Source organism: Nostoc sp., from assembly GCF_036916735.1.
GTDB lineage: Bacteria > Cyanobacteriota > Cyanobacteriia > Cyanobacteriales > Nostocaceae > Nostoc.
The window spans coordinates 1-57,671 of record NZ_JBALFV010000019.1 but is presented as its reverse complement, the minus strand read 5'-3'; the positions used below and the strand labels follow the sequence as shown (position 1 = coordinate 57,671).

The window sequence follows — 57,671 nt, the reverse complement described above, 5'->3', positions numbered from 1 at the left end:
CAGATGGTCAAGAACTTACACTCTGCTGGCATTGAAGTAATTTTAGATGTAGTTTATAACCACACTGGTGAAGGCAATCATTTAGGGCCAACATTGTCACTGCGAGGCATTGATAATGCTGTATACTACCGCTTGGTCAAAGATAATTCCCGTTACTACATGGATTTCACAGGCTGTGGCAACTCTCTGAATGTGCGTCATGCCCAAGTTCTGAAGTTAATCATGGATAGTCTGCGCTACTGGGTAACAGAAATGCATGTTGATGGCTTTCGCTTTGACTTAGCTTCAGCATTAGCACGAGAACTATATGAAGTAGATAATCTCGCAGCTTTTTTTGATATTATTCATCAAGATCCAGTTCTGGCAGATGTGAAGCTGATTGCTGAACCTTGGGATTTGGGAGAAGGCGGTTATCAAGTTGGCAATTTTCCTTTACGCTGGTCTGAATGGAATGGCAGGTATCGTGATACTGTCCGAGATTTTTGGCGTGGTGAGGATGATAGCCTTGGGCAATTTGCTTATTGTTTTACTGGCAGCCCTGATCTTTACCAAGCAAATGGACGTAATCCCAGTGCCAGTATTAATTTTGTCACTGCTCATGATGGCTTTACGCTTAATGATTTGGTCAGCTACAACGAAAAGCATAATCAGGCTAACGGCGAAGATAGCCGGGATGGAGAAAGCTATAACCGCTCTTGGAATTGTGGTGTAGAAGGAGAAACCAATGATCCAGATGTGATCCGCTTACGGCAACGTCAACAGCGCAATTTTTTAGCAACTCTAATGCTGTCTCAAGGCGTACCCATGCTATTAGCAGGAGATGAAATTGGTTGCACTCAGATGGGTAACAATAATGTTTACTGCCAAGATAATGAAATTTCCTGGCGTGATTGGAGTTTACAAAAGTCTAATTCCGAACTCCTAGATTTTGCTCGTGAACTGATTTATTTTCGTCATCAGCATCCAGTATTTCGACGGCGTAAGTGGTTTCAAGGCCGTCCTATCCATGGTTTTGGCATCAGTGATATTGGTTGGTTTAATGCCGATGGTAGCGAAATGACTGAAAAGCAGTGGCTAGTTAGTTATGCTAAAGCTATGGAAATTTTCTTGAATGGCGAGGGTATTGTTACTCCTGGCCCTCGTGGTGAACGGATTATTGATGAGAGCTTTCTGTTATTTTTTAATGCTCACTACGAAACGATTGAGTTTGCCTTACCTAATGTTCTTAATGACAGGGAATGGGAAATAGTTATTAACACCAATGAATCTCGCTTCCTTAGCCCAGGAAAATTGATTATAGGTGAGCAAACTGTGCCAGTTATAGACCGTTCTATAATGGTGTTACGTCGTCTTGCTTAGTAGCACAAAAATACGCTTCTGATAAATAGCGATCGCTTGTTTTTTCTCCATTATTCCTATTCACTTCTTGTATTTATTGTCAATGCGTAAGTTCTACAATAATTTAAAAATATTCGGTTAAAGTAAAACAATTGGCATGATATGATGGCAAAAATGGGAAATTTGGGTGAGATAAATTTTCCCATTTTAGCCAATGTTTGATAACGCTAAACGATAAAATTGGCAACTTTAGAAAAAAGTAACTTTAGCAGAAGAATGAAAGGGAGTTGAGTTTATCAACTCGCTAAAGCTCAATTAACTTGAAGCCCCAAGGTTTGAGAGCTGCTAGAGCTATTTCTATATCTACACCTTCATAAGCCTCCCATTCCAACGGGTGCTCTTTTGGATGTCCGTCGCCGACATTACCTGCAACTTTGATTATCGGACAGTTGGCGATGCGATCGCGCTCCAGCCCTTTTGGAATTGCTAGTTGGATTTTGTGACCGATAAACTTTGCTGTACTTTCATTAGCTACAGATTCACGGATTAAACAAATATCACCAGCAGTTCCCCAAGTAGTTTGGTAAATGTAGAGGAACGATATATAGGTGGCTGGTTTGATGGATCTTTTGAGAATGTGCATTATCTGTAATCCTTATACTATGAGTCAAAAATCATAAATCATACAAGTATTTTCTATCACGTTCGTAGGGAAGAATGTTTTTAATTAACATTTTGCACCTAGCCCAGGTGATTATAAATCGTCTGGTAGAATATAGCAGTTTTCAATTAGTCCGATAGGTTTACGCTCTCTAAATCTAGCGTTAGCCTTTGAAAATGATGTCGTATAGTGACAGCAGAATCTCCACCACAATCAGAATCACCATATATCACTCTACTTGCTGGCTACTGCTATGCTGCATGAACTCCAGCATTGTTTATGCGGTTTGGGTAATTAGCTCTAGTTTGCGTTCTAGGACACCGATTCAGTAATCGCGTCACAAAAGAAAAATCAGCCTAAAGTTGAGTAAAGAAGAAAGGAGAGAATAAAGGAAACGCTTACAAGCTAACGGTTATAGCGATAAACAGACTGTGAGCCATATTTAAAAAAATCTCAAGGAGAGGTATAGCCGGAATTGAGGTAAATTCAGGTAATAAATGTGCTAGTGTAAACCAAAAATTTACGTATGCGACCACGAAATTGGAGTCCACCGATAAAATTATCAGCATTAGAGCAAAGTATCGTTAAGCGGATTAAACGAGCAAAACTGTTTACGTTCTTAAAGCAATATCGTCATCAATTATTTGATCAGCAGTTTCAAAAAGAACTAAGCAAACTTTATGCAGATTCGGCCCAAGGATATCCACCAGTACCACCAACACAGTTGGCGTTAGTAACTATTTTACAAGCGTATACAGGTGCTTCAGATGCAAAAGCAATCGAAGCATTGAGCATGGACAGGCGTTGGCATGGTAGATTGCATAGATTGCGAAATGGCTCCTTTTTCCCAGGCAACACTTGTGAGATTTCGCACGGGATTAATTACCCAAGGTCTTGACTACAGGCTAATTGAGAAAACAGTGGAATTAGCGCAGCAAAGTCATGGTTTTGGCTCAAACGTTTTTTCCCTGGTTTTCGACTGTTACCCTACGTACCGCTAGCAACCTATTAGACCAATACCTCATCAGTGTCTTCTGGATTTTGCGGCATTGCTTGACATCATCTAAAAAGGAGTTTTTGCATTGTTCCCCTATGCTATATTTTACCTGCTGAACTGCTCTGATAGCGATCGCTTCCTTAATTGCCCTAATATCTCCAATGTGATACTGTAGCTTGAGCTACTGACGTGGAGTAGCGCAAATTTGAGCAAATTACTTAGTCTGTATAAATTTATTTGATACTCTCTTAATCCTGGCTTTAAAGTTACTACTTTTAAAGGAGTTAAACTTCATATTTTATAAATAGACTTTACATCTTGACTATTTTTTGGAAAAACATATTAGTCTGCTTCATTATTTCTTGAATTAAAATTCCTTGAGAATACCCATGTAGTAACACATTAAGTGATTGATATTAGAGAAGTAGTTGAAAAATCGAACTTGTCTAATATTATGAATAAAAAATGGGCTGTTAAACGACTTACAATCAATCTCACATCAGGTGAGGCTCAGAAATTAGAAAAATATTGCTCAAACACTGGCAGACCAGCAACCGATGTAATTCGGGAATTAATTCGTTCTCTCGCGACTAAAGATGAAGAATAAAAAACTTAAAAGAAAAGGAAATCACACTGGATAAAACTTAACTAAGAGGGGGAATAAAAGTTTTAGTGAGCATGATGCTAGACAAGACTTGTCAGCAACAGGCAGTTCTTGCAGGAAGAAGGCAAAGAAGAATTGAGACAGGGTATGCTTTGTTGGGGAGAAAGTTTCCCCTTTTCTCCCTGCTTATTGCTCCCCTACCTATAAAGCAATACGCTCAGGTTAAGGCTAAAACTCTTTGCCAAAGTCAATTTTTTTAACGAACCGCCTTTGCAAAGCGTCTCGTAGAGAAGGACATATAGACACGAACGCGAGTGTGTTTCCACAGGTAGGGCTTCCCGCAGGGTAAAATGCAAAGAGAAGGAAGAAATGCTTAACTGAACTGTATTGACCTATAAAAGTCACAGATTTTGGCAAATTGACAACTGATGTTGTACTGTTGGAGCTTCAATAGAGATATGAACAGCATTAGACAGTGAAGAAGTTGTGGTTTAAAACACAGCTTTACTCTGCATCACTTCTCCCGCTCTATGCCAGTTGTTGTGTAAGTGCTGTTGAACGCCTCTAGATGATTGATACAGTATTTAAAAGAGTTCAGTTCCTGCTCTACAACTGGCTATAAATGACATAAAAACTAGATAAAATTTGAGTTTTCTTTAAGAATAAAGCATTATTTATATTTTGGAGTTAAAGAGCGATCGCATTGTAATCGTGCCCTGTCGCCCAATACCATATTCAATCTCCTAACCATCGAACCTCTCAAGAATATCGAAAGCAGTGTATTTATCAACTTGTAGATCATAAAGTACTGCGATCGCATAAATTATAGCGGTTTTCGTTTACGTGACGTACACAATACATCTTGGGATACAATACTGTACTGCATCTGAATGGGAACTACTGTATTCAAATCATTACTAATAGTTTGTTCAGCAACTATCAAGCGAATTTTTCTCTAGTTTTTTATTTAATAAGTAATTTATAGATAAAGCCTCCTTCACAAGCAAATGCTTTAATTTATGTATTTAATAAAGCTTTTACGTAGTTCAACCATATTGGGTAAAAGCATTATTTTTTCATAGGTTAAACCAGAGCTTAACTTTATTGATAACTCAATCTTTTTTATAAAAATTTATGATTTTAATTATAAATATCAGGATAAAAATAGCTTTTTTTATAGCTTGACTTCTAAAATAAAAACAAAAAATTATACCTCCCATTTGGAAGATTTTTTATTCTAAATTATATGTGCATTTAGATACAAATAAATTGTTAGAATTTATTATAAGTCCTTTTCGGTTTGTTTTACGTTGATTAGATAGTTCTGGCTTTTCACCGCATCTGAAAAAGGTCATTTTGAGGGTTTCTCAAGCCCTGATTTTATCATTAGCAGGTAAAAGTCACAGAAAGTTATAATAAAATGACATTTATGGAAGTTTCTGGAACTCTTGCTGGTTTAGATATTCTCGTAGTTGAGGATGATGATGATACTCGCCTATTCATAACTACTGTATTGGAAATGGATGGAGCAAAAGTTATAGCAGTAATATCAGCAGATGCGGCACGCCAAGTTTTATCTGAATTGCAACCCGATGTTTTAATTTCTGATATCGGGTTACCTGGGGAGGATGGTTACACTCTCATCCGCAAAATTCGTGCGCTCAAACCAATCAATGGTGGACGAGTCCCGGCTATTGCTTTAACAGCCTTTGCTGATAGTGAGGATCGTATCCGTGCATTAGAAGGTGGATTTAACACTCATGTATCTAAACCGATTGATCCTGAAGAACTAGTTGAGATAGTGGCTAGCTTGGTTGGTTCTTGTAATTGGTAATTATGAAGAATTATAAAGTATTACTGTTCAATAACTTCCTCTTCCCATTTTTCCCTATTCGTGCAACAAGTAAGTCGGCGTAAATAATTATCGTTGGAATAAGGCAAGGGGTATGCTTGCCGTGAACGTAGCCGAACGGGGGGAGGGAGCAGGGGAAAAAGAGTTTGAGTCTTGTTTACTCTTCTTCACACAGTTTGGTTTTATTGTACCGACTTACTTAACTTTATTTTAAGGCAGATATAGCGGTTCCCATTTAGATGTTATGTGTTATGGTCTACAACATTATATTGCCAGGTGTAAGGGAACGGCAGTGCCAATTGGTATCAACTTAAGCTAAAAATAGCTTAACTGTTGGCTTCCTCATCCGCTTGAAACTTTAGTTCTAAGCGGGACATGACTTTTACGTTAAGTTGACACTTACGCACAGTGCCGTCTCCTTACTGATGTATCTCATATAAACTGATACGGTTGAGTTAAATTAGAAAAATAAATTTGTGTAGATTGGGTTGAGAAACGTAGCAAGCTCCTACAGGTAACCCAACATTTTGGGGTATTTGTTGGGTTTCACTTCGTACCCCTACAGGGAAGCAAGCTACAATTATCTTTAACCCAAGTGTATTGTCATATAAACGAGAAACCCTATATAATAATTTGCTATTTTTAAAAGTTCTCTAATTCAATTTTTGCTGAATCCCTAATGTCTTGATGCCATCGTCCATCTTCACCCAGTCCAGGAATTTCATTGATTCCTAAAGTCTTTCTCAAAGCTAAATATGATTTCCCTTCTTCCGTAATGTGAAAATAGTTTTTTAAATCTCCTTCTCCATCTTGTTGAACTTTTTCAATTCCTTTACCCACAAAATTATTAATAAATCCCATAGCTCTAAGATGTTTCAGTTCAATTCCTAAATTATCGTCAAATTTAAAGTTAAATCCTTTTGGAGAATTAAGCTTAATCAAATGCTTAAGTTCATTGCCATCAATCAGATATCTAACTAAAAATTGCAATGTTGCTGATTGTTGCTCCTGAAGTAAGTCAATCCGCTTTTGTTGTCTATTCAGTTCGGCAATTTGCTCATCTTGCAACTTATTAATATCATCTCTAACTTCTTGCTTGAGTCTCCTTAAGGCAATTCCCGTACCTGAAATTGAGATATCATCTATGTTATCTAGCAAACCTGAGTTAAACAGCAAAATTAAACTAAATATAATAACTTCCGTATTTCCAATTCTACGGTTTTCCTGAGGAACTGGGGTAGGCGTAAGTACGATAAAGAGTAAATACAATAATCCTGTAAGAGACGCTATCTTTAGAAACCACCAGTTCATATTTCGCTTAGGCTTTTCTTTGGGTAAGCTAGCGTTGGAGTCTGGTGGTGACAACGGTTGTTCTGAACTGCGCTCAGATTGGTTAAAAGCTAGTTTTTTGAGCGTTTCTAGCTCTTTATTAGCCATTTGGGTTTCGCTATTTGTTTGTAAACAGATAGATTTTTATTTAATTACACTAGAGGATACGCTGTATTCTTGATGATGTGCTTCATTCTATAGACAGATGGTGTTCTTCCGAAATCAGTAATTTAATTTGGGTAAAAAGCTTTCAAAGGCTAATGCTTGAAGTAAAAATCAAACGGCTTGGCAAATTCATTAGTCATTAATTAAAAATAGTATTTCCAAAAATACTCAATTCTGTATAAGTTTAGGCAAAGGAGCAGGGAGAACAGGAATTGGGGAAAAACTTATTGCAAGTTCTCACTCAAATCACCTTACCTCCCCTGCTCCCCCTGCCTCTATTTCTATCCAATGGTTTAAAACTCTGTAAACAATTACTGGATTAGAAAGAAAACCAACAGTAGCTAAATTGCTCAAAATACTACTAAAGAGCTAAGACACATTCCTTTAATTTAGGTAACATGTCGTTATTTGTTTTAATACTGATGTTCACATAAGACTTAATAGTTGGGAGATTTTCAATGAAAACTAGAAAGTTAGGCAAACAAGGACTGGAAGTTTCACAACTAGGACTTGGTTGCATGGGAATGTCTGAGTTTTATAGTGGTCGTGATGAATCTGAAGCGATCGCCACTATCCATCGTGCTTTGGATCTTGGAGTGACTTTTCTTGACACTGCTGATATGTATGGGCCTTTCACTAATGAGCAATTAATAGGTAGAGCAATTAAGGATCGTCGAGAACAAGTAGTATTAGCAACCAAGTTTGGTAATGTTCGTACTGAAGAAGGTGGTTGGAAAGGAGTTAATGGCAGCCCTGAATATGTGCAGACAGCTTGTGATGCTTCACTTAAACGCTTGGGAGTAGAAGTTATTGACCTGTACTATCAACATCGAGTTGATCCAAACGTGCCAATCGAAGATACTGTAGGGGCAATGGCTCAGTTAGTACAGGCTGGTAAAGTGCGCTATTTAGGGCTGTCGGAAGCTGCTCCAGCAACAATTCGACGAGCTGTGGCAGTTCATCCCATTACGGCGCTACAAACAGAGTATTCTTTGTGGAGCCGCGATCCAGAAGATGAAATTTTACCTACTGTACGAGAACTAGGAATTGGTTTTGTTCCTTACAGTCCTCTTGGTCGTGGGTTTTTATCGGGAGCCATCACTCGTCCTGAAGACCTTGCAGCAGATGATTACCGGAGAAATCATCCCCGTTTTCAGGGCGATAATTTCTCTAAAAACCTGCAATTAGTTGAAAAAGTCAAGGAAATCGCTAATGAAAAGCAAGTCACACCTAGCCAACTTGCTTTGGCATGGCTACTGGCTCAAGGTGAAGATATTGTGCCGATTCCTGGTACAAAGCGGCGCACTTATTTAGAAGAAAACATTGCAGCAACTGAGATTGTTCTAACTACAGATGACCTGAGTCGGATTGAAGCAATAGCAGTAAAGGGGATTACCGCAGGCGATCGCTATCCTGATATGAGTACTGTTAATCGCTAAGAAAGATCCAAAAATAAAAGCTTTCTTCCGTTTCAAGGATATTACTGCGAAAACCCTGATATTTTGGCGCTTTCGCCCTTGACGCATACTCCTGACTTATAGTCATCAGTCTGCGGCTTGTAGAAATCAAATGCGAGATGCTAAAAATAGCACCTCGCAAACCGTACCACCGTTGAGAGTGTCATTGCCCTTATAACCAATGAGGGTATCATTGCCCACACCACCACACAACAAATCGTTACCAGCACCACCGTTGAGAGTGTCATTGCCCACACCACCAATGAGAGTATCATTTCCCGTACCACCCCGCAGGAAGTCGTTGCCACTTTTCCCGTCGATTTTATCATTACCCCCCTGACCATTGACTAGATCATCTGAGTCGTCAAAACCTGTAATGTTATTAGATAGGTCATTGAGGAAGGTTACCGTGTTTTTGATGCCCAGCTTAGTATCAGTAGAGTTGGCAGCAAAGACATTAAAGCTGTTGGTGTGGTGATACTAGCTTGCCCATTAAACAGAATATTGCTGAACGCTGGTGTTGGTCCAGAAGCTTTCAGGTTCTGCAAGTTTTCTAATTTGAAATTTTGCATTCAACAATTGATCGTTCTGGAAATTTAGGGTGTCTACTTCCGCAATGACTGCTGCTGACGGGTTTGTTCCTTTACCGACGCCACCGAAATCAGTAATAGTATCAGTGTTGCTCTCATAGAAGTCGCTGTAAACAAATTCATCCTTGCCACCACCACCAGTCAAAGTGTCGTAGCCCTGTTTACCTGTAATGGTATCGTTACCTGCAAGACCGTTAATCGTGTCCACTTCGTAACTACCCACTAAGGTATCATTACCCTTGGTTCCAATAATATTTGCCATAACTTTTACCTACCTAAATCAATTTTTTCAGTAACTTCAGTTCTCAATCTTGAATTTAGTGCTGTTTTTGGGCAGATAAATTTCCTCCAAGGGTGACGTTTTCGGCAAACTTTATACCTTAAGAGTGAAAAACAGTAATATTCATCAAAGACTCACCTTATAAAAAGCTTTTCTATAGCACTTATCTAACTATCAAAGGATAATAACAGTTTTAAGCGTTATACAAATTCATGAGGACGTGCGTTTAGTCAAACAAATAGTTTCAGGCTTTTTTCACTCATCTTTAATCAACCATAAAAGCTGAAAAAAGCTGGAAAAATCAAGATTGAATGTCTAAAATTTACAATTTATAGTTTGTTTTTTTGTGAATGGGTGATTCCTACTACTGTGAAAATAGAAAAGAGTTCACTCTTGACAGGCAAAAATAATTTTATACCCTCGTTGTGGGCTATTGCCCTTGACTATCTAGCCTGAAAATAGAGAACATCAAAATAACTCTGTACTAACTATATACTACGTACATACTACTGAATTTATTTAAATGTCTTTGCTTAAAGACACATCTTTGCATATTCTTCACATTATTCACTGTTCAATACACGTATAAGTACTTTGATTTATGTATTGCTGAAGGGTTTGGCTTTTTTAGGCGATCACTAACCCGAAATCAACAACAGTTTTCTTCTGTTTTAATACCAAAATCCTTGTAAGAGACGTAGCACTGCTACGTCTCTACATCCAGATTCATACTTGAATTGAGCAACACTTCTTCTTTGATACTTGGATTGTGGTAATCCTAGTTTCAGCTTAAAGTGCTGTAGGAGAAAGAGCTGTCTGCGAAGATAAATTTCTCAAAGCCGGTCGTAGACAAGCTAATGGTGTTTCCATTGCTGTTGAAACCAAAAGTTGCAGAATTAAGAGTGTTGTCAGAAATAACACCAGATACAATGATTTGGGAGCGATTGAAAGCGCTCAGATCCAGGGTATCAAAACCGTCCCCGCCATCAACAGTTGCTTGCCCGAATCCTTTTAAGTAATCATCTCCAGTGCCTAAAGCAATGGTCAAGCCGCCACCGATAGAAACTTTCTGTTTAACTCCATCTATGATACTAATGGCGGTAATTTCATCATTGCCATTGCCAGTTTTGATGGTTCCTTGTCCATAAATGCCGTATGCAGTACCACCAATTGTTGAAGATGCCTGTCCAGTAAGTTTGTCAGAACCATTGTCGGTATCAATGACACCATCATTGAAGATACCATAAGCTGTGGCGTTTGTTCCTGAGCTATTCCCATAACCGATAATAGTGTCTTCGCCTGACCCTGTAGTAATGGTAGCGTCTTTAGTGTTCTGGATGCCGATTCCAGCACCGCCATTGCCGCCGTTGCCTGTGCCGTTGATCGTGTCGTTTCCATCCCCTGCATTCAGGCTACCACCGTTGTTAGCGATGCCAGTGCCTGTACCGCCGACGCCATCGTCTGTGCCGTTGACGCCGTTACCTGTACCGTTGATTGTGTCGTTTCCGTCCCCTGCATTTAGACTGCCATTATTATCAATGCCAGTGCCAGTACCGCTTTTGCCGTCGAAAAAGCTTTCTTCGAAGTTGTCGAAGTAGCCTTTACCGCCGTTGCCTGTGCCGTTGATTATGTCGTTTCCGTCCCCTGCATTCAGACTACCATTATTACCAATGCCAGTGCCATTACCGCCGACGCCACTGTCATTACCGCCGACGCCTTTACCGTTGCTGCCACTACCAGTGCCGATGATCGTATCGTTTCCATCGCCTGCATTCAGACTGCCACTGTTAACAATCCCGATTCCAATAGCGCCGGAATCAAAGGTGTAGCCGTAACCGCTGTTGCCGGCAGTACCGATGCCAGCGATCGTGTCTTTTCCGTCCCCTGTATTAATACTGCCACTGTTGGCAATGCCGATTCCAGTACCGCCGCTCCCACTGTACTTGCCAGAGCTGCCAATGCCCCCAGTCCCAGTGCCAGTAATCGTATCTTCTCCATCTCCGGTATGAAGTTCACCGCTGTTGCTGATACCTGTCCCAGTACCGCCCTGCCTGGGGGCGGAGCCGTCAGTACCAGTGCCGCCATTACCAGTACCGATGATCGTGTCTTGTCCGTTCCCTGCATAAATACTGCCATTGTTAGCGATACCAGTGCCAGTACCGCCGCTGCCGCCGGTGCCATAAGGGTTGCTGGGATCAAGCGTGCCTACGATCCCACCTTCGCCGCCATTACCAGTGCCGACGATCGCATTGTTTCCGTCCCCTGTATTAATATAGCCACTGTTATTGGCGATGCCAGTGCCAGTACCGCCAGTGCCGGACTCGTTGAAGGTTGCACCGTCACCGTTGCCACCCTTGCCACCCTGACCTGTACCAGTGATCGTATCGTTTCCGTCCCCTGTATTAATACTGCCACTGTTGTTGGCGATGCCTGTTCCAGTACCACCTTCACCGCCGTTGTAGCGAAAGGTGTTGGTGTAGCCGCTGCCGCCGCTGCCGCCCTGACCTGTGCCAGCGATCGCATCGTTTCCGTCCCCTGTATTAATACTGCCACTATTATTGGCGATGCCTGTTCCAGTACCGCCTTCACCACCGTTATAGCCGTCCATGCCGTTGTCGCTGACCTTGTAGCCAGTGCCGCCGCTACCGCCCTGACCTGTGCCAGTGATCGCATCGTTTCCGTCCCCTGTATTTAGTTTGCCACTGTTAGCAATGCCAGTGCCAATACCACCGTTGCCGCCAATACCGCCGTTGCTCAAAATGCCGCCGTTGCTCAAACTGTCGTGGGCGTCACCGCCCTTGCCGCCAGTACCAATGCCAGAGATACTGTCTTTCCCCTCCCCTGTATTTAGTTTGCCACTGTTAGTAATGCCAGTGCCAGTATCACCGTTGCCGCCGTTGCCGTCGTTGCCCAAAGCCTCACCGCCGTTGCCACCCTGACCTGTGCCAGAGATACTGTCTTTTCCCTTCCCTGTATTTAGTTTGCCACTGTTAGTAATGCCAGTGCCAATACCACCGTTGCCGCCATTGCCGTCGTTGCCCAAACCGTCGCCGCCGTTGCCGCCCTGACCTGTGCCAGAGATAGTGTCTTCTTGGTTACCTGCATTCAGTTCGCCACTGTTGCTGATACCAGTGCCAGTACTGCCGTTATTACTGTCGGCGCTGCTACCGCCAATACCAGTACCAGTGCCAGAGATAGTGTCTTTTCCTGACAGTGTACGAATGTAACCTCCAGTTAAAATATCAATACCAATTGCCAGAGATACATTTAACTCTTGTCCGATTAAAGTATCGCTACAGTGGGTACCGATGAAATTGGGTGGAACAGTAAGTCTAGACATGATCAAAATCCTCTAAATTAGATTAGTACTGTGGCTTTACTGATTCAAATGATGAATCACTCTCTCAAAAAAATTCCCGAAATCCTTTCTCCAAGGGTCAAAATTCAAGCTTTCGTATTTATAGTTTCCTGTGTGGATTTTGGGGCAGTATCTTGCTCAACTTGGCGTGTCTACTGAGTTGACATTTGCTATTTTAAATAAGTTGCTTCATTACTTGCCATAATTGCTGAACGGTTACGCTTTTTTAGGCGATCGCTTACTCGAAATCAACAACAGCCAAGTTTTTCAATTACGAACAACAAACCCTGTGGAAATTAAACCTTTAAGGATTGTGCAGTTAACCAGACACACAGATTAGAGTAATATAGCAACGGTGGTATCATTGCATCAAAATGATACTGTAATTTCTCTAGATATAGAATTCTATCGCCCTGCCAACGGTAGATTATTTCTGAAAGGAGTTTGCTGCAATGTCCACAACATCTACTACTCGACTGATTTTAGAGACTTTACTCCCCCATCTGAAAGTAGCAGCAGCCTATGCCCATTTTCTTCAACCAAAAATTGCTGCACTTCCCGCCAAAGAACAAGGAAACAACTTTTTTAGTGCAGCACTTACTGATGCAGATGTGGCTATTCAAAATTTGGTAGAAGTAGTACTACTGGGCACTTTCCCAGAGATTGGCTTTTATGGTGAAGAATATGAAAGTTCTAACAATACTAAATATTTTTGCGCTACCGACCTCGGTTCAAAAGGTGATTATTTAGTCACACTCGACCCAATCGATGGCACGAAGTTTTACCTGGATGGACATTCTAATTACCAAATTATTCTCAGTATTCTAAATTCGGATGACTTTGAAGCAGTAATCGCTATTTCCCCTGCCCAAAATGTTTATTTTTACGCTCTCCGAGGTGAAGGTGCTTTTCAAGGGACGCTGGAGATGAGTTTAGAAGCCTGTGCCCCGTTACACATAACATCTGCCAAACCTTCTATTTTGTTGGGATGGGGAATGAATGCGATCGCACATTTATTAAAAGGTCAATATAAAGTAATCGATATAGCAACTGATTACTCTAGTGATATTCAAATTCCTAATCTCAATGGGATTCTCAGTGGCGACTTGAGTGGAGCAGTCATCAAATCGGGTAAATTTATTGATAGTGCTGCACTTGCTTTTATTGTGAGAGAAGCTGGCTGGATTGTAACTACTCTGGACGGTTCGACTTTACCACCACTGCATACTTGTGAAAACTATACTATGCCTGGATTGATAATAGCTGCCTCAGAATCTGTTCATCAAGACCTACTGAAAGCGATGCAAAGCTTTAGGAGTGTTGAGTAATATCATGTCCGCTTGATTACTTATTAAACCCGAATTACTCCATCCCGTTAAAGCTGCGCTTTGTCTCCCCTTGGCAAAGCTACGGTGTACACACAAGTCTTTTCGTTCACAACACAAGTCTTTTCGTTCACAACACAAGCACTTTCGTTCACAACACGAGCACTTTCGTTCACAACACGAGCACTTTCGTTCACAACACAAGCACTTTCGTTCACAACACGAGCACTTTCGTTCACAACACGAGCACTTTCGTTCACAACACAAGTCTTTTTTCAGCCAATGAGTGAATGAAACAACTTTGCTTTCCAAAAGGGGTTGGGGGGATCAAAAGGCTGTAGGGCAACTTTCCAATACTTGTGTATACACCGTAGCCCCTTGGCAAGGGGAGGGGATTAAGGGGAGTGTAGTCTTCTCACATTGGGAGAGGCTACAAGAGGTTTCCCCAAGTAGAGCATCTGGCGTGTGGGGTGCAATGACTAGGAATCATAACGAATTACTCAGACATGATATAAGAAGTAATGAGTAATTTGACAAAATGAAAATCTGTATTGTTGGCGCGGGTGCGATAGGTGGATATTTAGGAGCAAAACTGGCACTAGCGGGTGAAGAGGTGACGTTAATCGCTCGTGGTTCTCATTTGGAGGCAATTCAAAAAAATGGGCTAAAGTTGCTTATGGCAGATGGTTCGAGCCAAATTGCTACTCCATTTCTGGCAACTAGTGATATTCAGGTAGCGGGGCCGCAAGATGTAGTAATTTTAACTGTAAAGTCTCACAGTGTAGCCGCGATCGCACCTCTTCTACCTGCACTCTACAATTCTCACACAATAGTGGTAACAGCCCAAAATGGCGTTCCTTGGTGGTACTTTCGCAAGTATGGCGGTGAGTATGAAGGTACGCAGATTCAATCTGTTGACCCAGATGGGATTATTGAAGCTAATATCAGTGCTAAACGCGCCATTGGTTGTGTAGTTTACCCGGCAACTGAGATAATTGAGCCAGGTGTGATTAAGCATATTGAAGGCGATCGCTTTACTCTCGGTGAAATCGACGGCACTAAAACAGAACGCATTCAATTATTAGCACAGACTCTCAAACAGGCAGGATTCAAAGCACCAATCCGCAACCAAATTCGCACGGAAATTTGGATTAAGTTGTGGGGAAATGTGGCATTTAATCCGATCAGTGCTTTAACTGGTGCTACTTTAGAGGATATTTGTCGTTATCCCCTCACCCGTGAACTAGCGCGGCAAATGATGAGTGAAACTCAAGCGATCGCCGAAAATTTGGGTATAAAGTTTGGCATCACTTTGGAGGCGCGAATTAGTGGGGCAGAAAATGTTGGTGCCCACAAAACTTCAATGTTACAAGATATTGAAGCTGGACGCTCCATAGAGATAGATGCTATTGTTGGCGCGGTGGCAGAATTGGGAAAACTTACTCAAATTCCCACACCTTATATTGATGCTATATATGCCAGCGTTAAGTTGCTGGAGGCGACTAAACAAAAAAGTCTATTTAATAAAAGGTAAAAGGTCAAACTCTTGACGAATTTCTAACAGTGAACGGTCTAACATTGGTTCAAAGTTAAGAAACGGGACGAAAATTTTATGATTGCGAGTTTTTCGCCACATTGAAATAAACTCTGGCATTAATCGCACTAATTTAAAAAAGATGGAACTGTACAACCAAATCACACCATGACGTTTGATCAAGTCTTCGTACATCACATTCACAGATGGATTTTGGCGTTCACGCAACCAATCTCTAAATTTGAAGTCACTTGTCCAAAATGTCAGAGGCAAAATCTTAAGTTCATCATACATATCTGTATCACAGCCATAAATGACGTGACTAGCATCATGAGCAAGCAAGATTTTGGCAAAATCCTCTGGTTGAGTACTGGGATGAGTGAGATCCAAATTGACCGCGTAGTATTCCTCCAGCCCTTGACGTAAAGTTTGAGTGCTATTTTTGTTGGTATATTGGGGTCGAGTTCGCAAAGACATAGGTTTGCCAATAATATTATCGATACTAACAGTATCGATAATATTAAATACAAATGTCAATCACATTTGTAGCTTGTCAGAGAGAAAAATTAATATGAAGTTCTTGCTACATGAGTGAACCTGCTAAAAAGCGACCTGGAAGACCTCGCAGTATTGAGTCTCATCAGGCAATTCTCCAAGCGACAATTGATTTGCTGATAGAGGTTGGTTTTACTCAGATGAGTGTTGATGCGATCGCCGCTCGTGCTGGAGTAGGCAAAACCACGATTTATCGACGATATAGTTCCAAGGAAGAGTTGATTGCAGATGCCATTGAAAGTCTTAGACAAGAAGTTGTGATACCTAATACAGGTAGTTTCTGGGGTGACATTGATTCTCTGATTGAGAGTGCTGCACAACTTACACTCAACTCTTTAGGAAAACAGACCGTTGCCATGATTGTTAGCACTGCATTAACCAATCCTCAGTTCGCTCAGATGTATTGGACAAAATATCTACAGCCTCGACGGGAAGCTTTTGCGATCGTGCTAAAACGTGCGAAAGAGCGAGGCGAATTTCAAGCCGATGCCGACTCTAATTTATTCTTCGACACAATCAGCAGTATTATGCTTTATGCATCAGTTTTTCCACCTGGTGAAGAATCGTGGAGTGCTTATGTTCGCCGTCTTCTAGATTTTCTGCTAAAAGATAAAGTGGTTTAAAAAAATAAGTGCAGATTCAAAAGCTTCTGCACAAAACTTTTATATACACTAAAATATTTGGCTAGCTGCTAATATGACCCTTCTTTTTTAGAGGCTGTCTCTAAAGAAATATCAAGTTCATGAAAAAAAAATTATGGCTATTAACGACACTGGTTCTAACAGTAGTAGGAATCATTATCATCACAGGACATAGTAATTCTCTAAAAGCTGCTTCATCTTTAGGGAAAGACACGCTGACGATGATTACTTCCCCAGATTATCCTCCTTATGAGTTTTATGATACGAAAGGAGGCGATCGCCAAATCGTTGGCTTTGATATAGATATAGCCAAAACCCTTGCTGAAAAACTAGGGTTTAAACTTAAAATAATGGAATCCGATTTTAATGGCTTAATTCCTGCACTCCAAGCAAATCGCGCTGACTTTGTCATGGCTGGAATGACTCCGACTCCAGAACGTCAGAAAAATGTTGATTTTTCAATTATTTATTACGAAGCTAAAGATACGATTGTCGCTCCTAAAGGTAGTAACCTAAAGCAGTCCCAAAACTTATCAGGAAAAAAGGTTGGGGTGCAACTAGGAACGATACAAGAACAAAATGCTCAGAAAATTGCTAAAAAAGTTGCAGGTATTCAGCTAAAGCAACTCAATAAAGTGCCGGAAGTAGTTCAGGAAATCAAATCTGGGCGAATTGATGCAGCAATTGTTGAGGATACCGTCGCTAAAGGATTTGCCCAAGCTAACCCAGATTTAGAATTTAATATTATTCCTTCAGAGGAAGCAAGTGGATCGGCGATCGCTTTTCCCAAAGGTTCTTCTTTTGTAGAACCGTTTAACAAAGTCCTTCAAGAAATGAAAGACGATGGCACATTAAATAAACTAGTAACCAAGTGGTTTTCACAGAATACTACCGCTAATTCTGCATCTTCAACTCCTACCAAAGGCGGATTAAATCTCGATTTTACCAGAATTATTCCAGACATTCCCTTTATTCTTCGGGGAATCCCTTTAACTTTGTTGTTTACGCTATTATCTGTATCCTTAGGGTTAATCTGGGGAACAATCCTGTCTCTATTAAAAATTATCGGCATCAAGCCGCTTACCTGGCTTGCTAACGCCTACACCTCTGTTTTTCGAGGCACACCTTTGTTATTACAGTTGGCGTTAGTTTACTATGCAACACCGCAGCTTACAGGCTATGACATTTCAGCACTAGAGGCTGGGGTGCTAACTTTTACCCTAAATTCTGGCGCTTATATGTCGGAAACCATCAGGGGTGGGATTCAGGCGGTGGATAAAGGGCAAAGTGAAGCGGCGATGTCTATGGGTGTTCCTTATTGGTTGATGATGTGGGATGTGATTTTGCCCCAAGCATTGAAGAATATTCTCCCCGCATTGGTGAATGAAACTATCGGATTGCTCAAAGATTCCGCACTGGTTTCAACAATTGGGGTAGTGGAAATATTACGTAGCGCTCAAATCGTTGGTGCAAATAAGTATATTTATTTTGAACCACTGCTATTTGCAGGGTTAATCTACTATGTTTTGGTAATGGGTATGACCTTGGGTGCATCCGCTTTAGAAAGGAGATTACGGCAAAGTGAATAATGTAGTAATTCGCACGGAATTCTTATCTAAATCCTTTGGCAAACTCGACGTACTCAAAGATATTTCCACTGAGTTTTATCAGGGGGAAGTAGTTGCCATATTAGGCCCTTCTGGTTCAGGTAAGTCTACCTTTCTGCGATGCATAAACTTACTAGAACAACCCACCAGAGGCAGAATCTACTTTCACGAGCAAGAAATCACCAAGCCTAAAGCAAACATCGCTAAAGTGCGCCAGCATTTGGTGATGGTATTTCAACATTTTAATTTATTTCCCCACATGAGTGTGCTGCAAAATGTCACCTACGCACCCATAAAGGTGAAAGGAATAAATAAGCAAAAAGCAGAAGAACATGGCTTAGAATTGCTTGCTAAGGTAGGTTTAGAGCCAAAAGCTGATGTGTACCCATCCAAACTATCCGGGGGACAGAAACAGCGAGTAGCGATCGCCCGTGCATTAGCAATGGAACCAGAGATGATTTTGTTTGATGAACCCACTTCTGCCCTAGATCCAGAAATGGTTAAAGATGTGCTGGAAGTGATCAAAGCTTTAGCACTTTCTGGAATGACAATGGCGATTGTCACTCATGAAATGGGCTTTGCAAGAGTTGTTGCCAATCGGATTATGTTCCTCGACCAGGGAAGTTTAGCGGAAGATACTACTCCTAGCGAGTTTTTTCAAAATCCTAAGTGTGATCGCGCTAAACAGTTCTTGGAAAAAATGCTTTAAAACAATTGAAATTCGCCGCTTTTTTGTATTATTGAAACTTTTCCATAACAGGGCGATCGTTTGGCATTAAATTAGGTAAGTCTGCCAAATCAAAAAATTCCAGGTTTTATAAAATCAATGTTTCGAGTTTTGCCTGTACTTCTTCTATTAAATCTTGTGAAACGCTTTCAACAAATTTTACCTTTCTAGCTTTCCAATCGAGTGTTTTAATTTGGTCGGCTAACACAACTCCTTTTGTTTGCATTTCCTTAACAAGTGGAACTTCAAAACTAAGCCCTTTTGCCTTGCTGGTTATAGGACACGCTAAAACTAAAGAAGCTATTCGATTGTATTGAATTGGAGATATAACAAGAACAGGGCGGTAGCCCATTTGCTCCCGCCCTTGTTGTTGTAATTCATTGTTCATTGTCCTAGCAATGTCATCAAATGACATTCCTGATGTGTAAAGGGCAAATGCACGCTGAATTGAATCAACTGTAAACTGCTGTGTTGCTCCAAATTCTAATTTGATAATATCTCCTCTATTAGGAAAGTATGGATTAACTACCAATCTTCATTCCCCAAAGCGTTTCCAGTTTCAAACTCAGGATGAAATTTCTCAGGAGTCATACCTTCAAGCAACTCATCAAGGGTATACTTTTTTCTTTTTTGTGATGTAATTATAATATTGTTACCTTCCACACTAAACTCTATACCTGTGCCTTCGGTTATATGTGCTTGTTGGGCGATCACTCTTGGAATCCGAATAGCTAAACTATTTCCCCATTTAGCAACAACTGCCGTCATAGCTATCTCCAAATATTTTGTTAGCGATTTACACGCCCGAACTTTAGATTTTCGCAGTAAAACACTTTTAAAAACTTAGTCTGACGTATATACTTTGAAGATACAGGTTTGATTAGCGGGTGTCAACACCCCCTTGTAAGCGAAGAGGGAATGTATAAAGAAAATCTAAAGGTAGCAAATAGCGATCGCCTGAAAACAGGATAATGCAGCTAAACAGGTTAATTTTTCCCATTCAACCTAGAATTATGGCATCTACACCTAAAATCCTCGCCTTTGCAGGCAGCACCCGGATTGAGTCTTACAACAAAAAACTGGTAAAAATCGCGGCGGCTGGCGCGAAGGCAGCTGGTGCAGAAGTGACTTATCTAGACCTCCGCGATTTGCCCTTACCTCTTTATGATGAAGATTTGGAAGCTCAAGAAGGACTACCTGCTAACGCCCGCACTTTTAAGGACTTGATGATTTCTCATCAAGGATTGCTGATTGCTTCACCGGAATATAACAGTTCACTCACAGCAGTTTTGAAGAACGCCATTGACTGGGCATCTCGTCCATATCCAAATGAAGCACCTTTGGCTTTGACTGCTTTTGTAGGTAAGGTTGCTACTATTATGAGCGCTTCTCCAGGCGCTCTTGGTGGTTTACGGGGATTGGTTCACCTGCGAGCTATTTTGGGAAACATCAAAGTTTTGGTACTTCCCGACCAGATAGCTGTATCCAAAGCTTATGAAGCCTTTAATGCTGATGGCACGTTAAAAGATCCTAAACAGCAGCAATCTATTGAAAAGCTAGGTGATGGCTTAACAAAGATATTGCTGAAGCTTAATTAAACTCTTCAATTTGACAGTAAATAACGAATACCTATCATTAACACAAAGATGCCATACAGCTTTTTCATTAATTCGGTGCTAATAAACGGCTGATTTGCAAACAATGCCCCGAACAAGTTACCCACGATTAAACCAACTGCAATAATCAGGGCATATTTGATATTAAGATTACCGTTGCGGTGGTAAACTAAGGCTGCTAAAATGCCGATTGGCAAAATTTGAGCAGCTACAGAAGTTCCTGTAGCTAATTTCTGATCCAAACCAATTACTAACACCATTGCCGGAATCATAATTGCGCCGCCACCAATACCAAACATCCCGCCAGCAACGCCAGAAACTAAACCGATTAACAACAGTTGGATAAAGATGTTAGACATAAAAAATGGTCGCTATATTGCAAATTATAAATTAATATTTTTGGAAAAGATTGATTTAGGTAGCATTCCATGTACACCTTTTTGGGGACTGTTTACAACTTGAGTAATATGAAAATTTACAGCTAGACTACACAATGCATAAGCATCTTCTGGCGACAAATTGATGAAGCGCTCCAGAAAATCAATCATATTTTTCAAAGCTAGTTCTAAGGCTTCATCTAAGGTTTGAGCAAAGCCCATTGTGATGATATGAGTTGGAGTTTCGGCAATGGGTGTTGTCAGTTGTAAATCTTTGCGAAGCTTGAGGGTAATTCTACCGTTCATGGAAGTTTCAATGGCGGTAACATTTACTTCGCCATCTCCCTGTGCCGAATGCCCATCACCAATAGAAAATAATGCACCTGGTACAAAAATCGGCAAAAATAAACGAGAACCAGGTTGCAGTTCCTGGTTGTCGATATTACCACCATAAAAACCTGGTGGAACAGAAGTTCGAGAGGTTTCTGGAGTAGCGACACCAAGAATTCCAAAAAACGGTTTGAGGGGAATTTTTATGCCAGTACCAACCGGAAATTCCGCGATATTGTTTGCTAAATCTAGAGGAATGAATCTCAAAGCAGGTTGAGTAAACTGATATGGTAAAGCTCCCCAACCTGGACGAATGGCATTGAAGCCGACGGGTAAACGAGGTGCGATCACATCTAATTGTACTTCTAAAACATCCCCTGGTTCGGCATCGCGCACATAAATCGGCCCTGTGAGTAAATGCGGCCCCCCAGCAATTTTACGTTCTGGTAGAAGATTTTGGCAGATGTCGAGAAATTCTGGCGTGACAAATTCAGGTGGTGCTTTGTCGTAAATGTAGTAACCAGTATAAGTTTCTACCTCAACTGTATCGCCAGAATCAATAATGAGTGCTGGTTCTAGCAGATGGGAGAAACCACCTAGATGCACGGTTTCTTTTGAGGCTTTTAAAATGTAATGAGTCACGTCGCTTCGCTCCAATTAAAAATTAAAAATTAACAATTCCCAGAAATAAATTTACTTGCTCTGTATCATAAGTCGTTTCGGTCATATCATATCTGCCTAATTACTTATCAAAAAAACTTTTCGCGTTAGAGCGTCCCTTTTGCTCCCTGCTCCCTGCTCCCTTGCCTCTTTTCAAACTTCTGTCAAGCCTCAGATGAAAGGATGCCTACTAATACTCGTACTAAATCTTCTAAACCTTCAGGAACACGATAAAGCTTAATATCTTCTGTAATTAGCTTTTGTTGTCTATTGAGTGTACCAAATTTCCAGTCATCTCCATTAGTAACTGCGCCAAATAAAATTGATGATTGCCCGTCTATAGTCTGATCCAGAGCTATTAATTCTACTGCTAGTTGTGTAAAGCCCCTTCTGATATCTGATTGTTTTGCTTCAATCACCAATAGGGAGTTAGATTTATGTAAGTAATAATCTAAAGTACCTTTGAGTTTTTCATCCACATTAACTGGATACTCGCTATATAACTGAGCTTTTGTCTGATCGCAGATTTCAGCAAGGATAGGAGCAATCATAAATTCTCTGATTGATATCTCAGCCGTCGGATTAAAAAGCTTGATATTGCGCTGTAAGTAATTTTGTAAAAATTCTAAATAGCTAACCTCAGCAAAGTATCTTGGTAATTCTAGCTCTGTGCGATCATAGCTATACTCAAACTCAGCTACTATATCTATTGTTGGATTAGGTAGCAAAAAGTATTGACTAAAAGTGTAACTTTGCTCAAGTTTTAAAATTCTATATTTGCTCATGATTTTTATCGTGAAGGAAGCACATCAAAGATATTACGAATTACAATTAAGAATTAAGAATTGGTATTATTATCTCAACAATTTGCTAAACTCCAACTTTGGGGATAGCAAAAAAAAACAATTTGAGCAGGGAATTTGGAGGGAGTCGCAAAGTGGCTGATGATGAACCCATAGTCAATACACAACAGATATATCCAAAAGACTTCTCGTGGAGATTATGGCCTATTGTGCCACTCTACCCTTATGGCAGGCGGCAGACAATCCGCAAAGAAGTGGTCAAGAACACAATTTGGAATTTTGACCAGATTCAGGGCATTTTCTACGTTGTTGTACCGATTCGCATGACTGTGGTTAAGCTCGAAGCCGGGGGTCTTCTCGTCTACGCGCCTGTTGCACCAACCCCAGAGTGTATCAGGCTTGTAAATGAGTTGGTGGCAGAACATGGTAACGTTAAGTACATTATTCTGCCAACTATCTCCGGCATAGAACATAAGGTATTCGTGGGCCCCTTCGCCAGATATTTTCAGACTGCACAGGTGTTTGTGGCTCCTCATCAGTGGAGTTTTCCGTTAAATCTCCCCCTTAGCTGGCTTGGTTTACCACCGAAACGAACTCAAGTACTCCCAGAAGATAGTAGCAAAACACCCTTTGCTGACGAGTTTGATTATGCGATGCTCGGCCCCATCGAGCTTGGGCCTGGTCGGTTTGCGGAAGTTGCTTTTTTTCACAAGCGATCGCATACTCTTTTAGTAACAGATTCTGTACTTTCTATCCCAGAAGACCCACCTGCGATCGCACTTTTAGATCCATATCCCTTACTATTCCATGCCAAGGATCATGCTTGTGATATTGTTGCAGACATTCAGGAAAATCGCCGTAAGGGTTGGCAACGCATCTCGTTATTTGCTTTGTACTTTCAGCCAAGCGTACTAAATATACCCCAATGGAGTCAGGTGTTGCAAGATGCCTTAAAAGCACCAGAACGCTCAAAGAAAGCTTATTTTGGATTGTATCCTTTTAAATGGCATCCAGATTGGCAGCGATCGTTTGATGCTTTGCGAGGGAATGGGCGTTTATTTGTAGCACCAATTTTACAGACACTGATTCTCAACCGCGCACCGCAAGAAACTATCGACTGGGCTGATAAAGTTGCAAGTTGGGACTTCAAGTGGATTATTCCTTGTCACTTTGATTCACCAATTAAAGTCGAACCGCATCAGTTTCGCCAAGCTTTCTCTTTTTTGGAAAAGCAGCCTGCTGTCAGTGCGGGTTTATTCAGCAGTAGTAGCTATCCCTTACCAGAGGAGGATTTTAAAGCACTCAGGGTAATTGATGCAGGTTTAAATAAGTTTGGGATTGTGCCAGCACCCAAGGAAAAACTTTAGTGACTTTTACTGGACAATATTCTAGCTGTTATTTAGTTCCATTAATGAAATATTTTCGTGGGAATAAAGCCATTTTTCAAAATTGGCTTTACAGCGCGGCCATTCTTTATCTGTCATTGCAAACCAGTCAGTATCTCTGTTTTTTCCACGAACAAACATGTGTTGACGAAAACGCCCTTCATAAATGAATCCCATCCTTGTAGCGGTAGTTCGACTTCCATGGTTGAGAGAATCACATTTCCACTCAACTCGACGATAAGAATGGTGGTCAAAAAGATGCTGAAGTAGCAAAAACTGTGATTCTGTATTGACTTTAGTTTTGTGGGCTGCGGGAGTAAACCATACATGACCAATTTCAGCCCGACCATGATTTGATGCGATCGCAAGTAATGCTACAATTCCCACTTGAATATTTTCTGAGTTTTCAAACACTGTCCAAGCAAGAGGGTCAAATCTACTTACTAGGTTTTTTTCCATCCAGTCTTTCATCGTGGAAAGGCGATCAAATGGGCCGTAAAATAGATAATTCCAGATAGCTTCTTTCTCACGAGTGCCGTGTGAAGCTGCATACAAGGTATCCACATCTCTTTCGGGAATTAGGGGCTTGAGTGTGACAAATTGACCGTTGAGTTGAAGAAATTCCGGTGGTTGCCAAGTTCGGTTTTGCATGATTTTATTGTTTCCCACACACAGATAATCTCATATCGAAACCACCAGCGATTTGATTAGATGAATCTGTGAGTTATCAACCCATAGCAGCCTATGGATGCTATGTGGGAAATCCAGTGAGTGTTTGCTTTGAGAAATGGATTCTTGAGTTTTAATGTTTGATTCCCTTAAACCGTTCTTGTGCGGCTTGAAATGCTTCTTGCATCACCAACTGAATTCTTTGGGGATCAGGTTTCTTACCTCCGATTAAATCACCAAAGTAAACGCAGGCTGCTTCCCCTAGTGCCCAGGTATAGGCGGCCGCCCAAGAGGCGGCGATCGCACTACCAAAACCTGGTATAAATTTAATTAACTCCCGGGCAATTGCCTGTGCTAAAAAACCACCTGCGATCGTACTCACAACGCCTCCCGCCTGAGATGGAGTAACTGTCTGCCCATATAATTTACCCAATAGACCCACCATTGATACTTGCAAGGCAGTGAGTACGGGCATTGTGGTAAATGGCAGAGGTACAGCAGCGAGAGTGGCAGACATAATCGCAAATGGCAAAATGTAACGGCGGGCAGCATCTCGGTAAAGATTACCAAGTTGCTTCCCAGATTCTTCTTGATCTAATAGCTGATAAATCGCCTGGGCTTCTGCTTCTGGAAGTAGTTCTGCTAAAGAATCTCGCAGTGCTTCTAAGCCATAAAATATTGGATTATAGCCATCTTCTTCTAAGGTAAAGTCAATGAGTACAGAGCGATCGCTTATTCCTGCAAAGGCTTGCTGCATTGCGGCAAATGCGCGGTTGACTTCCTGATAATCTGGTGGATAGGCGGGATGATCGACGGTATCGAGAGGATAAACCTCATGCAAGCAGGTAACTACCAGCAAACAGGGAATATTTGGATACTGCTGGCGCAACTGTTGAGCAATTTGTCGTAGCGTGTCAGTTGCAAAATCATTGATTTTGACGGTGAGAAGGAGAATTCTAGCGGATCGAGTCTCCTTTTTTAAATCGCCAACTAATTCCTGAATGATTAATTGAGTATCTTGTTTAACATCACCAAGTCCCACCGTATCAGTAAAAATCAGTAATGGCAGGTCATTGGAAGGATAGGCATAGCGCTGGGTGTGTTGCGTGTGTGGGCGAAATCCTTGACCGACAATCTCGGCAGAAACTCCCGTCAATCCCCGGACAATTGAACTTTTGCCAGCTTGGGGTTTACCAATCACGAGGGCTTCAGTGGTTGGCAGTTCGGCTCGGACTTTCTCTAAAATCTCTGCAACCTGAGCCTCGCTCACACTAAACCATTCGACAACCGTCTGTGCCAGTTGTTCTACGGGTAGGATTTGCGTTAGACGTGTTGTTGCTTTGTTCCAAACACCAGCAATCTGATTTGTCCAGGAATTATCGACCGACTTGGTAATCGTTTTGTCGGTCGGTTCGCTCAATTCCTGAGAATCAGTTGATGGTAAGTCAGCATCACGTTGCTCAGTCATCTTTATCCAAACATAGAATACCCTTTTTGTGATCTTATAGCGATTCTCAAAGGGATAACTAGTACCGCAAGGCGGAAGTCGTCAAAAGTCAAAAGTCAAACAGGTATACAGCGTAAGCGTTTTATTGATTTGGAATGGTGAGGCAGTCTGCAGAAAGGGGGTTCCCCCATGAGGAACTGCCGAACCCGTTAGCGAGTCCTCAAGCGTCAGGGGTGGTTTATTTACGCCGTGCCGTACTAGTAACCTTTAGTAGTGTTCCTGAGTATGAGCGATCGCGTTTTGGGGCTGACAATGCGATTGTTTTGCCTAACAATGCCATTGTTTTGGCTGACAATGCGATTGTTTGAGCTGACAGTGCGATTGTTTCGACTGACAACGCGATTGTTTCGGTTAACAATGCGATTGTTTCGGTTAACAATGCCATTGCATTGGCTTGCATTGTTAACAAATGTCTTTTTTACTTGATAAATCACCTCTTAGCGTAGGATAATCTCGCGTAGTTCTATTTCGGCGTAAGCGTAAGGGTTAGTCTCGAATTTATCAGCAGACAAGTCCTTGCCCGCACACACAGTGTTGCTGTTGCCGTAAATATCAGTCTTTGAGCAAGCTTGAATATATACGCCCGCCTTGAAGTAACAGGAACCGATGATACCCGCCAACTTCACTGTACCAGTACTACTGGTTACACCTGAACGTAGGTTTTTATAGGTAACGTTAACATTGCCACCGGAGCTAACAGCAACGTCAATAGTCATCGGATCGCCAATCTTGTAAGTGCTGTCGAGAAGCTTAGTAATCTTGTCGTTGTTAAAGCGGGCTTCAAGCTTGCCGATGTCCGTCGAGCCGTTGGCAAAGGACGGGCCGAAGTACTTCACCATCATGAGGTCGTTTTTTGAGTCATGGATCTGCGCGATGGTGGCTTCCGGCTTGCTCGTGGTGGTGTGTAACAAGGTCTGTTCTAAATACATGCCATGATCGGTATTATTACAGCTCCAAGCAGCAGACTCCGTTCCATCACCCTGCATTTCACGCAGTTCAGAACGGGGGTAAGCGGTACTTGTGCTGGTACGTGCGCCACCGGCGATCGCTTTCAAAAGCACACCATTCTTCGCAGCATTCAGACGAAAATATTCTGAATTACTGTATGTCTTGAGTTGCGGCTGCTTAATTTCCGTTGCCTTGTTTGAGTTGGAATTCAAGCTGATTGGCAGGGTGATCTTCCAGTTGCTTAGGTCAAGCACATCGGCCGGGTACTGAGCGTTACTACTGCTCCCATCATTTGAGGAATTTGAAGTATCACTGCTCCCATCATTTGAGGAATTTGAGGTATCACTATTCCCATTATTTGAAGTATCACTGCTCCCATTATTTGAGGAATTTGAAGTATCACTGCTCCCATTATTTGAGGAATTTGAAGTACCACTGCTCGTACAGCCATCGGTCGAACCCAGGGAATTAATCTTCAATTCGTCGATACGCAATCTAGAATCGCTATCACCCACGATCTTGATCGCGTTGGCGGGTTGGTCAGTGAGATTTTGCTTGTTTTCATTGCCCTTGCCAGAGGTTTTACTAACCACAGTAGTCCAGGTTGTACCATTGTCTTTGGAAAGTTGTACGCTGTAGGTATACTTGTTCGTGCCGTACCAGTTAAGCACCAGATCATCTACGCGCTGGCAGCTACTGAATTTCGCAGTCCAGGTTGCACCATGAGCGTCAGCCTCCCAGTGGGTATTCTTATTTTTGTCAATAGCGTTGTCCGCAACAAACGAATCTCTGACAGATGTGGCAGTAGCATCGCTGAACGATACAGTGGTAGGCGACGCTACAGAAGCACTAGCTATCATTGCAGCCGAGACACCTATCGTAAAAGACAGCTTTGAAAATTTTGTATTCATTTTTTAATCTCTGTTGAATGTTAAACAATGAGTTGTTACTTAGAGGGCATGGGGAGCATCCCAATGCAAGCAAATTTACCAAGATGATAGATTGTCATTGCGAATGAAGTGTTTGGCTTTGGCGTTCCCGTAGGGTAGCAATCGTAAAGTTTAGATGTTGCGATTGCTTCTGTACGAGACGCTTCGCCGCGTTAAGCGAAGCTATGCCGTTGGCGAAGCCTCTCGAAGAGAAGGCTTTACGCTCTATTTCATTTCGCTCGCAATGACAAAATATGTTTTTACAGATTTGGGATGCTCCCGAGCGCATGGATGATATTTTTTGTAAATGCGTAAGTAATATTGTATATAAATAAGCAACGTATCGAACACGCCAAGAGGATTGCGCGTCAGGTTGTGATCATTGCCTATAAAAAAATACGCTTAGGTTAAGGAGAATCGTAGGTTGGGTTACCCTCCGGGCGTCTAGGTTTCTCAACCCAACCCACGCAGCTTATAGCGATTCTCAAAGGGATAACCAGTACCGTTAGTAGTGTTATCAACTTGAGCGATCACGTTTTGGAGATAGCAGTGTCTCAAACTCTTAGACGAACCGTCGCCGTAGAAGAAGTTAGTAAGGGAAATTATTGTATCGACTGACAATGCGATTGTATCGACTAACAATGCAATTGTATCGACTAACAACGCAATTGTATCGACTGACAACGCAATTGTATCGACTAACAATGCGATTGCATCGACTAACAATGCGATTGCATCGATTAACAATATTGATACAAAGTTAAAGTTATATATAGAAAACCTCTCGGACGCTGATTTATATCAGCTTGGCTCTATCAAATCAACGATCGCCTTCACCAATACATCTGGATCTACTGGTTTAGAAATATGCATTTGAAATCCTGCTGCTATTGCTTGCTGCTGATTCATTTCGCCTGCATAAGCTGTCAGAGCGATCGCTGGTACGCTTCCTCCTTGTTGAACCGATCGCGATCGCACTTCACGCATTAGCATATAACCGTCTGTCTTTGGCATTCCAATATCACTAATTAAAACATCTGGTATCGACTCAGACAACGCTTGTAATGCCTCTTGTGCTGAAGATACGGCAGTTACTTGTACACCGTAGTCTTGCAAAATAAAGGTAATTAAGTCGCGGATATCTGGTTCATCGTCCACCACCAAAACTTGAGTATCTAAAAGGAGCGAGGATTCAAGCTCATAATCTAAAGACTCATTCTCTCCACGCGTCACCTGTTCACTTATGACTAAAAGCGGTAGCTCAACAGTGAAGGTACTACCCGATCCTTCTCCAAGACTTTCAGCTTGAACTTTTCCCCCATGCATCTCTACAACTTTACGCACGATCGCTAATCCTAAACCTAATCCCCCAAATGTCCGGGTAGTTGTGCTATCAGCTTGGCGAAAGTAATCGAACACATAAGGTAAAAACTCTCGCGCAATTCCCTTACCTGTATCGCTGACCTGAATTTGAGCTTGGTTTCCAACTTCCATCAGTCGAATTTCTACTCGTCCCCCTGCTGGCGTAAATTTGACAGCATTGGAAAGTAGATTCCACACAACTTGTTGAAGCCGATTTGGATCGCCCATCACTTGTCCCAAAGTGGGATCAAATATCGTTTGAATTTGAATTGACTTAGCTTGTGCTGCGAGTTGTACTGTCTGTAGTGCAGCTTCAACTACCATTACCAAGGTGACTGGACAGACATTCAAGTTTAATTTTCCTTGGAGAATGGTAGACACATCCAATAAATCTTCAATTAGCTGAGTTTGTAACTTGGCGTTGCGTTCAATGGTTTCTAAGGCGTGATGAGTGGTTTTTTCATCAAAATTACGAGTTCGCAACATTTTCGACCACCCCAGAACAGAGTTAAGTGGGGTTCGCAGTTCGTGGGAGAGAACCCCCAGAAATTCATCTTTGATTTTGTTGGCGATTTCTGCTTGTTGGCGTGCTGTCATTTCTCGTTCGAGGAGGCGATCGCATTCTTGCTCAACTAATTTGCGATCAGTAATATCTAGTACAAAAGCAACACCATTATCCTTGGAGTCATTCAGCAAGGCCATCCCCAAAACAATTGGAACTCGCTTTCCATTACGCTGGAGATATTCTTTTTCATAAATTCTAGAAACTCCAGTGGTTTGCACTTCCAAAAGGGTGCGATCGTCTAAATCTTTATATTCAACAGGAGTAAGTTCTCTCCAATTAATTCTACCCAAAGTGGCAAATTCATCACGACTGTAGCCAGCTAGCTGGAGAAAGGCATCATTGGCATCAAGAATAAAGCCATCCACATTCCAAAAAGCGACCCCGATTAGGTTGGATTCAAACAAACGCCGAAATCGCGCTTCACTTTCACGTAATGTTTTTTCTGCTCGTTTGTGTTCGGTAATATCACGAGAAACTGTAATTACGCCTTCAATAGTTTGGTTAGAATTCCGTAATGGTGTAAGGATGTATTCATAATAATGCACTTCATCAGAAGTAACATATTTACACTCATCCTTGATTGGCTGCCCAGTTTTCATCACAGCTTGTCGCTGATTATCTACCTGCTCTACAACGTCTGTGGGTAAATCCAAGTCTTGTAAAGTTTTTCCGAGAATCTCCTGGGGCTTGAAGCCTAATAGAGTAGCTGCATCCCGACTGACATACTGATAGCAACCTTTGCGATTAAAGATATAAATGTGATCGACTGAGGCGGTGAGGATGGCATTTAAAATATTTGCCTGTTCTTGCACTTGGGTTGTGAGTTCACGAGTACTTTCTTCTGCTTGCTTACAAACAGTAGTTTCCATACAAACGCCAATCATTCGTACTGCTTGTTTGCGATCATCATAGATAAATTTTCCCTTGGCAGAAATCCAATGTACACTTTGGTCTGCTCGAACTATGCGAAATTCATCGTTGTAGTCAGTCTTTTGTCGCATAGCCTGGATGATAACTTGCCTTACAGCTTGTCTATCTTCAGGATGAACGCACTTGAGAAAACTTTCATAGCTGCCACTAAAACTACCTGGAAGCAGACCAAAAAGCACTTGATGATTTTCAGACCAGATAACTTGATTGGTAACAATATTCCAATCCCACAAGCCCATCTGGGAAGCATCTAAGGCTAATCTAAGCCGTTCTTCACTCTCTCTTAGGAAGGCTTCTACCTGCTGTAGTTCTGCAATTTCTTGTTGGAGTTGCTCTAAAGTGACTGCTACATCTGTTGGTACATTCAAGGCTGTGGATGTCCCCTGTTCAAAATGCCGCTTAATATCATATTCAACAGCTTGAATATGGGGATATTCTAATGCAAGTGCCAGTTTTTTTTGTAGCTCTGTTACTTGCTCCTCAAGGGCTGCTTGCCTTTGCTGATAAAATATTTCTGATTGCTCTAACTCAGCTACACGTTGCCGTAGAGCGACTAATTCATCAGTGGCTTGAAAGTTAATTTTATCAACATTTGGCATCTTGCACACCACTTCCTAACTAAACAAATACCGATTTGAAGAGTAGGCATTCCTTAGCTTTAACATTATGAATTTTGAAGCTAAAAAATGTAATCTGTCAAAAGGTGTATAAGGTTTTAACCAAAAGACATTCTCTGAGATGAAGAGCTATGTCTAACGACAAGACACTTTGCATCTAGTGGTGATTTAATAAAAAATTATCTTTTCTCATCTCTTCAAACGCATAAAACCTGCACCAATCAATAATCCCACAACCTGCCCCCAGAAGACAACACTCGATTGGTTTACGCCAACAGGAGGAATATTTAAACTGCCGATGCCATAAAAGAATTGTTGCACAAACCACCAAAATAAATACAAAAAAGCTGGAAGTTCGATGGGGATATATAAGATTATTAATGGTAAAATTGTGTCAATTTTAGCTTTAGGAAACTTCATCAGATATGCTCCTAAAACAGCTGCGATCGCGCTATTGCCCCCAATCAATGGTACTGTCAAACTAGGTTCTGCCAGGATTTGCACTAAAGATGCGATCGCGCCAGCAGCCAGATACAATCCGAGATAGCGTCCATGCCCCAGGATATTTTCGACAGTCTTACCAAAAACCCACAAAAATAATAGATTTCCCAATATTTGACTAAAACTGCCATGTAAGAAGATTGCAAAAAGTAGTGAAAATGTTCGCAAAATTACAATTATCCAAGCAGCATTGTTGTAAAGTAATGCATTTGTAATTGCCCCACTAATCTGAGATGGAATCACACCCCAAGTATTAATAAAATCGCCTAATCCATCACTAAATTCTAGTTGAAGCTCCCATAAAAATACGGCAACATTAATACCAATCAGCCAGTAATTAATAATTGGTTTATTGCGACAACGAATATTATCACTAATAGGAATCATATAAATTAGTTATTAGTCATTAGTCATTATTCTCCCCCTGCCTCCCCTACCCCCCTTAACGTGTGGCAAGATTGAAATCAGATCGCATCGCACTTAACTAGGCAAACGAGATGCTGGGAAACACGCTTGTAGGAAGATACCAGATTATTAGTAACTTGGGAGGTGGGGGTTTTGGTGAAACTTTTGTGGCAAGTGATACCCAATTACCCGGTTCACCTCTATGTGTCGTTAAGAAACTTAAACCCCAGGCAAGCGATCCCATAACTTTGGAGACAGCTAGGCGTTTGTTTGATACAGAAGCACAAGTTCTGTATAAATTAGGAACTCATGATCGCATTCCCCAACTTTTAGCTTACTTTGAAGAGAATGCCGAATTTTATCTTGTACAGGAATTGATTGAAGGGCATGATCTAAGCCAAGAATTAATCTCAGGTAAAACCTGGAGTCAAGAGCAAGTAATTTCACTTTTACAAGAACTTTTGACAATCTTAGAATTTGTCCATCAACAGAATGTAATTCACCGTGATGTCAATCCGCAAAATATCCTCAGACGCCATTCAGATGGCAAATTAATCTTAATTGATTTCGGTGCAGTTAAACAAATTACTACCCAGTTGATTCTTCCCGAAGGCTCAATTAAAGGTACTGTTGCTATAGGTACGCCTGGATATATTCCTGGAGAACAAGCTCATGGTACGCCAAAATTAAGCAGTGATATCTATGCTATGGGAATAATTGCTATTCAAGCTCTCACGGGATTATCACCAGAGGAAATAGCAAAAGATGCCGATACTAATGAACTTGTCTGGCACAATCAAGCCACGGTAACGCCAGAATTCGCTCAATTCTTAGATAAAATGGTGTGTTACGACTTTCGCCAACGCTATGCTTCAGCAACGGTGGCATTACAAGCGCTGAAAGAATTAACACAACCACCCGCCCAGACAATTGCATTAACTCCTATTTCTCAACCAAAAAATATCAACAAACCTCAACCGAAAAAAGGTATATTGGGTAAAATTTTACTAGCAATATTTCTAATTGGCGTTAGCGGAGTAGCATCAATATTAATTTTAAATCACATTAATTCAAATAACGCCTTAGAATTATCCAAGCAAGGAAATACCCTTTTTGATTTGCAACGCTATCAAGACGCATTAGAAGTATATGAAAAAGCCGTTAATATTAGACCAGATTATGCTCAAGGCTGGAATGGTCAAGGTAAAACGCTGTCTAAATTAAAAAAATACAAAGATGCGCTAGCGGCGTATGATAAAGCAATTCAAATTCAGCCAGATAATTTTGAAGCTTGGAGTGGACGAGGTTTTATATTGAAAAATTTACAGCGATATCAAGAAGCGATCGCCTCTTTTGACAAAGCCTTACAATTAAATAATCAAAGCTCGGAAGTCTGGAATGCTAAAGGTGAAGCTTTTAGTAATTTAAATCAATATGACCAAGCAATTAAATCTTATGAAAAAGCGATTGAACTCAAACCAGATAATTATGAAGCTTGGTATAAAAAAGGATTAGCCTTACAAGATTCTAACCGTTATGAAGAAGCGATCGCAGCATACCAAAAAGTCGTAGATTTAAAACCAGACTACGAGCAAGCCTGGTATAATTGGGGAAATTCTTTAGTCAATTTGCGACGCTACAAAGACGCATTTACAGCTTATGATAAAGCTGTGCAATATAAGCCCAGTTATTATCAAGCCTGGTTTTCTAGAGGTAATGTACTGCTCAATTTACAACGTTATCCAGAAGCAATTGAATCTTTTAATCAAGTAATCAAATATAATCCCAGTAATTATCAAGCGTGGTATAATATGGGTTGGTCACTGCATCAAAACCAACGCGATGAAGAAGCAATAAAATATTATAATAAAGCAGCAAGCCTTAAGCAAAAAGATTATCAGCTTTGGTATAATTTGGGAAATTCACAATACATTTTGCAAAAATATGAAGATGCGATCGCGTCTTATAATAAGGCAGTTCGTTATAAACCAGACCATTCTGAAAGCTGGTATAGCAGAGGTAATGCCCTATTAAATTTGAAACAGTTTAAAGATGCGATCGCATCTTACGATCAAGCAATAAAATACAAGTCTAATTACCAACAAGCAATAGACGCTCGCAATCAAGCCCAAATTCAATTACAAGGCGAAATATCAAAGCCTAAACCTCTAATTGTGCCAGTTCTCCCATTTCCTAATGCTACTAATTCACCGCAAACGACACCCTAATACCGCAAGGCAAAAGTCAAAAGTTAACACTGACCAAAGTCGAAGTGTCAAAAGTCAAAAGGATGATGGAATAAGCTCTTTAGGGATTTTAAATGGTTGCTCTCTTTACACTGTGGCGTACTAGGAAGTAGAGATGCATAAATAATTTAAGGCTCGTGATGTACCCTTTAGGGATGTTGCTAGGCCTAGTATCTCGTCAGGACTATTTCATTCTCATCTAGCTCACCTCAGAATAAATTCTGAAGCCAAAAATTGGAATTTTAGTTGATTTTAAAGAATATTTTGAAATAAAAACTTCTTGTACACGCCATTACTATAAATTTATTGTTTATTTTATCAAAAGCTGTGAGCATCGGAAGTTTCTTGGGCAATCTAAAGATAACCAACCTAGAATTTCTTCTTATCTAGCTATTGCCATTAAGGAGCTAACCCTTGATCCGAGTAAACTCCAGCCTGTCACCATCTAACAGAAAAAATTATCCCTCACGAAATTTACTAATTCGATTTATTCTTGGCGGTACTACCCTTGTAGTCAGTATTTCTGCTTATTTCAGCTATCAAGCCACTAGAGATATGATGCTCAAAGATTTAAGACAGAGCGCTTTTTTAGAGGTACAGCGAGGGGGTGCTGAAATTGAGGAGTGGTTACATGTTCGCCAAGTAGAGGTACAAACCCTGGCGAATACTTCAACTGTACGTTCCTTAAACTGGCCTGTGGCAGAACCCTATTTAAAGGCAGAAGTTAAGCGGATCAATGAATTTTTCTTGTTCCAACTAGCTACCCCGGATGGTTCATATTCCAATACAAAAGTTGGTCGAACAAATAAAAATATTCGGGATCGAGACTACTTTCAAAAAGCAATTGCAGGAAAGAACAACATTTCCGATCCCTTTATTAGCCGTTCTACAGGAATTTCTTTAATTGCGATCTCCACCCCGATTTGGTCAAATTCTGCTAGCAGTAGTTCACCGATAGGAGCCTTCCAGGGCAATGTGAAAGTCGATCGCATTGCAGAGGTTGTCAACTCCCTGCACTACGGTGCGAATAGCTATGCTTTTGCTCTCAATTCCCAAGGACAAGCAATCGTCCATCCTAACTCGGCCTTAATGTCAACCGTAGAAAAACCTGCACCCAGCCTGCTGAAAATTGCCGATCGCAATTTAAATGCGATCGCGCAGAGGATGGTACACAAACAACAGGGAATTGAGTTAATGGAAATTGACGGCACTAAAAAGTATGTAGCTTATCTGCCGTTGCAAGCCGCTAATTGGTCTGTGGCTTTGGTGATTCCCCGCCAAAATATTGAATCTCGATTGCAATTCCTCGATTTAATCGCCTTAATAGTCAGTGGATTGACAGTCACCATGATTACCGTATTGTGGCAGGTGCAGGCATTTGAACAAGCTGAACTGAAAAAGTCTAAAACTGCGGCTGATACAGCCAACCATGCTAAAAGTGAATTTTTAGCTAACATGAGTCATGAACTGCGAACACCCCTGAATGGCATTCTCGGTTGTGCCCAAATTTTGCTACGTTCCCCAGCTTTACCTAATCAAGAGCAATATCACGTCAATATTATTGAACAATGCGGCTCTCATTTACTGACATTAATTAATGATATTTTAGATTTATCCAAAATTGAAGCAAAGAAGTTAGAACTGCATCCAGATGATGTGCATTTCCCCTCTTTTATCCAAGGAATTGTTGAAATATGCCAAATTCGGGCAAAACAAAAAGGCATTTTGTTTGTCTATAAACCCGCGAACAACTTACCTACACTGGTTTATGTTGATGTCAAAAGATTACGTCAGGTATTATTGAATCTGTTGGGAAATGCCATCAAATTTACAGATGAAGGTCAGGTTACTTTCAATATTGAAGTCATCGATCAACCTCCCAGCGATCAGCAGAAACATCGCCTTCGCTGTACCGTAGAAGACACAGGAATTGGTATAACTCCCGCAGATTTGAGCAAAATTTTCTTGCCATTTGAACAAGTAGGTGAGAAAAAGCGGCAAGCTGAAGGCACTGGGCTGGGTTTAGCTATTACTCGGCAGTTAGTACAGATGATGGGTAGCGATATTCATGTTAAGAGTCAGATCGGTCAAGGGAGTAGCTTCTGGTTTGAGTTAGAGATTCCCGAAGCGACTGACTGGGTACAATCTGCGATCGCAGGATCAGAAAACCAAATCATTGGCTTTGAGGGTAGCCTCTACACCATCCTGATGGTTGACGATCACTGGGAGAATCGCACAGTGATTACAAACTTACTGCAACCACTGGGTTTTAATGTAGTTGAAGCCAGCAACGGTAAAGAAGGTTTAGAAATAGCGATCGCCCTCAAGCCAGACTTAATCATTACAGATTTGCTAATGCCAGAAATGGATGGGTTTGAATTAATTGAACACCTGCGTCACACTCCAGAAATTCAGAATGTCAAGATTATCGTCTCTTCTGCTAGTGTCTTTGAAGCCGACAAACATCGCAGTCTACAAGCTGGAGGTAACGCCTTTTTAAGCAAACCTATACATGTAGATGAATTATTGGATCAACTAAAACAATATTTAAATTTAGTATGGATTTACAAGCAATCTCAGCCTGATGAAGAAAAAGCCAAAGCAGCAACTACAGCAAATAGTCAATCTGCTCAATTAACTCCTCCTTCCCCCCAAGTATTACAGGAAATAGTCACCTTAGCCAGTAAAGGTAACTTCAACGCCATTCTCAAGTGGGCTGATAAACTAGAGGAAACAGACACAAAATTTGTACCATTTGCTAATGAAATACGACAGCTAGCAAGGCAATTTGATGAAGATTTAATCATCAATTTTCTGAATCAATATGCAATGAAAACATTATGAAAATTAGTATTAAAACCAGAATAATTCTATGAATTACACTGCTTCGAGGGTAATTGTTTTAGTCGTTGACGATAACCCTGCTAATTTACAAGTTTTATCCAGCTTTCTGGATCAGTCTAGTTTTGAAGTTTGGGTAGCACGGAGCGGTGAAAAAGCCCTTCAGCGATTAGAAAATTATGATTTACCTGATTTAATCTTGCTGGATGTAATGATGCCCGGTATCGATGGTTTTGAAACCTGTAAACAGCTAAAAAGCAATCCTCGTGTCCAAGATATTCCGGTCATTTTTATGACAGCCCTTTCAGAAACTGCTGATAAAATCAAAGGTTTGCAATTGGGAGCCGTAGACTACATTACCAAACCTTTTCAGCATGAAGAAGTCTTAGCGCGGATCGAAAATCATTTAAAGCTGAGAACTTTGACGAAAACCTTAATCGCTAAAAATGCCGAATTAGAAAAGACTCAAACTCAACTGATTCAAGCAGAAAAAGTAGCAGCTTTAGGCCAAATCACAGCAGGGATTGCTCATGAAGTTAATAATCCCATCAATTTTATAGCTGGTAACTTAAATTTTGTTGAACAGTATGTGCAGGAAATAGTTAGTTTACTCTATCTCTATCAAAAATATCTGCCCGATCCACCAGATGAAATTCAAACCGCGATTAAAAAAAGCGATCTCAACTTTTTGTTAGATGATTTATCTAAAATTATTCAATCCATGCATGTTGGTACAGATCGCGTTAGAGAAATTGTATCATATTTAAATAACTTTTCCCGACACAGAGAAGCTGGTAAAAAACTAGCTAACTTGCATGAAGGGTTAGAAAGTACATTACTCATTCTCGGACATCGGTTGAAATATAATCCTCATCACCCAGCCATCAAATTAGTCAAAGAATATGGAAATTTGCCATTTATTGAATGTTTTCCTGGGCAAATTAATCAGGTTTTTATGAATTTAATTTGCAATGCGATCGATGCAATTGAAGAAAAATATAAACATAAAGATATTGAGGCAATTTATCAAAATCCTGGAGTTATTAAAATTAAAACTGAGGCAATTGGAGAGCAAGTTATTTTAAGAGTAGCCGACAATGGCTCAGGTATAAAAGAAGCAGATACTATGAAAATGTATGATGCTTTTTATACAACAAAACCTGTTGGTAAAGGAACAGGGCTTGGTCTATCTATTGCTTACCAAATTGTGGTTAATAATCATCACGGCAAGCTCACATACGATTCCAAACCAGGTGAAGGTATAGAGTTTATCATTGAACTACCCATCTGATAAATTAGAATTTGCAAACTCAATAGAGGAAAACATTATTTCTTTCTATACTAAATTTTTCGGCGTTGCTGATTCCACGTATGAAAATGATTTTGCATAATACCAAAATCCTTCTAGAGACGTAGCAGTGCTACGTCTCTACATCTAGATTCATACTTCAATTTAGCAACGCCAATTTTTCGGTTGGGTTGAAGGTCGTGAAACCCAACAAAGCCTTAAAAAAAATTTTGGGTTTTCCTGCGGAATCTTGCTATGTTCCTCAACCCAACATACATTGGAGTTATTTTTTAGGCAAAACCTACGCAGTATTGGGGGCACAATATATTTATAGGTGTCAACTTAAGAAAAAATCTGCTTTGAGAGGACGTTTTACCCTTATCCCCTAACCTATTCTTCCAACTTGGGAGAAGGAGAACTAAAGAATTTGCTCCCTTCTCCCAATTTTGCCAGAGGGGTTGGAGGTAAAGGTCAAATCCGGAAAGTTCGCCAAATCTAGCTTATACGTTAAGTTGACACCCATGCAACACATCGTCCCCCTACTTACATTTAAAAATCTCTAAATACTTTTGTAACTAACGAATATTCACCTCATGTAGGTAATTTTCTTTTTTAAAATATTCAATATTATTGGCTGAGTTTTTAATCACAAATGAGTTTTTAATTTTTGCAGAAGTTACCTTTTGATAATCAGCTATTAGGCGTTTTTTTTGAGTATACTCATTCAATTTAACTTGAGCTTGAGCATAAACTAGAGTATCGTTGGGAATATTTAGGAGAAATTTTACAGCTTGATCAAAATCACCAACAAATGCTTGTTTATAAGCTTTTTGTAAAAAGTAAGCTGCTCTAATTTGGCGTTTTCGATTGTACTCAGCCAACTTATCTTGAACTAAAGCTCCTGCGCGAGTTTCTTTAGGAATTTGCCGCAGATATTGTAATGCAGTAGAAAAATCTTTTGTATCGGCACTTTCGTAAGCTTTTGCTAATAAATCTTGTGTCTGTGCCTCAATATTGACGTATGCTTGCTGAACTAGTTTATCTGTTTTAGATTGCCAATATGAAATATTTGGAATTTTAGCAACAGCATGAAGAACATCTGACCATTTGCTTTCATGGAAAGCTGTTTGAGCTATTTGGTATTGCTGTGCAGCTACTTGCCATTGCTCTTGCCATTCTTCAATTGTGGCTTGCGCTTCTGGATAAACATTGCTGTGAGGGGGAATTGATTTAGCAAGTGCGATCGCTTCTTCTAAATCTCCTGCTTGATATTCTTGTGTGGCTTTAGATAAAGTTTCTGTTTCTGAGTATGCAGGCGCAGCATGAATTAAAGAATATACACCAAATCCCATCACTAAAGAATTAGCCGCCAGTCCTACTTTCATTCCTGTTAATAAGGGAGATGAATTTCCAGATGTACAATTATCATCTTCAATCGCTGCCTCTACAGGAAATTCATCATCTGCTTCTAATATTTCTGGTGACTGTTCCCATATTATTTGTTTGAGTACCCGCAGTACCTCACTTGCAGACTGAAAGCGGTCTTGGTAATTGTAGCGGATCATTTGGCTGAGAACAGCAGCTAGATAATCGTTAACTGGGGTATTTTCAGAACGCCAAACAATTTCATTAGTATAAGAATCGGCTTTTAATTGTAGTGGTTGCAACCCAGTTAAAGCCTGGATAGCAATCATACCCAAAGCATAAATATCACTGTTAGGCTGTGTTTCTCCAATAAATTGCTCTGGCGGTATATAGCCTAATGAAGTCACAGGAATTCTATAAATGGGTAATTCCGCACCTATGCCAAAATCGATAGACTGAATTGAGCCAAAGTCAATCAAAACTAACTTGCGTTGGGCATCGCTATTACGTCTAATCAAGTTTTCTGGTTTGATGTCGCAATGGATCACGCCTTGAGAGTGAACAAATTCCAGAATACCTAAGACATCTATCAGGAGTTCTACAACTTCCCTTTCACTCCATATACACCCCCATTGTTGATCGATGGGCAATTCCGCAGCCAACGCATGTCCTTCAATCCACTCTTGGACTAAATAAAATCGCTCGTTTTCTTCAAAGCAGGCGATAAATTCAGGAATTTGGTGATGGCTTCCCAAAAGCTTGAGGGTTTGGGTTTCAGTCTGAAACAGTAACCTCAGCATCTCCAAATAGCCAGATTCGGAACTGCTAACTTTAATCTGCTTCACAACGCATTTGGGATTCTCTGGATAATCTACGTCTACAGCTATGTATGTTTGTCCAAATACCCCTGCACCCAGGCTTTGGATAATTTTGTAACGCCCTTGTAGTAATTTACCGATTATGTGGTAGGTCATGCTCTGGTTACTCAGTAAGTCTTTTTATTTAATTTTCCTGACATTTCTTACTGTTTCCGGAATGTTTGAAAAATACATATTTAGAACCTTAATTACCGATATGTAAAATAAATTTATTTCAGTAGTTTTACTTAAGAATTTAAAAAATTAGCAACAATAATTCTAATCTATTTAAGAATAAAACTGACGTAAAAGATAGCCGAAACTATTATTTTTATCTGGTGGTAATTTATAATTTACCACTAAATCATAAAGATTATGTAAAGCTTGTATAAATTTTATGTATTTATCATTGCAAAATCACAACTTTTTTAACTATTATATGGCCGTAACAACTGTTATATCTAATACAAAGCTAATAATGTCATATAATGCTATACCAGTACTTAATTTTTTATTACTAGTCTGTAAACGAAAAATTGAGGAGTATAGTTTGTTAGTACTTAGCACTTTAGTGCTAAAACATCAACTACCAACTTATCAAATCAAACTTGATAAAGTACTATAGCAACGACATTTTTTACCAAGCAGTAATTGTATAAAGAATAAATTTGTGAGTTTCAGCTAAACAGGTTCTGACTTAAAGAGATATCCAATGAAAAGCTTTTATAAATTAGCAATTGCGTCTGCTATTGTTGGGTTCGGATTAGGAACGCTTAATACAGCCCAAGCAGCAACTTTTACTCAGACTGCATCAGATCAAGGTTGGTGGGCTGCTGAAGATGGGTTGAATAGCTCTAATTCTAATGATAATACCAACTACGTAACTGGAAATATACGCGGAACAGATTTACGTGACTTTTTTAAATTCGATCTTGGCGATTTAGTAGGAGTCACTTCAGCAACCTTGCAAATTCAACGATTTGTGGGTTCAGGAAATCCAACAGAGACTCTAGGTTTTTTTGATGTTTCAACACCTGCTGATGTATTGAGTCAGAAAAATAATAGCCCCAATAATACTATTTATAATGATTTGGGCAGTGGTAAAAACTATGGAACTTTTAACGTTACTACTTCTGGCGATCCAAACGAAATCCTGAGTTTTGCTCTTAACTCCAACGCCATTGCAGATATTAACGCTAGAAGCGGGAATTTTTTCTCAATTGGAGGTGCGCTTGTAGGGGATCTTAGTGAGGAATATCTTTTTTCTGAGAGTGGCGATCAAGGATTTGCTAAACTTGTTGTAGTCGATACCGATTCAACCCATGTTCCAGAACCTAGCGCCCTTGGTGGGATAGTGGTTGTTGGTATTGGAGGCTGGTGGTTAAAGCGTAAACGAAAAGCTTCTTTAAATAACAAGAATTAAATAACAATGAATCTTGGTGTAGAGACGTTGCAATGCAACGTCTCTACACCAAGATTTTTAAATCACACAAAATGATTTTCATATCTGAATTCAGCAACGCCAGAAAAAACCTTAACTGAACTGTATTGCCTTATAAAAGAGAATGAAGCTAAATATAGGATGAAGTTTTGCATTTTATTTAATCCACCTTCCTAAAATGTTGAAAGTTAGCGAGGTTATTCTCTGGTATCTTCCTCCATCGCCTCACTTTTATCTGTCAACGGCTTCACTACCCGCGCGATCGCTTCTTGAATAAAAGCCTTAATAAATTCATCTCTGCGATTAATTTGAAACTGTCGCTGGACAACTTCTGTCATTCCACCATCACCCCAATCTTGATCATGACGAAAATATTCAACAAAACTTTTACCAGCAATTCGCGTTAAATAAGCTGCTGTCACGCCTTGAATTGCTCTACCAATAATAAAGGTAGCAACATTGAGTTGCAAAGCTGTAGATAATAATTCAATCGCTCCCTTAACAATGCCTAAACTGGCGAGTGTTTTCGCTAAAGAAAGAGCTAACTCCCGTCCTCGTTCCATATTCAATTCACAGCCGTAAACTCTGCCAATTTCCACAACCATTTGAGCATTAACAGCTGCTGTTGCTAACAAATCTACCACTGGTATAGGCGTAACTGATACCACGCCAGCACCAATCCATTGAAACCGTTCTACAATTTTATCAGCTTGACGGCGACGCTGGCCATCGATGAGTTTTCGCGCTTCGTCTCCCAACCGCAGAGATTGTAAAAGAATATTATCTGCTACCAAATCTTCACCTTCGGCGCGTAAAACAGCAGCCATGCGCCGCAGTAAGGGAACAATATCGGGTTCCGGCTGGAAGGTTTCACCAGTTTCGAGTTGTGCAGATTGGGGATTAGCAGCGATCGCTACCACATCATTAGTAGTAATAAATCCCCGTACCCGTTGACGCAACCTTGCAAGGATGGATTCTTTATCTTCATCTGTATATAAATCAGTTTTGTTGAGAACTAGGAGCGATCGCTTGCCAATTTCTGCTAATCCCCGCAGTGGTTCATATTCTGAGCGCCGTAAATCATTATCTACCACAAATAAGAGTAAATCGGCTTCTGTCGCCAGTTCTCGCGCCATTTGTTCCCGTTCCGTTCCCGCCACCCCCGCTTCTAAAATCCCTGGCGTATCTGTAATTAAAATTTTGCGCTCTAATCCCTTTAACCGCAAACAATAGGTTTCTCCAACTTGGGTTGTACCCATTGGTGCATCTACTTGACCGACCATGCGTCCCATAATCGCATTAACTAGAGAAGTTTTGCCAGCACTCCCCGTACCAAATACCACTACTTGAATTTCACCCCGTGCTAAGTTCGCTTCAATCTCTCGTGATTTACTTAATAAAGCTTGGCGTGTGACTTCATCTTGAATTTGCGCTACCTGTTGGCGCACAGCTTGAAGAGTTGTAGAAGCAGCATCAGATTTAGCAGCAGGAATTTGCGCCGCAGTTACTCGCTTTGGGTTGCGGCGCGATCGCTTTTCTCCAGCTTGAATCACCAATACATAATAGACAAAAGCAGCAACCAATGCTCCAATGAGGACAATTAGCAGCAGCAGCAGCAAATTGCCTAGCAACGGCGAATAGGACAATTGCCAATAGAGGCGCGATAGGGAATCAATTAGCCATAGGGCTAGCCCCAAAATGACGATCAGACCAACAATCAGCGTTACTATGCGTGACAGAGGCATGGCTGGGAAAAATTAGTGGGTATTCAGTAAGCAGATGCTTCTAATCTTAATAGTTTCAGTATTTTTTACCAGAGTAGTAAGAAGCAGCTTTTGTGAAATTTCAACCTTTGACAGTGAAACTTGATATTCTGAGATTTAACTATAATCTTGCAAAGACACAGCAATGCACATTGGTGTCAACTTAAGCTACTAGCAAGGAACTGAAATGCCTTACGGGAAATCACTTTATAAGTTAAGTACAGCTTTGCTTAAAATTGTAGCATTTTTAATGCAAGGGGGCGCATTGGCATTGTCAGTCGATGTATTGCTATTGTCAGTCGATGTATTGCTATTGTCAGTCGATGTATTGCTATTGTCAGGCGATACATTGGTATTGTCAGGCGATGCATTGGCATTGCATGATATTGCAGGCTCGAACTTCAGTCAAAGTCAGCATTTTAAAGTTTTACGTAAATCCGAGGGTTGAAGACCCCTACATCTATACGTAGCAAATTTTCAGTCGGGGTTTAAATCCCCAATTGAAAATGTCTTTAATTTTGAATTTTGAATACTTCGGCTCCCTTCCCTACGGGACGCTGCGCGAACGACGCCGCTCAGGGCAAGACGCTCAGTACAAGTTTTGAATTTTGAATCGTTAATAGTTTGCCCATGAGTTAACCGACTTTGCCAAAACAGTTCTAAAACACCAAGAGCAAGCTGATGTATCCCAAGAAAAGGCTGCGTTAATCCAAGCTTAGATTATTATTGGTAGTATACTGCTGTCAGTGTCGCACATCAGATTGTGGTAGAAAAACATCAGGGTAAAATTACTTGCCAATCTGAGTTAAATCGAGGTACAGAGTTTGTGTTGCCCTTGCCTAAAGCAGGTATCGTCTAATCGATTTACAGCAGATTTAAAGTTGGTGAGGTACGCAAGTTAAGTCTGTTACCCAGGTATAAAGTGTGTTTTACTCCTGTACTCTGAATTCTGAATTCTGCTGTACTATCCTTAAGCTAGTAGCTTTTTAAATTTCATTCGTTCTTTATAAAGCTCGCGTGTTCTAATTTTTTAGTGGGCTAACGCCAGTTTTGGTAAGATTTTTGAGAACAAAGAGAGAAACAAACTTATGGGACTTTTCGATCAAATTCTTGGTGCTGTAGCTAATCCCAATCAACAGGGCAGCTTAGGTCAATTGGGAAGTATTGTTAACACTGTACAACAGTTGAGCGATCGTACTGGCACAGACCCTTCTACCATCCAATCAGTTTTGTCAATTGTCGGTAGTCAAGTGCGTTCTGCTTTACAACAAAAGCAAGCCACAGATGGTAATGAAGCCGCACAAACTCTAGTTAATCAATATGCTGGCACTTCACCTAACCCTCAAGCCGTCAATTCGCTGTTTTCTCCTCAAATACAACAAGAAGTAGCTCAAGTTGCTGCCGGGCGCACAGGATTGGATGCTGGTATAATTCAACAATTGCTACCTTTAGCAGTACCTTTGGTACTGAATTTTTTGCGCTCAGGTGCTAATGCTCAAAATCCCCAAGCTGGCGGGAATCCTGTACTGAATTCTTTCTTGGATGCTGATGGCGATGGCGATGTCGATATCGCTGATGCCATCCAAATGGCTAGTAGGTATATAAGACAGTAATACTTTTCCCTACTTCCCACTCCTAATTCCCCACTCCCCGGTTGTCGTCAGGCATCGACAATTAAGCCTTGCTAAATTCTTAGCTAAAACATAGGCTAAGAAGATGTTTGAAAAGTTGGCATTTAAGTAAAAAAGTTCTCAGGACATAACCTTTAGAAGTGATTGTTTGTCTAGCCTTTTATGGTTGATTTGTACAGTGTGTATAGAGCGCTACTAATTTCACGCAACACTTCTAAACGATGTTCGCTTACTGCGATGTCTTGTCTTCGACACGCGACCAGAACGACAACCCCTTCGGGGAACGTATTACCATCAATAATTTTAACTCAATAACCTAGTAGCAAATCAGTTCATCACACAACATCTTGAAAGGGCTAATCTTATGTTTAAAAAATGTTAATATGAACGATAATTTCTGTGATGCTACCAACATAAAGCTCTTCAATATTTCCAAATTAAGTATATCATTACTAAGCTTTGCATTGTTATGGTGGGTAGCTCCACAAGCTAACGCTGCTCTTCTAGTGGGTAGCATAAATAACAACTCAGTTTTGCGATACGATGAAAAAACCGGAAAATTTTTGGTCGTTTTCAAAAACGATAGAATTGATAATTCGCATTGACTTTATGGTATTGCAATCCGATTTGATTCCTGAATTACTCTTAGAGACTGGGGAGTGGGAAGAAGGAATAAAGGTGTACTGAGTTTTTTCACGCAATCAAATATGAGTCCTATATTAAAAACTACTAATTATGGTGCTCAGTCTCTATGCTGGAGTTTAGAGGATGTTTAAAAAGTTGGCAGTTGAGTAAAATAGTAAAGAATATGACCAAATTTTCGAGACTTTCATTTACCTTGGTATGATTCGGATTATGGTCAGACGACTTGCATGATTTTACTGGCTTTGACTTTTAAAATATCTTCATAGAAGATGGAAAATTTGCAAATATAAATCAGACAGTCTATGTCTAAACTTTTTGACTGTATTACCGAGCAACTGCAAGACTTTATTGCAGCTCAACACCTTTTCTTTGTTGGCTCTGCACCCTTGAGTCCTACGGGTCATGTTAACCTCTCTCCTAAAGGTTTAAGCTGTTTTCGCATCCTCTCTCCCAACCAAGTAGGTTACGTAGACCTTACAGGTAGTGGTAACGAAACATCAGCTCACTTGCAAGAGAATGGGCGAATAACCTTCATGTTTTGCGCCTTTGAGGAACCCGCGTGTATATTGCGTCTTTACGGTCAAGGAAAGACGATTTTACCGAGTTCTCCAGATTGGGACTCCCTGTACTCTTTGTTTGTGCCGATGCCTGGAACTCGTCAAATTATCGTCGCCGACATTGAAAAAATACAGACTTCCTGTGGTTTTGGCGTACCGCTTTATAAATATCAAGGTCAGCGCCAGACTTTAGTAAACTGGGCTAGTAAAAAAGGCGAAGAGGGAGTTCGAGAATATCAACAACAGGAAAATCTTGTTAGCATTGACGGTTTACCCACACCACTAAGTAAATTATCTTAAATTTTACAAAAATGGGCTTTGTAGCATGAGTTATGGATTATTTTATTCGTCCACTTACACAAGAAGACGAGGCTTTTCTTTGGCAAATGCTGTACGAAGCAGCCCATCTCATAGAAGAAGGTAATTTGACAGTGCAGGATGCAATTAATAATCCTGATTTGGCAAAATATGTTAAAGATTGGGGAGGTAAAGATGATAGCGGCTTTGTCGCTATTCTGGAAAGTAGTAATCAACCAGTAGGAGCCGCATGGCTGCGTCTATTGATAGGTGAAAATAAAGGATATGACTATGTTGACGATCAAACTCCTGAATTAGCAATAGCAATTCTTTCTCAATATAGAAATAAAGGTATAGGAACGCAGTTACTCACACATTTGTTAACAAATGCTAAAACATCTTATCCATCAATATCACTTAGTACCAGAGCAACAAATCCAGCTGTGGGTTTATATAAACGATTTGGCTGGGAAGTTATTGCTAACAGTGAAACAACCAACCGAGTTGGTGGCGTCTCTTTAAAAATGAAAATTGATTTTTAAGTTCAAAGTTCGTCGTTTGTAGGGGCGTTATGGGTAAGAATTCAGGAGTCAGAATTCAGGAGCAAAGCCAAAGACGTTTGCGTTGCTTTAGTCAGAATCAAGACGCTCGATGACTAGCTACCGTAACGCTTACAGTCGGGGATTGGGACCCGCAACTGCCTTGTTGACCACCAAATCGGAGATTTTGTGGGGGTGCAAAAACGTCGGTTATTCAGACGCTCGCAGACTCGCTCTAAGCGAACGCAAGTGCATCTGGTAGAGAAGCTATGCCGTACCACTTCGTGGAAGCAAGTTACGCAAAGCGTCTCCAAGAATTGGCTTTACGTTACGCTTTCCGCTTTGTCGATCAAAATATCTAACTGAATTCTGACTCCTGACTCCTGAATTCTGTTCGATAAATTCTGACTTCTGAATCCTGGTGCTGAATTCTTACTGTTATGACGTTAAGCTTTACGCACTGCCTAAGAGTTAACAATTCAAAATTGAATTATGAATTGTTAAGACCTTTTAGGATCGGTGTCCCCACCAATTATTGCTTGGAACAAGTTTCCTAGTAAAGATAAAAACGCTGAAACTAACACTATCAGCATTAAACTAGCAAGGGCAGCAAAGGGAGAGATAATGAATAAGAGTAAGAGCGCAAGCATCAAAATCGTTAGTAATGTCTTATTCATCTTTTTCACCTTTAATAGTTGCTATTCTCAAGCTAACCAGCTAAGTCATGATCTTGACCAGAGCCAATAGAAGGAATTAGTCTTAATTCTCTAGTAAGATTTTGCAACCAAATTGAACTCAAAATTTTAATTTTTAATCAATAATCTGTCACCTGCCCTCTGTTAGATTTAACCTGTCCCCGCTTAGTTTTGTAGTCAAGGCGCTTTCTTTGAGAACTGCAAGTTGGTTTGGTGGGTTTGCGTTTTATCGTTACTACAACTGCGCTTTGAATGAGTTCTTGAAGTCGTTTTAAAGCTGCCTCTCGATTGTTCTCTTGGCTTCTGTGTTCCTGCGCTTTGATGACAACAACTCCATCCTGGGTGATGCGGCGATCATTTAGCTTTAAAAGCTGTTCTTTATAATAATCAGGTAAAGATGAAGCCGCAATATCGAAGCGCAAGTGAATCGCAGTGGAAACCTTATTTACATTCTGGCCTCCTGCTCCTTGGGAACGAATTGCACTAATTTCAATCTCACTCTGTGGGATAATAACTTTATTAGAAATTTGCAGCATTACTTATAAGGCAAAAGAGGAACTTGTAAATTTAGGATAAAAATCCTTTATTCGTTTTGTTCAGTAAAATCCATTAGTACGTCTTGGTCTTCATTGTTGTCCAAATTCACCTCTAAAGTCTTTCCTTCTATTGTCACTTTATCACCTGGCACTAGTCGCCGCCCTCGTCGGGTTTCTAGCATACCGTTGACTTGAACATCGCCACCTTGAATCATCAGCTTGGCTTGTCCTCCACTTGGCACTATACCCATCAACTTTAAATATTGATTTAACTTAATTGTGTTGTCTCTGATTTTCTTCATAGTCAATAAAACTACATTATCTTAATTGTATCGTGGCGTCATTAAGGGAAAACGTGAATCTATTGCACCACATAATCAGCTAAGTATAGTATTTCATCAATTCGTAGCGAATTAAATTTGGCAATACCCGGCAATGCAATGCCAATGCATCGCATAACAATGCCAATGTGTCGCCTAACAATGCCAATGTGTCGCCTGACAATGCCAATGCATCGTCTGACAATGCCAATGTGTCGCCTGACAATGCCAATGCACTGCCTTGTATTTAATAATGCTACTGCTTAGGTAAACTTTTAGAACGAAAATGAGCGTTTGGTCTAATTTTACTAATTGGCTGTTGTGCAATACTTTTCAAATAAGCCTAACAATCTTCCTTTTTGTCTGGAAAAAGCTTAAAAATAAGGGGAAAGGTAAATTTAAACCCTTTCCTTTTCTCCTTTAACCGAAAAGTATTAGGCTATGGTGATGGTGATCGCCATTATAAAAGCTGTGATGGCAGTTTATTATCTATAATGTTGATCGACAAAACTGCCAGATATAGGTAAACAAACTAGTCTGGAAAGTTATTTAGTATGTTCAGGGGACTGGATCTATGATTAAGGTTGGTTTATTGGTACAGTCCCAAAATAACTCTTTGGGTATAGGAAAAGTTACCGAAATATCTGATATCAATGCGAACGTTGAGTATTTCTGCTCCATAGGGCAACGTCTGCAAAAAACTTTACCTTTAAATTCGCTCTCTCAAGTCAGGCTTGAACCTCAAGCTCGATGCTATATTAAGTTCCAAAGCCAGGATAAATGGATAGTTGGCAGAGTTTTCATCTGGGATGAAGATACAGAAATGTATCAAATTGATTTACCAGATAAGAAAACTGCGATCGCATCTGAAGAAGACATTTACGTTCGTTGTAATCTCCCAAACACAGACCCCATCGAAACTCTAGCGATGAAGGGTCACGAAACGCCCTACTTCCACGACAAAAGATTGGCTTTTGTGAAATCCTTGATTAAGCAGCGTGCTGTCAGTCGGGGGATGACAGGACTGATTTCAGCAAATATTAATCTTTATCCTCACCAAGTTGAAGTTGTTCGGCGGGTACTGGAAGACCCTATTCAACGGTACTTGCTAGCAGACGAGGTGGGACTGGGAAAAACCATCGAAGCAGGCGCGATTCTGCGTCAATTCCTCCTAGATGAACCGAAAAAAGGTGCGGTGGTGATAGTTCCGCAATATTTGCTCAAACAATGGCGGACTGAGTTAGAAAACAAGTTTTACATTTCCCACTTTCCCAAACGGGTAGCGGTGCTGGCGGTTGAAGATATCCATAAAATCAACCTGAAAGCAAGGATAGGTTGCTTAATTTTAGATGAAGCCCATCATATTGCGGCAATGGCGACCTCTAAGGATGCAACAGTGCGCCAGCGTTTTCAGACTTGCAAAGAACTTGCTCATAAAAGCGATCGCTTACTTTTATTATCCGCCACTCCTGTTCTCAATCATGAGCAAGATTTTCTAGCAATGCTGCATTTGCTTGACCCAACAACCTATAAACTTGGTGATTTAGCAGGTTTTCGCGCCAAAATTGAAAGCCGTCAGCAAGTTGGTAAAGTTCTGCTTTCTTTTAAAGAAGATGCGGAACCTGTTGTCCTCAAAAGTAACTTGCAGCAACTACGAAACCTCTTTGCTGAAGATAAGTATTTACTGAAGCTGGCGGATGATTTAGAAAATTTACCAGCAAATTCTACCAAGCAAGAGCAAATCATCCAAGCGATTCGCGTCCATGTCAGCGATACCTATCGACTACATCGGCGAATGCTTCGCAACCGTCGCGCTGCGGTGGAAGATGTGATCTTTGACCGTAACTTTACCCCAAAAGAAGAGTATGATTTAGACGAGCGATCGCTTGATATCCACGAACTGCTCAATCAATGGCGTAGTGTTGCTCCTGGTGAAAAGCAATATCAGCGAATTTTTCTGTTGTTATTCTTAGCTGCTGGTACTTGGTTAGGCATTTTAGAGCAGGTAATTACCGCCCGTTTAACTGGTAAACCTCATGCTAAACTCATCCAGGAGTTTAAAGAAGCCGACATTCGCCTATTAACTATAACCCCCAAATTCTTAGGGGAAGAAGAGATTCTGCAATCCTTCCTAAAAATTATTCGTCAACCCCAAGAGGACGGAGGACGGACGGAAAATTTGAAAACAGTGCTGCTGAATCAGCTAGGTACATACTTCAAAATTCCCGCCAACGTTCGGAAGAATCAAAGCGAATTCAACACGAGAATACAGCAGAGAATCAAGAGACCAATTTCTGATGATATTCTACCCAAATTTATTGTATTTACCAGTTTTGTGCAAACTTGTGGCGAAATCGTCCGGTATTTATCTAATACCTTTGGTGCAGAAACAGTAGCCAAACATCAGTTTGGAGAAACACCAGACAAGGTTGAAGAAGGCTTAAATAGGTTCAAGCATAACCCAAACTGCTTTATTCTAGTATGCGATCGCTCTGGAGAAGAAGGGTGTAATCTCCAGTTTGCCGATTGGTTAATTCATTTTGACCTTCCTTGGTCGCCTAATCAATTAGAACAGAGAATTGGCAGACTTGACCGCATTGGCAGCAAAATTGGCATCCAATCTAGTGCCTTAATTGGCCCTTATTTGTCAGATAGCCCTCACAATGCTTGGTATAAAGTATTGAAAGATGGATTTGGTATATTCCAACAATCAATTGCCAGTCTCCAGTTTTATGTGGATGATAAACTTGCAGAATTAGAAACAGTTTTGTTTCAATCAAGTGCTGCTGGATTGTTAGAGATGATTCCACCAATTCAAGAGCAAATTGAAGCTGAAATAGCAAAAATTAGCGAACAAAATACTCTAGATGAAATTGATGCTAATGATGAAATTGCCATCGAGTATTTTCAAGAACTAGATAATTACGATGCTTGTCATTTAGAAATTAGGAGAGCAATTGAAGGCTGGATTTGTGATGCGCTGGGATTTAGAGGACTAAATAATCCAGATTCATCAGAGATGCGGCGTTATCAACCGACAACACGGACATTGGTTCCCATAAATGACTTAAAAAACCGTTTTGCTGAGAGTTCTCTAGACCAATTTGGTACTTTTAATCGCAGAGTAGCAAACCAGAATTCTGGTATTAAACTCTTTCGGGTTGGCGAAGGATTTATTGAAGCACTCTGGAACTATATAAACTGGGATGACCGAGGTGAAGCCTTTGCGATGTGGCGCACTGATGCATCTTGGGATGCGAAAGAAGGAAAGGAGTGGTTCGGTTTCCAATGCAATTATGTAGTCGAGGCAAATTTAAAAATCGCCAAACAAGTTTTACTAGATAACAAACTAGATAATTCTCAATTCAAAAACTTGCAGCGACGTGTCGATGCTCTATTTCCACCAATTATAGAAACTATCTACGTTGATGGTCGCCAGGAGTCAATATGCTTTGTTGAAGATAAAGCTCTCTTAAATATCTTGCAACGTCCATATAAAGATAAAAACAGTAATCAAGGACGAGATTACAATTTAGCAAAAGAGCGATTAGGAATTATTGACGATTTTGTTCACCCTAGTAAATGGCAAAATTTCTGTTATCAAGTGCGTAACACTTCTTCGGAATTACTCTCTAATCGTCCCGATTTTATTGACTTATGCCAAAATTGTGCTAAGGTTGCCGAAAAGAAATTAGCCAATAGAGTAGAACAATTACAGTTGCGTTTGAATCAGCAAAGTTGGGATAATGCATTAGCTGGAGAATTGGAGATAGAAACTGCTTTAAATGCAGCTATTATAGAGGGAATTCGCCAGCCCCAGATTAGGCTTGATTCTGTCGGTTTTATTATTGTATCGGCGCGATCACTTGTGCAATTTGAGTGATATTATGCGCGGTTAAATAGCCTTAGTCACTGTACTAACCCCGCCCTGCTCAAGGGTGGGTTTTTTAGGGCTTCCAATTCAATAATTTGTAGTGCTGTTGCAACACCATTTTCTGAGCGGATTTTTTCTCCAAGTGCAGTAGCGCGATCGCGTATACTTTGATCTTGAAGTGCGGTTGTAATTGCGATCGCCAGTGAATCCATAAGAACCAGTATCCGGTAACATGGTTTTATTATTACAGGTTTTCTAATGCAGGGATTAAAAAAATTAATTATATTTTTGACTTTACCTTAAAAATAAGTAAGTATTAACACTTGTGATATTCAATGGCAGTGATTATATTGAAAGTCAAAAATGAAACGTTCAAATCGCCTCGCTTGGATAGGAGCGATCGCACTCGCTGCTATCGTTTTACTTAGTTTGATTGCGGCTCCTAATAATACTAAAATTAACACTGGCTCTACTTATAACCCTACCCCTGATGGTTACGGTGCTTGGTATGCTTTTATGCAACAGCAGGGAATTTCTATTAAACGCTGGCAAAAGCCTTTTAGTGACATTCAGCCAGATAACAACCCTATTACCTTTCTACAGGTAAGCGGATATCCAAGGCAGACAACGTTAGATAGTCAAGAGCGTGAATGGGTAGAAAAAGGAAATACTTTAGTAATTTTGGGTGCGCGGGCGCGAGTTACAGAAGCACAGTTTAGCACTATGCAAAAATCTCCCCTAGGTGATATTAAAATTGATACACGTAGACGATACAAAAAAGCTAACTTTAAGCAAGTTGATTTAGGCGATCGCTTTGGTGCTGTTGTCTGGGAAGAAAATTACAAAAACGGAAAGGTAATTTTTTCTACCACTCCTTATTTAGCCGCTAACGCCTACCAAGATTATCTAAGTAATTTCAAATATTTAGCCAATCTGGTTACTGAAAAAAGTAACACAATATTTGTCGATGAATACATCCACGGTTATAAAGATGCTGATGTCAGGAAGAAAGAAAGCGAAGCAGATTTATCTAGTTTTTTTGCTAAAACTCCTGTATTTCCAATATTGCTGCAAGTAGGTATCCTGCTATTAGTGCTAATTTGGGCGCAGAATCGCCGCTTTGGCAAGCCAGTAGCTTTAGATACACCAGTTGTAGATAACAGCGAGGCATACATCCAAGCTTTAGGGGGAGTCTTGCAGAAAGCAGATACCACCGATTTTGTTGTACAAATGGTAGGTAAACAAGAACAACTACAACTCCAAAAAGCCTTGGGATTAGGACAAGTACTTTTAGAACGTGAAACTTTGGTCAATTTCTGGATAGAAAAAACAGGTGCAAGTGCAGCAGAAGTAGATGCAGTTTTAAAGCTACAATATCGCAAACAACCCATCAGTGAACGAGAACTGTTAAGTTGGTTGGAGAAATGGCGAACCATTAGATTAATTCGTAATTCGTAATTCGTAATGGGCTTTGCCCCGCTATGCTAACGTAATTCGTAATTAATTTTGTTGGGTTTCCAAATAAAAAATATCCAAAACTGATGTAAAAATCCTTTCTGTGTTTTCTCTGCACGGCAGTTGCTTCTCCCCTTGGGAGACGCTGCGTGAACAAGTCGGGCATTGCCCGCCTATCGCACTGCCTCCTCTCTGTGGTTCGTTTATTTCTTGGAAATCTCTTTGAAATTATCCATAATATTTCTATGTTAGTAATTTATCAATAAAAAAATATGAGCGAAACACATCCTATCTTAATTCGCCTTGGTCAAGGTCTTAATCAAGTAATTGTCGGACAATCGAGCCTAATACAACAACTTTTAGTAGCACTACTAGCGGGTGGGCATGTAATTTTAGAAGGAGTACCGGGAACTGGTAAAACCCTCCTAGTAAAAGTGTTGGTGCAGTTAATCCAAGGGGATTTTCACCGGATTCAACTAACACCGGATGTTTTACCTTCAGACATTACTGGTACAAATATTTTTGACTTGAATAGCCGTAATTTCACTTTAAAAAAAGGGCCAATATTTACCGAAGTGCTGCTAGCAGACGAAATCAACCGTACTCCTCCCAAGACACAAGCGGCGCTACTAGAAGCGATGGAAGAGATGCAGGTAACGCTGGATGGTGAAAGTTTGCCCTTACCAGATTTATTTTGGGTGATTGCAACCCAAAATCCCCTGGAATTTGAGGGGACTTATCCCTTACCAGAAGCGCAGTTGGACAGATTTTTATTTAAGCTGGTGGTAGATTACCCCGATCAAGCTGCTGAAAAGCAAATGTTGCTCAATCGTCAGGCGGGTTTTGCAGCACGGCGTTTGGATATTAGCCGTTTGAAACCAATCGCAACAGTAGCCGACATTTTGCAAGCACGACAAGCAGTCAAACAGGTTAAAGTATCAGAAGCGATCATTGATTATTTGTTGGCATTAGTGAGAATATCGCGTCAATCTCCCGATTTAACTTTGGGTGCATCGCCTCGCGCCGCCGGTGCTTGGTTGCAGACATCTCAAGCATTAGCGTGGTTGACTGGAAGAGATTTTGTAACGCCAGATGATGTTAAAGCAGTTGCATCGCCACTTTTACGTCATCGGCTCATTTTGAAACCAGAAGCGATGCTGGATGGTTTACAAATAGATGCGGTAATTGCGTCGGTAATTAATCAAGTACCAGTTCCAAGGTGAAAAAATCTTTGTCAGGCTATATAAGTAAAGTTAAATCGGCGGTTAGAAACTGCGTCTATACAGGCAAAACTCGCCTTTGCGGGTTTAAAAACCTTAATTTTCTCTTACCTGTTTGTGTAGCCGCAAATTTTATTCGTTGGGGCTTAAGTTCCAGGGCAACCCGCCATACCTTGCATGAGATAATGCGATCGCGTTTGGTTACATCGAAATAATAGAAGTAATAAAAGGAGTAAAGCAATAATTTAGAATCAACTTATAAGTAAACTGATATTAATGTGATTGACCACGACCGTTTATTTAAAGAACTGATTGCAACATTTTTTATAAAATTTTTAGAATTATTTTTTTCACACGTAATTGCTTATCTAGAACCTGAGTCCTTGAAATTCTTGGACAAAGAAGTATTTAACGATGTCACTGCTAGCGAACAATACGAAGCTGATTTAGTAGTACAAATAAGATTCCGAGAACAAAAAACTTTTTTCCTCATGCATATCGAAAATCAGTCATATCCACAAGCTGATTTTGGACGGAGAATGTTTCGTTACTTTGCGCGATTGTTTGAAAAATATGCTTTACCTGTATATCCAATTGTAGTTTTTTCCTATGACGCTCTTCGCACACCCAAAAAAAATATTTACCGGATGAAATTTCCAGATAAAAATGTTCTGGAATTTAACTATGGGGTGGTTCAACTCAATCAATTAAAGGTTAAATGGGCTAGAGTAGTAAAAATTAATATATATTATTCATAATTTTTGTAGAGACTTGAGGAACATCGCGTCTCTACATTTCTTGTTACAACCGATCGCACAATCAAAGAGAATATTACCCTGTGATCGCACCACCTCCCCATCTGTCCATCGCCCACTACTCTACTGCTGATATTTTCTAATCAACTCCAAAGCTTGTTGATACCACTCTGTATTTCCTTGTTGCCGAAATAGTTCAGCTGCTTTTTGCAAGTCTACAATCCCTCCTTGCTTGTCTCCTAAATTTTTGCGGGCTATTCCTTGGTTGTAGTATGCATTGGCATAGTTAGGATTAATCTTGAGAGCAACGTTGTAATCAGCGATCGCCCCTTGATAGTCTCCTAAATCAGAGCGTACTAATCCTCGGTTGTTGTAGGCATCGACATCGTTAGGATTAATTTTGAGAGCAGCGTTGTAATCAGCGATCGCTCCTTGGTTGTCTCCCAAATCGGAGTGGGCTGCTCCTCGGTTGTAGTATGCATTGGCATGGTTGGGATTAATCTTGAGAGCAGCATTGTAATCAGCGATCGCCCCTTGGTTGTCTCCCAATTCGGAGCGGGCTATTCCTCGGTTGTAGTAGGCTGAGGCATCATTAGGATTAATCTTGAGAGCAGCGTTGTAATCAGTGATCGCCCCTTGGTTGTCTCCTAATTTGTAGCGGGCTAATCCTCGGTTGTAGTAGGCTGAGGCATCATTAGGATTAATCTTGAGAGCAGCGTTGT

The 57,671-nt window shown here is 40.5% G+C and carries 50 protein-coding genes and 1 pseudogene (1 of these 51 running past the window's edge); 25 read left to right on the top strand and 26 right to left on the bottom strand.

Going from position 1 to position 57,671, the window contains the following annotated elements; translation table 11 throughout:
* Positions 1-1,359 carry the 3' portion of a glycogen debranching protein GlgX gene (glgX, locus tag V7L20_RS04960; protein WP_334742997.1) on the top strand. Its footprint begins 768 nt before the window's first position, so 1,359 of the gene's 2,127 nt are visible here — the last part of the coding sequence; its start codon lies off the left edge, out of view; the stop codon is at positions 1,357-1,359.
* A 283-nt stretch (positions 1,360-1,642) separates the two neighbouring features.
* On the opposite strand, the gene V7L20_RS04955 is transcribed toward glgX, so the two are convergent.
* Positions 1,643-1,981: a hypothetical protein gene (locus tag V7L20_RS04955; RefSeq protein WP_334742996.1), complete on the bottom strand. Its 339-nt coding sequence runs from the start codon at positions 1,979-1,981 to the stop codon at positions 1,643-1,645.
* 544 nt (positions 1,982-2,525) lie between these two features.
* Here V7L20_RS04955 and V7L20_RS04950 point away from each other — a divergent pair.
* Complete coding sequence (locus V7L20_RS04950) at positions 2,526-2,897, top strand: hypothetical protein (RefSeq protein WP_442943506.1); 372 nt, start codon at positions 2,526-2,528, stop codon at positions 2,895-2,897.
* Positions 2,898-2,952: 55 nt separating this feature from the next.
* Here V7L20_RS04950 and V7L20_RS04945 read toward each other — a convergent pair whose 3' ends face one another.
* Complete coding sequence (locus V7L20_RS04945) at positions 2,953-3,093, bottom strand: reverse transcriptase N-terminal domain-containing protein (RefSeq protein WP_334743004.1); 141 nt, start codon at positions 3,091-3,093, stop codon at positions 2,953-2,955.
* Between the two features lie 357 nt (positions 3,094-3,450).
* On the opposite strand from V7L20_RS04945, the gene V7L20_RS04940 reads away from it, so the two are divergent.
* On the top strand, positions 3,451-3,603 hold the full coding sequence (locus V7L20_RS04940) for a CopG family transcriptional regulator (protein WP_334742995.1): 153 nt from the start codon (positions 3,451-3,453) through the stop codon (positions 3,601-3,603).
* Positions 3,604-5,029: 1,426 nt separating this feature from the next.
* Positions 5,030-5,434, top strand: coding sequence for a response regulator (locus V7L20_RS04935; RefSeq protein ID WP_334743003.1), 405 nt, complete (start codon positions 5,030-5,032; stop codon positions 5,432-5,434).
* Between the two features lie 660 nt (positions 5,435-6,094).
* Here the strand turns inward: V7L20_RS04935 and V7L20_RS04930 are convergent.
* Positions 6,095-6,889: a hypothetical protein gene (locus V7L20_RS04930; RefSeq protein ID WP_334742994.1), complete on the bottom strand. Its 795-nt coding sequence runs from the start codon at positions 6,887-6,889 to the stop codon at positions 6,095-6,097.
* Positions 6,890-7,404: 515 nt separating this feature from the next.
* On the opposite strand from V7L20_RS04930, the gene V7L20_RS04925 reads away from it, so the two are divergent.
* The gene (locus tag V7L20_RS04925; protein ID WP_334742993.1) at positions 7,405-8,385 is read left to right on the top strand and encodes an aldo/keto reductase; all 981 of its coding nucleotides are present in this window, start codon (positions 7,405-7,407) and stop codon (positions 8,383-8,385) included.
* Positions 8,386-8,511: 126 nt separating this feature from the next.
* On the opposite strand, the gene V7L20_RS04920 is transcribed toward V7L20_RS04925, so the two are convergent.
* The 4 genes and pseudogenes from V7L20_RS04920 to V7L20_RS04905 all read right to left on the bottom strand — a co-directional run bounded on the left by V7L20_RS04920 (position 8,512) and on the right by V7L20_RS04905 (position 12,613).
* Positions 8,512-8,658 (bottom strand): calcium-binding protein, encoded by a 147-nt coding sequence (locus V7L20_RS04920; protein ID WP_334742992.1) that lies wholly within the window; start codon positions 8,656-8,658, stop codon positions 8,512-8,514.
* A 6-nt stretch (positions 8,659-8,664) separates the two neighbouring features.
* Positions 8,665-8,781, bottom strand: a pseudogene (locus V7L20_RS04915) (hypothetical protein); the annotation flags it as partial.
* A 114-nt stretch (positions 8,782-8,895) separates the two neighbouring features.
* Entirely contained in the window at positions 8,896-9,255 is a 360-nt protein-coding gene (locus tag V7L20_RS04910) for a M10 family metallopeptidase C-terminal domain-containing protein (protein WP_334742991.1), read from the bottom strand.
* A gap of 802 nt (positions 9,256-10,057) precedes the next feature.
* Positions 10,058-12,613 carry a beta strand repeat-containing protein gene (locus tag V7L20_RS04905; RefSeq protein ID WP_334742990.1) on the bottom strand — a complete coding sequence of 852 codons (2,556 nt, stop codon included), beginning with the start codon at positions 12,611-12,613 and terminating at the stop codon, positions 10,058-10,060.
* Between the two features lie 470 nt (positions 12,614-13,083).
* Here V7L20_RS04905 and V7L20_RS04900 point away from each other — a divergent pair, with 470 nt between their 5' ends.
* Together V7L20_RS04900 and V7L20_RS04895 are read left to right on the top strand one after the other, a co-directional pair.
* Positions 13,084-13,959 (top strand): inositol monophosphatase family protein, encoded by an 876-nt coding sequence (locus tag V7L20_RS04900; protein WP_334742989.1) that lies wholly within the window; start codon positions 13,084-13,086, stop codon positions 13,957-13,959.
* A 535-nt stretch (positions 13,960-14,494) separates the two neighbouring features.
* Complete coding sequence (locus V7L20_RS04895) at positions 14,495-15,490, top strand: 2-dehydropantoate 2-reductase (RefSeq protein ID WP_334742988.1); 996 nt, start codon at positions 14,495-14,497, stop codon at positions 15,488-15,490.
* Here V7L20_RS04895 and V7L20_RS04890 read toward each other — a convergent pair.
* On the bottom strand, positions 15,473-16,027 hold the full coding sequence (locus tag V7L20_RS04890) for a hypothetical protein (RefSeq protein ID WP_334742987.1): 555 nt from the start codon (positions 16,025-16,027) through the stop codon (positions 15,473-15,475). The two genes, V7L20_RS04895 and V7L20_RS04890, sit on opposite strands and share 18 nt — an antisense overlap.
* Before the next feature lie 50 nt (positions 16,028-16,077).
* Here V7L20_RS04890 and V7L20_RS04885 point away from each other — a divergent pair, with 50 nt between their 5' ends.
* The 3 genes from V7L20_RS04885 (at position 16,078) to V7L20_RS04875 (ending at position 19,002) form a co-directional block, all read left to right on the top strand.
* Positions 16,078-16,668, top strand: a complete 591-nt coding sequence (locus V7L20_RS04885; RefSeq protein WP_334742986.1) for a TetR/AcrR family transcriptional regulator — start codon at positions 16,078-16,080, stop codon at positions 16,666-16,668.
* 119 nt (positions 16,669-16,787) lie between these two features.
* On the top strand, positions 16,788-18,275 hold the full coding sequence (locus V7L20_RS04880) for an ABC transporter permease subunit (RefSeq protein ID WP_334742985.1): 1,488 nt from the start codon (positions 16,788-16,790) through the stop codon (positions 18,273-18,275).
* Entirely contained in the window at positions 18,268-19,002 is a 735-nt protein-coding gene (locus V7L20_RS04875) for an amino acid ABC transporter ATP-binding protein (RefSeq protein WP_334742984.1), read from the top strand. The genes V7L20_RS04880 and V7L20_RS04875 overlap by 8 nt, the downstream gene beginning before the upstream one ends.
* A 106-nt stretch (positions 19,003-19,108) precedes the next feature.
* Here V7L20_RS04875 and V7L20_RS04870 read toward each other — a convergent pair whose 3' ends face one another.
* Both V7L20_RS04870 and V7L20_RS04865 read right to left on the bottom strand, forming a co-directional pair.
* The gene (locus V7L20_RS04870; protein ID WP_334742983.1) at positions 19,109-19,552 is read right to left on the bottom strand and encodes a type II toxin-antitoxin system PemK/MazF family toxin; all 444 of its coding nucleotides are present in this window, start codon (positions 19,550-19,552) and stop codon (positions 19,109-19,111) included.
* Positions 19,546-19,788: an AbrB/MazE/SpoVT family DNA-binding domain-containing protein gene (locus V7L20_RS04865; protein WP_334742982.1), complete on the bottom strand. Its 243-nt coding sequence runs from the start codon at positions 19,786-19,788 to the stop codon at positions 19,546-19,548. The genes V7L20_RS04870 and V7L20_RS04865 overlap by 7 nt, the downstream gene beginning before the upstream one ends.
* Before the next feature lie 203 nt (positions 19,789-19,991).
* On the opposite strand from V7L20_RS04865, the gene V7L20_RS04860 reads away from it, so the two are divergent.
* Entirely contained in the window at positions 19,992-20,618 is a 627-nt protein-coding gene (locus tag V7L20_RS04860; protein ID WP_334742981.1) for an NADPH-dependent FMN reductase, read from the top strand.
* Between the two features lie 5 nt (positions 20,619-20,623).
* On the opposite strand, the gene V7L20_RS04855 is transcribed toward V7L20_RS04860, so the two are convergent.
* The 3 genes from V7L20_RS04855 to V7L20_RS04845 all read right to left on the bottom strand — a co-directional run bounded on the left by V7L20_RS04855 (position 20,624) and on the right by V7L20_RS04845 (position 22,788).
* The gene (locus V7L20_RS04855) at positions 20,624-20,995 is read right to left on the bottom strand and encodes a TSUP family transporter (RefSeq protein ID WP_334737350.1); all 372 of its coding nucleotides are present in this window, start codon (positions 20,993-20,995) and stop codon (positions 20,624-20,626) included.
* A gap of 24 nt (positions 20,996-21,019) precedes the next feature.
* Positions 21,020-21,985, bottom strand: coding sequence for an acetamidase/formamidase family protein (locus tag V7L20_RS04850; protein WP_334742980.1), 966 nt, complete (start codon positions 21,983-21,985; stop codon positions 21,020-21,022).
* A gap of 182 nt (positions 21,986-22,167) precedes the next feature.
* Positions 22,168-22,788 carry a hypothetical protein gene (locus V7L20_RS04845; protein WP_334742979.1) on the bottom strand — a complete coding sequence of 207 codons (621 nt, stop codon included), beginning with the start codon at positions 22,786-22,788 and terminating at the stop codon, positions 22,168-22,170.
* A gap of 152 nt (positions 22,789-22,940) precedes the next feature.
* Here V7L20_RS04845 and V7L20_RS04840 point away from each other — a divergent pair, with 152 nt between their 5' ends.
* On the top strand, positions 22,941-24,173 hold the full coding sequence (locus V7L20_RS04840; RefSeq protein WP_334742978.1) for a DUF4336 domain-containing protein: 1,233 nt from the start codon (positions 22,941-22,943) through the stop codon (positions 24,171-24,173).
* A 21-nt stretch (positions 24,174-24,194) separates the two neighbouring features.
* Here V7L20_RS04840 and V7L20_RS04835 read toward each other — a convergent pair whose 3' ends face one another.
* Together V7L20_RS04835 and V7L20_RS04830 are read right to left on the bottom strand one after the other, a co-directional pair.
* Positions 24,195-24,842, bottom strand: coding sequence for a GNAT family N-acetyltransferase (locus tag V7L20_RS04835; protein WP_334742977.1), 648 nt, complete (start codon positions 24,840-24,842; stop codon positions 24,195-24,197).
* A 151-nt stretch (positions 24,843-24,993) separates the two neighbouring features.
* Positions 24,994-26,328 (bottom strand): GTPase family protein, encoded by a 1,335-nt coding sequence (locus tag V7L20_RS04830; RefSeq protein ID WP_334742976.1) that lies wholly within the window; start codon positions 26,326-26,328, stop codon positions 24,994-24,996.
* Between the two features lie 134 nt (positions 26,329-26,462).
* On the opposite strand from V7L20_RS04830, the gene V7L20_RS04825 reads away from it, so the two are divergent.
* Positions 26,463-26,675 carry a hypothetical protein gene (locus V7L20_RS04825; RefSeq protein WP_334742975.1) on the top strand — a complete coding sequence of 71 codons (213 nt, stop codon included), beginning with the start codon at positions 26,463-26,465 and terminating at the stop codon, positions 26,673-26,675.
* Positions 26,676-26,804: 129 nt separating this feature from the next.
* Here V7L20_RS04825 and V7L20_RS04820 read toward each other — a convergent pair whose 3' ends face one another.
* The 4 genes from V7L20_RS04820 to V7L20_RS04805 all read right to left on the bottom strand — a co-directional run bounded on the left by V7L20_RS04820 (position 26,805) and on the right by V7L20_RS04805 (position 32,606).
* On the bottom strand, positions 26,805-28,226 hold the full coding sequence (locus tag V7L20_RS04820; protein ID WP_334742974.1) for a polysaccharide lyase family 7 protein: 1,422 nt from the start codon (positions 28,224-28,226) through the stop codon (positions 26,805-26,807).
* Between the two features lie 471 nt (positions 28,227-28,697).
* Positions 28,698-28,991 carry a hypothetical protein gene (locus tag V7L20_RS04815; RefSeq protein WP_334742973.1) on the bottom strand — a complete coding sequence of 98 codons (294 nt, stop codon included), beginning with the start codon at positions 28,989-28,991 and terminating at the stop codon, positions 28,698-28,700.
* 54 nt (positions 28,992-29,045) lie between these two features.
* On the bottom strand, positions 29,046-31,700 hold the full coding sequence (locus V7L20_RS04810) for a PAS domain-containing hybrid sensor histidine kinase/response regulator (protein ID WP_334742972.1): 2,655 nt from the start codon (positions 31,698-31,700) through the stop codon (positions 29,046-29,048).
* A gap of 207 nt (positions 31,701-31,907) precedes the next feature.
* On the bottom strand, positions 31,908-32,606 hold the full coding sequence (locus tag V7L20_RS04805) for a rhomboid family intramembrane serine protease (protein ID WP_334742971.1): 699 nt from the start codon (positions 32,604-32,606) through the stop codon (positions 31,908-31,910).
* 110 nt (positions 32,607-32,716) lie between these two features.
* Between V7L20_RS04805 and V7L20_RS04800 the strand changes: the two genes are divergently transcribed.
* The 3 genes from V7L20_RS04800 to V7L20_RS04790 all read left to right on the top strand — a co-directional run bounded on the left by V7L20_RS04800 (position 32,717) and on the right by V7L20_RS04790 (position 39,002).
* The gene (locus V7L20_RS04800) at positions 32,717-34,852 is read left to right on the top strand and encodes a tetratricopeptide repeat protein (protein WP_334742970.1); all 2,136 of its coding nucleotides are present in this window, start codon (positions 32,717-32,719) and stop codon (positions 34,850-34,852) included.
* A 432-nt stretch (positions 34,853-35,284) separates the two neighbouring features.
* Positions 35,285-37,714: a hybrid sensor histidine kinase/response regulator gene (locus tag V7L20_RS04795; RefSeq protein ID WP_334742969.1), complete on the top strand. Its 2,430-nt coding sequence runs from the start codon at positions 35,285-35,287 to the stop codon at positions 37,712-37,714.
* A 28-nt stretch (positions 37,715-37,742) separates the two neighbouring features.
* Positions 37,743-39,002 (top strand): sensor histidine kinase, encoded by a 1,260-nt coding sequence (locus V7L20_RS04790; RefSeq protein WP_334742968.1) that lies wholly within the window; start codon positions 37,743-37,745, stop codon positions 39,000-39,002.
* A 572-nt stretch (positions 39,003-39,574) separates the two neighbouring features.
* On the opposite strand, the gene V7L20_RS04785 is transcribed toward V7L20_RS04790, so the two are convergent.
* A complete protein-coding gene (locus tag V7L20_RS04785) occupies positions 39,575-41,338 on the bottom strand; it encodes a serine/threonine-protein kinase (RefSeq protein WP_334742967.1) in 1,764 nt (587 codons plus the stop codon).
* Positions 41,339-41,933: 595 nt separating this feature from the next.
* Between V7L20_RS04785 and V7L20_RS04780 the strand changes: the two genes are divergently transcribed.
* Complete coding sequence (locus V7L20_RS04780) at positions 41,934-42,644, top strand: PEP-CTERM sorting domain-containing protein (RefSeq protein WP_334742966.1); 711 nt, start codon at positions 41,934-41,936, stop codon at positions 42,642-42,644.
* 215 nt (positions 42,645-42,859) lie between these two features.
* On the opposite strand, the gene V7L20_RS04775 is transcribed toward V7L20_RS04780, so the two are convergent.
* Positions 42,860-44,407, bottom strand: coding sequence for a YcjF family protein (locus V7L20_RS04775; protein WP_334742965.1), 1,548 nt, complete (start codon positions 44,405-44,407; stop codon positions 42,860-42,862).
* Between the two features lie 205 nt (positions 44,408-44,612).
* Between V7L20_RS04775 and V7L20_RS04770 the strand changes: the two genes are divergently transcribed.
* The 4 genes from V7L20_RS04770 (at position 44,613) to V7L20_RS04755 (ending at position 48,097) form a co-directional block, all read left to right on the top strand.
* Complete coding sequence (locus tag V7L20_RS04770) at positions 44,613-44,873, top strand: hypothetical protein (RefSeq protein WP_334742964.1); 261 nt, start codon at positions 44,613-44,615, stop codon at positions 44,871-44,873.
* Positions 44,874-45,513: 640 nt separating this feature from the next.
* Positions 45,514-46,038, top strand: a complete 525-nt coding sequence (locus tag V7L20_RS04765) for a DUF937 domain-containing protein (RefSeq protein ID WP_334742963.1) — start codon at positions 45,514-45,516, stop codon at positions 46,036-46,038.
* 965 nt (positions 46,039-47,003) lie between these two features.
* On the top strand, positions 47,004-47,558 hold the full coding sequence (locus V7L20_RS04760) for a pyridoxamine 5'-phosphate oxidase family protein (RefSeq protein ID WP_334742962.1): 555 nt from the start codon (positions 47,004-47,006) through the stop codon (positions 47,556-47,558).
* 32 nt (positions 47,559-47,590) lie between these two features.
* Positions 47,591-48,097, top strand: a complete 507-nt coding sequence (locus V7L20_RS04755) for a GNAT family N-acetyltransferase (protein WP_334742961.1) — start codon at positions 47,591-47,593, stop codon at positions 48,095-48,097.
* 811 nt (positions 48,098-48,908) lie between these two features.
* Here V7L20_RS04755 and arfB read toward each other — a convergent pair.
* The 3 genes from arfB to V7L20_RS04740 all read right to left on the bottom strand — a co-directional run bounded on the left by arfB (position 48,909) and on the right by V7L20_RS04740 (position 49,871).
* On the bottom strand, positions 48,909-49,325 hold the full coding sequence (arfB, locus tag V7L20_RS04750; RefSeq protein WP_334742960.1) for an alternative ribosome rescue aminoacyl-tRNA hydrolase ArfB: 417 nt from the start codon (positions 49,323-49,325) through the stop codon (positions 48,909-48,911).
* Positions 49,326-49,372: 47 nt separating this feature from the next.
* The gene (locus tag V7L20_RS04745; RefSeq protein ID WP_334742959.1) at positions 49,373-49,627 is read right to left on the bottom strand and encodes an RNA-binding S4 domain-containing protein; all 255 of its coding nucleotides are present in this window, start codon (positions 49,625-49,627) and stop codon (positions 49,373-49,375) included.
* A 79-nt stretch (positions 49,628-49,706) separates the two neighbouring features.
* Positions 49,707-49,871, bottom strand: a complete 165-nt coding sequence (locus tag V7L20_RS04740; RefSeq protein ID WP_334742958.1) for a hypothetical protein — start codon at positions 49,869-49,871, stop codon at positions 49,707-49,709.
* A gap of 348 nt (positions 49,872-50,219) precedes the next feature.
* On the opposite strand from V7L20_RS04740, the gene dpdE reads away from it, so the two are divergent.
* A complete protein-coding gene (gene dpdE / locus V7L20_RS04735) occupies positions 50,220-53,528 on the top strand; it encodes a protein DpdE (RefSeq protein WP_334742957.1) in 3,309 nt (1,102 codons plus the stop codon).
* A 26-nt stretch (positions 53,529-53,554) separates the two neighbouring features.
* Here dpdE and V7L20_RS04730 read toward each other — a convergent pair whose 3' ends face one another.
* Positions 53,555-53,731, bottom strand: coding sequence for a hypothetical protein (locus V7L20_RS04730; protein ID WP_334742956.1), 177 nt, complete (start codon positions 53,729-53,731; stop codon positions 53,555-53,557).
* Between the two features lie 151 nt (positions 53,732-53,882).
* Between V7L20_RS04730 and V7L20_RS04725 the strand changes: the two genes are divergently transcribed.
* The 3 genes from V7L20_RS04725 (at position 53,883) to V7L20_RS04715 (ending at position 56,952) form a co-directional block, all read left to right on the top strand.
* Positions 53,883-54,977, top strand: a complete 1,095-nt coding sequence (locus tag V7L20_RS04725; RefSeq protein WP_334742955.1) for a DUF4350 domain-containing protein — start codon at positions 53,883-53,885, stop codon at positions 54,975-54,977.
* Between the two features lie 269 nt (positions 54,978-55,246).
* On the top strand, positions 55,247-56,197 hold the full coding sequence (locus V7L20_RS04720) for an AAA family ATPase (protein WP_334742954.1): 951 nt from the start codon (positions 55,247-55,249) through the stop codon (positions 56,195-56,197).
* A gap of 275 nt (positions 56,198-56,472) precedes the next feature.
* Positions 56,473-56,952 (top strand): Rpn family recombination-promoting nuclease/putative transposase, encoded by a 480-nt coding sequence (locus tag V7L20_RS04715; RefSeq protein ID WP_334742953.1) that lies wholly within the window; start codon positions 56,473-56,475, stop codon positions 56,950-56,952.
* 120 nt (positions 56,953-57,072) lie between these two features.
* Here V7L20_RS04715 and V7L20_RS04710 read toward each other — a convergent pair.
* Positions 57,073-57,671, bottom strand: a 599-nt coding sequence (locus tag V7L20_RS04710) for a tetratricopeptide repeat protein (RefSeq protein WP_334742952.1), incomplete at its 5' end; no start/stop codon positions are given.

Coding starts and splice junctions, on each gene's coding strand:
- V7L20_RS04955 (WP_334742996.1), bottom strand. CDS start 1,981: ATGCACATTCTCAAAAGATCCATCAAACCAGCCACCTATATATCGTTC.
- V7L20_RS04950 (WP_442943506.1), top strand. CDS start 2,526: ATGCGACCACGAAATTGGAGTCCACCGATAAAATTATCAGCATTAGAG.
- V7L20_RS04940 (WP_334742995.1), top strand. CDS start 3,451: ATGAATAAAAAATGGGCTGTTAAACGACTTACAATCAATCTCACATCA.
- V7L20_RS04935 (WP_334743003.1), top strand. CDS start 5,030: ATGGAAGTTTCTGGAACTCTTGCTGGTTTAGATATTCTCGTAGTTGAG.
- V7L20_RS04930 (WP_334742994.1), bottom strand. CDS start 6,889: ATGGCTAATAAAGAGCTAGAAACGCTCAAAAAACTAGCTTTTAACCAA.
- V7L20_RS04925 (WP_334742993.1), top strand. CDS start 7,405: ATGAAAACTAGAAAGTTAGGCAAACAAGGACTGGAAGTTTCACAACTA.
- V7L20_RS04910 (WP_334742991.1), bottom strand. CDS start 9,255: ATGGCAAATATTATTGGAACCAAGGGTAATGATACCTTAGTGGGTAGT.
- V7L20_RS04905 (WP_334742990.1), bottom strand. CDS start 12,613: ATGTCTAGACTTACTGTTCCACCCAATTTCATCGGTACCCACTGTAGC.
- V7L20_RS04900 (WP_334742989.1), top strand. CDS start 13,084: ATGTCCACAACATCTACTACTCGACTGATTTTAGAGACTTTACTCCCC.
- V7L20_RS04895 (WP_334742988.1), top strand. CDS start 14,495: ATGAAAATCTGTATTGTTGGCGCGGGTGCGATAGGTGGATATTTAGGA.
- V7L20_RS04885 (WP_334742986.1), top strand. CDS start 16,078: ATGAGTGAACCTGCTAAAAAGCGACCTGGAAGACCTCGCAGTATTGAG.
- V7L20_RS04880 (WP_334742985.1), top strand. CDS start 16,788: ATGAAAAAAAAATTATGGCTATTAACGACACTGGTTCTAACAGTAGTA.
- V7L20_RS04865 (WP_334742982.1), bottom strand. CDS start 19,788: ATGACGGCAGTTGTTGCTAAATGGGGAAATAGTTTAGCTATTCGGATT.
- V7L20_RS04860 (WP_334742981.1), top strand. CDS start 19,992: ATGCAGCTAAACAGGTTAATTTTTCCCATTCAACCTAGAATTATGGCA.
- V7L20_RS04855 (WP_334737350.1), bottom strand. CDS start 20,995: ATGTCTAACATCTTTATCCAACTGTTGTTAATCGGTTTAGTTTCTGGC.
- V7L20_RS04845 (WP_334742979.1), bottom strand. CDS start 22,788: ATGAGCAAATATAGAATTTTAAAACTTGAGCAAAGTTACACTTTTAGT.
- V7L20_RS04835 (WP_334742977.1), bottom strand. CDS start 24,842: ATGCAAAACCGAACTTGGCAACCACCGGAATTTCTTCAACTCAACGGT.
- V7L20_RS04830 (WP_334742976.1), bottom strand. CDS start 26,328: ATGACTGAGCAACGTGATGCTGACTTACCATCAACTGATTCTCAGGAA.
- V7L20_RS04825 (WP_334742975.1), top strand. CDS start 26,463: ATGGTGAGGCAGTCTGCAGAAAGGGGGTTCCCCCATGAGGAACTGCCG.
- V7L20_RS04820 (WP_334742974.1), bottom strand. CDS start 28,226: ATGAATACAAAATTTTCAAAGCTGTCTTTTACGATAGGTGTCTCGGCT.
- V7L20_RS04810 (WP_334742972.1), bottom strand. CDS start 31,700: ATGCCAAATGTTGATAAAATTAACTTTCAAGCCACTGATGAATTAGTC.
- V7L20_RS04805 (WP_334742971.1), bottom strand. CDS start 32,606: ATGATTCCTATTAGTGATAATATTCGTTGTCGCAATAAACCAATTATT.
- V7L20_RS04800 (WP_334742970.1), top strand. CDS start 32,717: ATGCTGGGAAACACGCTTGTAGGAAGATACCAGATTATTAGTAACTTG.
- V7L20_RS04790 (WP_334742968.1), top strand. CDS start 37,743: ATGAATTACACTGCTTCGAGGGTAATTGTTTTAGTCGTTGACGATAAC.
- V7L20_RS04785 (WP_334742967.1), bottom strand. CDS start 41,338: ATGACCTACCACATAATCGGTAAATTACTACAAGGGCGTTACAAAATT.
- V7L20_RS04780 (WP_334742966.1), top strand. CDS start 41,934: ATGAAAAGCTTTTATAAATTAGCAATTGCGTCTGCTATTGTTGGGTTC.
- V7L20_RS04775 (WP_334742965.1), bottom strand. CDS start 44,407: ATGCCTCTGTCACGCATAGTAACGCTGATTGTTGGTCTGATCGTCATT.
- V7L20_RS04770 (WP_334742964.1), top strand. CDS start 44,613: ATGCCTTACGGGAAATCACTTTATAAGTTAAGTACAGCTTTGCTTAAA.
- V7L20_RS04765 (WP_334742963.1), top strand. CDS start 45,514: ATGGGACTTTTCGATCAAATTCTTGGTGCTGTAGCTAATCCCAATCAA.
- V7L20_RS04760 (WP_334742962.1), top strand. CDS start 47,004: ATGTCTAAACTTTTTGACTGTATTACCGAGCAACTGCAAGACTTTATT.
- V7L20_RS04755 (WP_334742961.1), top strand. CDS start 47,591: ATGGATTATTTTATTCGTCCACTTACACAAGAAGACGAGGCTTTTCTT.
- arfB (WP_334742960.1), bottom strand. CDS start 49,325: ATGCTGCAAATTTCTAATAAAGTTATTATCCCACAGAGTGAGATTGAA.
- V7L20_RS04745 (WP_334742959.1), bottom strand. CDS start 49,627: ATGAAGAAAATCAGAGACAACACAATTAAGTTAAATCAATATTTAAAG.
- dpdE (WP_334742957.1), top strand. CDS start 50,220: ATGATTAAGGTTGGTTTATTGGTACAGTCCCAAAATAACTCTTTGGGT.
- V7L20_RS04730 (WP_334742956.1), bottom strand. CDS start 53,731: ATGGATTCACTGGCGATCGCAATTACAACCGCACTTCAAGATCAAAGT.
- V7L20_RS04725 (WP_334742955.1), top strand. CDS start 53,883: ATGAAACGTTCAAATCGCCTCGCTTGGATAGGAGCGATCGCACTCGCT.
- V7L20_RS04720 (WP_334742954.1), top strand. CDS start 55,247: ATGAGCGAAACACATCCTATCTTAATTCGCCTTGGTCAAGGTCTTAAT.